Source organism: Streptomyces sp. NPDC004126, from assembly GCF_050275515.1.
Lineage (GTDB): Bacteria > Actinomycetota > Actinomycetes > Streptomycetales > Streptomycetaceae > Streptomyces.
Genome location: NZ_JBNNPF010000010.1, coordinates 109,593 through 164,971, shown reverse-complemented (window position 1 = coordinate 164,971; position 55,379 = coordinate 109,593). Strand labels below are relative to the sequence as shown.

General features: G+C 73.4%; 54 protein-coding genes (1 of these 54 only partly in view). 29 read left to right on the top strand and 25 right to left on the bottom strand.

Annotated elements, in window-relative coordinates; all coding sequences use genetic code 11:
- Positions 1-86 precede the first annotated feature (86 nt).
- A complete protein-coding gene (locus ACQKM2_RS12680; RefSeq protein WP_427708943.1) occupies positions 87-1,103 on the bottom strand; it encodes an alpha/beta hydrolase family protein in 1,017 nt (338 codons plus the stop codon).
- Between the two features lie 35 nt (positions 1,104-1,138).
- On the opposite strand from ACQKM2_RS12680, the gene ACQKM2_RS12675 reads away from it, so the two are divergent.
- On the top strand, positions 1,139-1,930 hold the full coding sequence (locus tag ACQKM2_RS12675; protein ID WP_427708942.1) for a PaaX family transcriptional regulator C-terminal domain-containing protein: 792 nt from the start codon (positions 1,139-1,141) through the stop codon (positions 1,928-1,930).
- Here ACQKM2_RS12675 and ACQKM2_RS12670 read toward each other — a convergent pair.
- Both ACQKM2_RS12670 and ACQKM2_RS12665 read right to left on the bottom strand, forming a co-directional pair.
- Positions 1,848-3,095 (bottom strand): M23 family metallopeptidase, encoded by a 1,248-nt coding sequence (locus ACQKM2_RS12670; RefSeq protein ID WP_427708940.1) that lies wholly within the window; start codon positions 3,093-3,095, stop codon positions 1,848-1,850. The two genes, ACQKM2_RS12675 and ACQKM2_RS12670, sit on opposite strands and share 83 nt — an antisense overlap.
- A gap of 155 nt (positions 3,096-3,250) precedes the next feature.
- On the bottom strand, positions 3,251-4,171 hold the full coding sequence (locus ACQKM2_RS12665; protein ID WP_427708938.1) for an oxidoreductase: 921 nt from the start codon (positions 4,169-4,171) through the stop codon (positions 3,251-3,253).
- Positions 4,172-4,253: 82 nt separating this feature from the next.
- Here ACQKM2_RS12665 and ACQKM2_RS12660 point away from each other — a divergent pair, with 82 nt between their 5' ends.
- Positions 4,254-4,949 (top strand): TetR/AcrR family transcriptional regulator, encoded by a 696-nt coding sequence (locus ACQKM2_RS12660; RefSeq protein WP_427708936.1) that lies wholly within the window; start codon positions 4,254-4,256, stop codon positions 4,947-4,949.
- A 12-nt stretch (positions 4,950-4,961) separates the two neighbouring features.
- Here ACQKM2_RS12660 and ACQKM2_RS12655 read toward each other — a convergent pair whose 3' ends face one another.
- On the bottom strand, positions 4,962-6,317 hold the full coding sequence (locus ACQKM2_RS12655) for an FAD-dependent oxidoreductase (protein WP_427708934.1): 1,356 nt from the start codon (positions 6,315-6,317) through the stop codon (positions 4,962-4,964).
- A gap of 213 nt (positions 6,318-6,530) precedes the next feature.
- Between ACQKM2_RS12655 and ACQKM2_RS12650 the strand changes: the two genes are divergently transcribed.
- Entirely contained in the window at positions 6,531-6,899 is a 369-nt protein-coding gene (locus ACQKM2_RS12650; RefSeq protein WP_427708932.1) for an ArsR/SmtB family transcription factor, read from the top strand.
- 255 nt (positions 6,900-7,154) lie between these two features.
- Here the strand turns inward: ACQKM2_RS12650 and ACQKM2_RS12645 are convergent, their stop codons facing one another.
- Together ACQKM2_RS12645 and ACQKM2_RS12640 are read right to left on the bottom strand one after the other, a co-directional pair.
- Positions 7,155-7,955, bottom strand: coding sequence for an aquaporin (locus ACQKM2_RS12645; RefSeq protein ID WP_427708930.1), 801 nt, complete (start codon positions 7,953-7,955; stop codon positions 7,155-7,157).
- Positions 7,956-8,006: 51 nt separating this feature from the next.
- The gene (locus tag ACQKM2_RS12640; RefSeq protein WP_427708928.1) at positions 8,007-8,321 is read right to left on the bottom strand and encodes an ArsR/SmtB family transcription factor; all 315 of its coding nucleotides are present in this window, start codon (positions 8,319-8,321) and stop codon (positions 8,007-8,009) included.
- Positions 8,322-8,424: 103 nt separating this feature from the next.
- Between ACQKM2_RS12640 and ACQKM2_RS12635 the strand changes: the two genes are divergently transcribed.
- Positions 8,425-8,844: an arsenate reductase ArsC gene (locus tag ACQKM2_RS12635; protein ID WP_427708926.1), complete on the top strand. Its 420-nt coding sequence runs from the start codon at positions 8,425-8,427 to the stop codon at positions 8,842-8,844.
- A gap of 95 nt (positions 8,845-8,939) precedes the next feature.
- Here the strand turns inward: ACQKM2_RS12635 and ACQKM2_RS12630 are convergent, their stop codons facing one another.
- Together ACQKM2_RS12630 and ACQKM2_RS12625 are read right to left on the bottom strand one after the other, a co-directional pair.
- A complete protein-coding gene (locus ACQKM2_RS12630) occupies positions 8,940-10,769 on the bottom strand; it encodes a diacylglycerol/lipid kinase family protein (protein ID WP_427709001.1) in 1,830 nt (609 codons plus the stop codon).
- A 156-nt stretch (positions 10,770-10,925) separates the two neighbouring features.
- The gene (locus ACQKM2_RS12625) at positions 10,926-12,530 is read right to left on the bottom strand and encodes a serine/threonine-protein kinase (protein ID WP_427708925.1); all 1,605 of its coding nucleotides are present in this window, start codon (positions 12,528-12,530) and stop codon (positions 10,926-10,928) included.
- Between the two features lie 355 nt (positions 12,531-12,885).
- On the opposite strand from ACQKM2_RS12625, the gene ACQKM2_RS12620 reads away from it, so the two are divergent.
- Positions 12,886-14,319 carry a carotenoid oxygenase family protein gene (locus ACQKM2_RS12620; protein ID WP_427708924.1) on the top strand — a complete coding sequence of 478 codons (1,434 nt, stop codon included), beginning with the start codon at positions 12,886-12,888 and terminating at the stop codon, positions 14,317-14,319.
- A gap of 31 nt (positions 14,320-14,350) precedes the next feature.
- Here the strand turns inward: ACQKM2_RS12620 and ACQKM2_RS12615 are convergent, their stop codons facing one another.
- The gene (locus tag ACQKM2_RS12615; RefSeq protein ID WP_427708922.1) at positions 14,351-15,034 is read right to left on the bottom strand and encodes an alpha/beta fold hydrolase; all 684 of its coding nucleotides are present in this window, start codon (positions 15,032-15,034) and stop codon (positions 14,351-14,353) included.
- 18 nt (positions 15,035-15,052) lie between these two features.
- Positions 15,053-15,244: a hypothetical protein gene (locus ACQKM2_RS12610; protein WP_427708920.1), complete on the bottom strand. Its 192-nt coding sequence runs from the start codon at positions 15,242-15,244 to the stop codon at positions 15,053-15,055.
- A 169-nt stretch (positions 15,245-15,413) separates the two neighbouring features.
- Between ACQKM2_RS12610 and ACQKM2_RS12605 the strand changes: the two genes are divergently transcribed.
- Positions 15,414-15,986: a GNAT family N-acetyltransferase gene (locus tag ACQKM2_RS12605; protein ID WP_427708918.1), complete on the top strand. Its 573-nt coding sequence runs from the start codon at positions 15,414-15,416 to the stop codon at positions 15,984-15,986.
- A 426-nt stretch (positions 15,987-16,412) separates the two neighbouring features.
- Here the strand turns inward: ACQKM2_RS12605 and ACQKM2_RS12600 are convergent, their stop codons facing one another.
- On the bottom strand, positions 16,413-17,024 hold the full coding sequence (locus ACQKM2_RS12600; RefSeq protein WP_427708916.1) for a C39 family peptidase: 612 nt from the start codon (positions 17,022-17,024) through the stop codon (positions 16,413-16,415).
- Positions 17,025-17,474: 450 nt separating this feature from the next.
- Here ACQKM2_RS12600 and ACQKM2_RS12595 point away from each other — a divergent pair, with 450 nt between their 5' ends.
- The 5 genes from ACQKM2_RS12595 (at position 17,475) to ACQKM2_RS12575 (ending at position 21,608) form a co-directional block, all read left to right on the top strand.
- Complete coding sequence (locus ACQKM2_RS12595; protein ID WP_427708915.1) at positions 17,475-18,869, top strand: UDP-N-acetylmuramoyl-tripeptide--D-alanyl-D-alanine ligase; 1,395 nt, start codon at positions 17,475-17,477, stop codon at positions 18,867-18,869.
- A gap of 254 nt (positions 18,870-19,123) precedes the next feature.
- Positions 19,124-19,699 (top strand): TetR/AcrR family transcriptional regulator, encoded by a 576-nt coding sequence (locus tag ACQKM2_RS12590; RefSeq protein ID WP_427708913.1) that lies wholly within the window; start codon positions 19,124-19,126, stop codon positions 19,697-19,699.
- Positions 19,700-19,711: 12 nt separating this feature from the next.
- The gene (locus ACQKM2_RS12585; RefSeq protein WP_427708912.1) at positions 19,712-20,101 is read left to right on the top strand and encodes a (R)-mandelonitrile lyase; all 390 of its coding nucleotides are present in this window, start codon (positions 19,712-19,714) and stop codon (positions 20,099-20,101) included.
- A gap of 14 nt (positions 20,102-20,115) precedes the next feature.
- Positions 20,116-20,700 carry a DUF4865 family protein gene (locus ACQKM2_RS12580; RefSeq protein WP_427708910.1) on the top strand — a complete coding sequence of 195 codons (585 nt, stop codon included), beginning with the start codon at positions 20,116-20,118 and terminating at the stop codon, positions 20,698-20,700.
- On the top strand, positions 20,694-21,608 hold the full coding sequence (locus tag ACQKM2_RS12575) for a phosphotriesterase family protein (RefSeq protein WP_427708909.1): 915 nt from the start codon (positions 20,694-20,696) through the stop codon (positions 21,606-21,608). The genes ACQKM2_RS12580 and ACQKM2_RS12575 overlap by 7 nt, the downstream gene beginning before the upstream one ends.
- Positions 21,609-21,825: 217 nt before the next feature.
- Here the strand turns inward: ACQKM2_RS12575 and ACQKM2_RS12570 are convergent, their stop codons facing one another.
- A complete protein-coding gene (locus ACQKM2_RS12570) occupies positions 21,826-22,662 on the bottom strand; it encodes an alpha/beta hydrolase (RefSeq protein WP_427708907.1) in 837 nt (278 codons plus the stop codon).
- A gap of 255 nt (positions 22,663-22,917) precedes the next feature.
- On the opposite strand from ACQKM2_RS12570, the gene ACQKM2_RS12565 reads away from it, so the two are divergent.
- From ACQKM2_RS12565 to ACQKM2_RS12540, 6 genes are all read left to right on the top strand, one after another.
- Entirely contained in the window at positions 22,918-23,751 is an 834-nt protein-coding gene (locus tag ACQKM2_RS12565) for an alpha/beta fold hydrolase (RefSeq protein ID WP_427708906.1), read from the top strand.
- Between the two features lie 179 nt (positions 23,752-23,930).
- Positions 23,931-24,332 carry a hypothetical protein gene (locus tag ACQKM2_RS12560; protein WP_427708904.1) on the top strand — a complete coding sequence of 134 codons (402 nt, stop codon included), beginning with the start codon at positions 23,931-23,933 and terminating at the stop codon, positions 24,330-24,332.
- The gene (locus ACQKM2_RS12555) at positions 24,329-26,215 is read left to right on the top strand and encodes a GMC oxidoreductase (RefSeq protein WP_427708902.1); all 1,887 of its coding nucleotides are present in this window, start codon (positions 24,329-24,331) and stop codon (positions 26,213-26,215) included. The genes ACQKM2_RS12560 and ACQKM2_RS12555 overlap by 4 nt, the downstream gene beginning before the upstream one ends.
- Positions 26,212-27,084: a hypothetical protein gene (locus ACQKM2_RS12550; RefSeq protein WP_427708900.1), complete on the top strand. Its 873-nt coding sequence runs from the start codon at positions 26,212-26,214 to the stop codon at positions 27,082-27,084. Before ACQKM2_RS12555 ends, ACQKM2_RS12550 begins: the two co-directional genes overlap by 4 nt.
- A gap of 277 nt (positions 27,085-27,361) precedes the next feature.
- Entirely contained in the window at positions 27,362-29,896 is a 2,535-nt protein-coding gene (locus tag ACQKM2_RS12545; RefSeq protein WP_427708899.1) for a cytochrome P450, read from the top strand.
- Positions 29,893-30,804: a UbiA family prenyltransferase gene (locus tag ACQKM2_RS12540; protein WP_427708898.1), complete on the top strand. Its 912-nt coding sequence runs from the start codon at positions 29,893-29,895 to the stop codon at positions 30,802-30,804. Before ACQKM2_RS12545 ends, ACQKM2_RS12540 begins: the two co-directional genes overlap by 4 nt.
- 42 nt (positions 30,805-30,846) lie before the next feature.
- On the opposite strand, the gene ACQKM2_RS12535 is transcribed toward ACQKM2_RS12540, so the two are convergent.
- The 8 genes from ACQKM2_RS12535 to ACQKM2_RS12500 form a co-directional block, all read right to left on the bottom strand.
- Positions 30,847-32,211, bottom strand: coding sequence for an alpha/beta hydrolase family protein (locus ACQKM2_RS12535; RefSeq protein WP_427708896.1), 1,365 nt, complete (start codon positions 32,209-32,211; stop codon positions 30,847-30,849).
- Positions 32,212-32,404: 193 nt separating this feature from the next.
- Positions 32,405-33,595, bottom strand: a complete 1,191-nt coding sequence (gene metX / locus ACQKM2_RS12530; protein WP_427708999.1) for a homoserine O-acetyltransferase MetX — start codon at positions 33,593-33,595, stop codon at positions 32,405-32,407.
- Between the two features lie 2 nt (positions 33,596-33,597).
- Entirely contained in the window at positions 33,598-34,959 is a 1,362-nt protein-coding gene (locus tag ACQKM2_RS12525; protein ID WP_427708894.1) for a bifunctional o-acetylhomoserine/o-acetylserine sulfhydrylase, read from the bottom strand.
- 469 nt (positions 34,960-35,428) lie between these two features.
- A complete protein-coding gene (locus ACQKM2_RS12520) occupies positions 35,429-36,892 on the bottom strand; it encodes a hypothetical protein (RefSeq protein WP_427708892.1) in 1,464 nt (487 codons plus the stop codon).
- Between the two features lie 416 nt (positions 36,893-37,308).
- Positions 37,309-38,097: an ABC transporter ATP-binding protein gene (locus ACQKM2_RS12515; protein WP_427708890.1), complete on the bottom strand. Its 789-nt coding sequence runs from the start codon at positions 38,095-38,097 to the stop codon at positions 37,309-37,311.
- Positions 38,084-39,127, bottom strand: coding sequence for an ABC transporter substrate-binding protein (locus ACQKM2_RS12510; protein ID WP_427708888.1), 1,044 nt, complete (start codon positions 39,125-39,127; stop codon positions 38,084-38,086). Before ACQKM2_RS12510 ends, ACQKM2_RS12515 begins: the two co-directional genes overlap by 14 nt.
- A gap of 148 nt (positions 39,128-39,275) precedes the next feature.
- On the bottom strand, positions 39,276-40,157 hold the full coding sequence (locus tag ACQKM2_RS12505; RefSeq protein ID WP_427708886.1) for an ABC transporter permease: 882 nt from the start codon (positions 40,155-40,157) through the stop codon (positions 39,276-39,278).
- Positions 40,154-41,269: an LLM class flavin-dependent oxidoreductase gene (locus tag ACQKM2_RS12500; protein ID WP_427708884.1), complete on the bottom strand. Its 1,116-nt coding sequence runs from the start codon at positions 41,267-41,269 to the stop codon at positions 40,154-40,156. Before ACQKM2_RS12500 ends, ACQKM2_RS12505 begins: the two co-directional genes overlap by 4 nt.
- Before the next feature lie 595 nt (positions 41,270-41,864).
- Between ACQKM2_RS12500 and ACQKM2_RS12495 the strand changes: the two genes are divergently transcribed.
- Positions 41,865-42,413 (top strand): rhodanese-like domain-containing protein, encoded by a 549-nt coding sequence (locus ACQKM2_RS12495; RefSeq protein WP_427708882.1) that lies wholly within the window; start codon positions 41,865-41,867, stop codon positions 42,411-42,413.
- A gap of 41 nt (positions 42,414-42,454) precedes the next feature.
- Here ACQKM2_RS12495 and ACQKM2_RS12490 read toward each other — a convergent pair whose 3' ends face one another.
- Together ACQKM2_RS12490 and ACQKM2_RS12485 are read right to left on the bottom strand one after the other, a co-directional pair.
- A complete protein-coding gene (locus tag ACQKM2_RS12490) occupies positions 42,455-42,694 on the bottom strand; it encodes a hypothetical protein (protein WP_427708881.1) in 240 nt (79 codons plus the stop codon).
- A 154-nt stretch (positions 42,695-42,848) separates the two neighbouring features.
- On the bottom strand, positions 42,849-43,436 hold the full coding sequence (locus ACQKM2_RS12485) for a TetR/AcrR family transcriptional regulator (protein ID WP_427708879.1): 588 nt from the start codon (positions 43,434-43,436) through the stop codon (positions 42,849-42,851).
- A gap of 416 nt (positions 43,437-43,852) precedes the next feature.
- On the opposite strand from ACQKM2_RS12485, the gene ACQKM2_RS12480 reads away from it, so the two are divergent.
- The 3 genes from ACQKM2_RS12480 to ACQKM2_RS12470 are packed head-to-tail and all read left to right on the top strand — an operon-like array spanning position 43,853 to position 45,060.
- Entirely contained in the window at positions 43,853-44,242 is a 390-nt protein-coding gene (locus ACQKM2_RS12480) for a VOC family protein (protein WP_427708877.1), read from the top strand.
- A 59-nt stretch (positions 44,243-44,301) separates the two neighbouring features.
- Complete coding sequence (locus tag ACQKM2_RS12475) at positions 44,302-44,700, top strand: nuclear transport factor 2 family protein (RefSeq protein ID WP_427708876.1); 399 nt, start codon at positions 44,302-44,304, stop codon at positions 44,698-44,700.
- 36 nt (positions 44,701-44,736) lie between these two features.
- A complete protein-coding gene (locus tag ACQKM2_RS12470; RefSeq protein WP_427708875.1) occupies positions 44,737-45,060 on the top strand; it encodes a TfoX/Sxy family protein in 324 nt (107 codons plus the stop codon).
- Positions 45,061-45,089: 29 nt separating this feature from the next.
- Here the strand turns inward: ACQKM2_RS12470 and ACQKM2_RS12465 are convergent, their stop codons facing one another.
- Entirely contained in the window at positions 45,090-46,271 is a 1,182-nt protein-coding gene (locus ACQKM2_RS12465; RefSeq protein ID WP_427708874.1) for a S8 family peptidase, read from the bottom strand.
- A gap of 506 nt (positions 46,272-46,777) precedes the next feature.
- On the opposite strand from ACQKM2_RS12465, the gene ACQKM2_RS12460 reads away from it, so the two are divergent.
- The 5 genes from ACQKM2_RS12460 to ACQKM2_RS12440 all read left to right on the top strand — a co-directional run bounded on the left by ACQKM2_RS12460 (position 46,778) and on the right by ACQKM2_RS12440 (position 51,586).
- Positions 46,778-47,407, top strand: coding sequence for a hypothetical protein (locus ACQKM2_RS12460; RefSeq protein WP_427708873.1), 630 nt, complete (start codon positions 46,778-46,780; stop codon positions 47,405-47,407).
- 237 nt (positions 47,408-47,644) lie between these two features.
- Entirely contained in the window at positions 47,645-47,842 is a 198-nt protein-coding gene (locus ACQKM2_RS12455; RefSeq protein ID WP_427708871.1) for a hypothetical protein, read from the top strand.
- Between the two features lie 397 nt (positions 47,843-48,239).
- Positions 48,240-48,923, top strand: a complete 684-nt coding sequence (locus tag ACQKM2_RS12450) for a phosphotransferase (protein WP_427708869.1) — start codon at positions 48,240-48,242, stop codon at positions 48,921-48,923.
- 357 nt (positions 48,924-49,280) lie between these two features.
- On the top strand, positions 49,281-50,228 hold the full coding sequence (locus ACQKM2_RS12445; RefSeq protein WP_427708867.1) for a UbiA family prenyltransferase: 948 nt from the start codon (positions 49,281-49,283) through the stop codon (positions 50,226-50,228).
- A gap of 236 nt (positions 50,229-50,464) precedes the next feature.
- A complete protein-coding gene (locus ACQKM2_RS12440) occupies positions 50,465-51,586 on the top strand; it encodes a hypothetical protein (protein WP_427708865.1) in 1,122 nt (373 codons plus the stop codon).
- 24 nt (positions 51,587-51,610) lie between these two features.
- Here ACQKM2_RS12440 and ACQKM2_RS12435 read toward each other — a convergent pair whose 3' ends face one another.
- Positions 51,611-52,348 carry an SDR family oxidoreductase gene (locus ACQKM2_RS12435; protein WP_427708863.1) on the bottom strand — a complete coding sequence of 246 codons (738 nt, stop codon included), beginning with the start codon at positions 52,346-52,348 and terminating at the stop codon, positions 51,611-51,613.
- A 125-nt stretch (positions 52,349-52,473) separates the two neighbouring features.
- Here ACQKM2_RS12435 and ACQKM2_RS12430 point away from each other — a divergent pair, with 125 nt between their 5' ends.
- The 3 genes from ACQKM2_RS12430 (at position 52,474) to ACQKM2_RS12420 (ending at position 54,835) form a co-directional block, all read left to right on the top strand.
- Entirely contained in the window at positions 52,474-53,265 is a 792-nt protein-coding gene (locus ACQKM2_RS12430; RefSeq protein ID WP_427708861.1) for a helix-turn-helix domain-containing protein, read from the top strand.
- An 83-nt stretch (positions 53,266-53,348) separates the two neighbouring features.
- The gene (locus ACQKM2_RS12425; RefSeq protein ID WP_427708859.1) at positions 53,349-54,383 is read left to right on the top strand and encodes a zinc-binding dehydrogenase; all 1,035 of its coding nucleotides are present in this window, start codon (positions 53,349-53,351) and stop codon (positions 54,381-54,383) included.
- A gap of 65 nt (positions 54,384-54,448) precedes the next feature.
- Positions 54,449-54,835 carry a MerR family transcriptional regulator gene (locus ACQKM2_RS12420; RefSeq protein WP_427708857.1) on the top strand — a complete coding sequence of 129 codons (387 nt, stop codon included), beginning with the start codon at positions 54,449-54,451 and terminating at the stop codon, positions 54,833-54,835.
- Positions 54,836-54,986: 151 nt separating this feature from the next.
- Here the strand turns inward: ACQKM2_RS12420 and ACQKM2_RS12415 are convergent, their stop codons facing one another.
- On the bottom strand, positions 54,987-55,379 hold the 3' portion of the coding sequence (locus ACQKM2_RS12415) for a spore-associated protein (RefSeq protein ID WP_427708856.1). Its footprint extends 57 nt past the window's final position; the window shows 393 of its 450 coding nt (coding positions 58-450); its start codon lies off the right edge, out of view; the stop codon is at positions 54,987-54,989.

Sequence of the window (55,379 nt, the reverse complement as noted above, 5' to 3'; positions counted from 1 at the left end):
CTCAGGGCGTCGGCGTCGGGGAGGCGCGGCGGTGCGGCTGCCTCGGACGAGAGCACGCGGCTCCGGTCCCGTCGTGGGCCGGGTGGTCATCGTGTCGCTCCTTGCGTGTCGAGGGCGGCCAGGAACTTCCGCTGGTCTTCGAGGAAGCCGTCGGCGAACAGGGCCCTCGGCGCGCACAGCGCGGTCAGGGTGAGGCGGAGCGAGGAGTTCTCGACCTCGTGTCTGACCAGGCCGTGGGTGGCGTCCGGGTAGTGGGCGACGCGCAGCGCGGGCCCCGGCAGGAGCCGGCGGTAGGCGGCCTCGGTGTCGGCGGTGTCCACGTTCGCGTCGTGTCCGGCGAGCACCAGCAGGACGGGCGTGCGGCGCAGCGCGGGCAGGTCGGCGCTCGCGTCGGCGGTGTGGTTCCTGGAGACGAACCGCCAGCGGGCGGCCGTCATGCCCTGCGGATCGCCCACGGCTCGGACGTACTCCTCGTAGGAGGCTCCACGCCCGAGCAGTTCCAGGCCGGTCTCGCGGCGTCGCAGGGCGGTGGTGACTTCGGTCTCGGAGGCGCCGTCGCGGCGCAGTTCGGCGAGGAGGCTGTAACGGCCCTGCCGATGCCAGTTGACGGCGGGTGAGACGGCGATGACGAAGCGGATGCCTGGGTCCTTGGCGGCGATCTTGGGCAGGACCCAGCCCGCCCGGCCGGCACCCCACAGCCCTATTCCGCTGCCGTCGATGTCCGGCCGCTGCCGGGCCCAGGCGATGGCGTCGGCGGCCTCCGCGGCCCGGTCGTCCATCGACTGGTCGAGCCAGTCTCCGGGCGCGCCTCCCACGCCCGGCTTGTTCCAGGACAGCGAGGCGTAGCCGGCGCGGGCGAAGGACTCCCAGATCGGCCGGTAGAAGGTGTCGTGCGTGGCGTCGACCGGGCCGTCGCCGTGCACGAAGACCACCAGCGGGAAGGGCCCCTTCCCCTGCTCCGGCAGGGCCAGAACGCCCTCCAGGGTTCGGCCGTCCCGGCGTACCGTCACCGCCTCCTCGCGCAGGTCATAGGTGTTCTGCCAGACCACCATCCCGCCCAGGCCAGCTGCCACGACCGCGAGTGCGGCCAGCGTCGCAAGCACGGCCCGCACCATCCGGCGGCGTGTGCCGTTTCTCGGTGCCATCTCGGTTCACCCAGGAGGGCCGTGGCCGCAAGGCCCGGCTGCACGCGAGCGCCGACCCCACCGGCTCCATCGCGCCGGACGCGGAGTACGTCCGCCACGCCTACCGGCAGGACCAGTGCCTCGCCCCGTGGGACGGGACCTGGCACCTGTTCGCCTTCGCCGTCCCCGAGACCGCCCGGCAGGCCCGGGACGCACTGCGCGACACACTGCTGCGCCTCGGCGCGGCCCCCCTCCAGGGCGGCCTCTACGTCAGCGCCAACCCCATCGGCGACGTCGTCGAAGCCCACGCCCGCCACCTGGAGGTGCTGCCCTCCCTCTCCCGCTTCAGCACCCGTGACCTGCGGGTCGGGGACGAGGACGTCCCGGCCCGCCTGGCCGCCCTGCTCTGGCCGCTCCGGCAGATCGCGGACCGCCACGAGGCGCTCGCCGCCCTCGCCTCGGCCCGGCTGGCCCGGATCTCCGGCCCGGACCGCCCCACGGACACCGAACGCCTGACCTACACGATCGAGCTGGCCGCGGCCTTCACGACTGCCATGGAACCCGACCCCCTGCTGCCCCCCGAGCTGCTCCCCCGGCCCTGGCCCGGCACCCGTGCCCGGATCCTGGCCGCACGGTGCTGGGAAGCCCTCGCCGCCGGGTCCGGCGAGGACCACGGCCGACTACGCCTGTTCCGCCTCTACGAAGACGCCGTGCGCACGCTTCCTACGCGGTCCGGGGGAACCGCAGGACGTCCAGGTAGAGCGGCATCTCCCGCGTCCGGTCCCGGTCTTCGCGGGCCGGTGTGACGGTGATGCTTCCCGAGCCGGAGGCGAGGGCGTCGTCGAAGGCGTTCGGGGTGACCGTTCCCTCCAGTTCGAACGACGAGAAGACGAAGGGCAGTCCTTCGGAGGTGAACGGACTCGTCGCGCTCATGACTTCGAAGTGGAGGTGCGGGGCGTCGCTGTTCCCCGAGCTGCCGAGGGCGCCGAGGACCTCGCCGGCCTTGACCGTGCTGCCCGCGAGGACCCGGGTGGAGCCCGGCTTGAGGTGGGCGTAGAGGACGTACTCGCCGGACGCGAGCTGCTGCACCACGTTGTTACCGGCGTACTGGGCGAGGGGCATGTCGGGGGTGGCGGAGCCCGGCTTCTTGTCCGGGTACTCGTCCGTCACCGAGACGATCCGTCCGTCGGCGGCGGCGCGTACCGGGGTTCCGTAGTAGGGGTAGCTGCCGACCTGGTCGGGCGGGCCGTCGAACAGGACCGTGCCGTGGTCGAGCCGGACGAAGTCGATGGCGAAGCGTTCGCCGAAGCGGGAGCGCCCGTCGACGGGTGAGGCCGCCGACCGGTGGGCCGTGATCGTCGCGCAGCAGCCGTTCGCGTCCAGCCAGCCGCCGCCCGCGAGGGGCGGCCTCAGCACGACCGGTCGGCGGTCGGGGACGCCGAGCGGGGCGACGTTCTCGGTCATGGTCTTGGGGATGATGCCGAGCGCCTCGGGATAGGTGACCGACACGGCATGGGCGAGGGTGATCGGGAAGGCCGTACCGGCGGGTACCAGGACGTCCAGCCACACCCTGCCCTGCCGGCCGGGCTGCAGGACCGTGTCCCGGGCGGGCTGCTCGGCCGGAGCCCCCGAAGGGCGGAAGACCCGCAGGAGCCGGGCACCGCTCAGCTCCTCCAGCGTTCCCTCCCCTGCCGTGACCCGGACTGCGGTGAGGGTGGCGGGAAGGGTGGACATGTTGGTCAGTTCGAGCTCGTAGACCAGGTGGGTCCGGCCGTCCGTCGCCTTGACGGGCAGCGGGACGGTGGTCGGCTCGGCGGTCACCGGGGTGATCTGCTCCGTCCGGGCGATGGCCGGCCGGACGACCGGGGATCCGGCGGGGGTCATGGGTGCCCATCCCGTCGCCGGTGGCGTCGCGAGGAGGGCTGCCAGCAGCCCGGAGGCGGCGACGGCGAAGAACGCTCGTGTCCGCATGGCGCACCTCCCTGAACCCCGGTCGGCGCCCGCCGCGGCGAGCCGCCGACGCTTGCCCGCGAGGGTGTTCCAGCGTGTCACCGAAGTCGCGGGCGGGCATCCCGGCCGGACGCTCTGCGGGGTCCGGTGTCCCGGCGGGCGGGTGCGTCTTCGGGTCAGCGCTGTCCGCTGCCCGCCTGCGGCGGGGCGAACCGGACCCCGGTGAGTTCCTCGGAGAGGTTCCAGAGCCTGCGCGCCCGCGCGTCGTCGAGGGCGTACTCGCTGCGGCGTGCGGGTGCCGGGTGGCCGCGCAGCTCGCCGCGGCCGTCCGGGCCGGTGTAGCTGTCGCCGGGCAGCGACTGGGTGGCGGCGTAGAGGGAGGGCAGTGCGCCCATGGTGTCGGGCTGGGCGACCAGGCGGTTGGCGACGGCCATCATCAGGCGCTGGCCCGCTCCGGCCGTCCGCCCCTGGAGGCTGGTGGCGGCGTAGCCGGGGTGGGCGGCGTGCGCGGTCACGCGGGAACCGGCCGCCGTCAGCCGCTTCTGGAGCTCACGGGTGAAGAGCAGGTTGGCCAGCTTTGACTGCTGGTAGGCCCGCCAGGGGCTGTAGGAGCGTTCGGAGCCGATGTCGTCGAAGTCGATGTCCACGCCGGGTCTGCGGTGGGCGTTGGAGGCCACGGTGACGATCCGGTCGGTGATGTGCGGGAGCAGGAGGTTGGTGAGGGCGAAGGGGCCGAGGTGGTTGGTGGCGAGCTGCATCTCGAACCCGTCGGCGCTGCGCGCCTCGGGGACGGCCATGATGCCGGCGTTGTTGACGAGGACGTCCAGGGGGCGGTCCCAGGCGTCGGCGAAGGCGCGGACGGAGGCGAGGCTCGACAGGTCCAGTCGGCGCACCTCGGTGCTGCCGGGCAGGGTCGAGGCCACGTCCCGGCCCCGAGCGGTGTCGCGGACGGCGAGGACCACATGGGCTCCCGCACGGGCCAGCTCCCTGGCCGTGACGGTGCCGAGGCCGCTGGTGGCGCCGGTGACGATGACGGTCCTGCCGGTCAGCGGGGGAAGGTCCGCGGCGGTCCATGGGGTGCGGTTCGGTGTGCTCATGCTTCCACGCTGGCACCCCGCCCCTCATGTTGTCAATGGAAACATTGTTTCCATTGGAAACTTCCTGGCGTACGCTGGCCCCATGCAGGAGCAGAGCTACCACCACGGCAACCTCAGGACCGCCCTGCTCGAGGAGGCGGAGCGCTCGGTCATCGCGCACGGTGCCGCCGCGCTGTCCCTGCGGGAGATCGCCCGGGCCATCGGCGTCAGCCACACCGCACCGCGGCGGCACTTCGCCGACCGGACCGCCCTGCTGGACGCCGTGGCACAACGGGGCTTCGACACCCTCGGGCTGCGGCTCGCCGAGGCCATCTCGGCGGCCGAGCCCGCCTTCGAGGCGCGGCTGCGGGCCCTCGCCCACACGTACGTCGACTTCACGGCAGGGCGGATGCCGCTCGTCGAGCTGATGTACGCGAGCAAGCACGGGGCCGAGACCATGGCGGCGCCCGCCGCCGCGCGCGCCGCGTACGCGGTGCCGTACGCCGTCATCGAGGAGGCCGCCCGCGCCGGCCAGCTCGCGGACGGCCTCGGCACGCAGGCCGCGGCCCGCCTGGTCTTCGCGGCGGTCCACGGACTCGCCGTCCTGCTCAGTACCGGCATGATCGCCTCCGACGACACGCCGGACGTCGTGAACGCCTCGGTCGACGGCCTCCTGGGAGGCCTGAGCTCCACGGAACCGCGCATCGCCCGGCCCGCCCGAGCGCGTCCGGAGCAGCGCGCCCACTGTCTGCCACACCACGGGCCCGGACCCGAGAGATCGCAGGCAGCGCGTCGGTGACCTCCAGGTGCCCTACGGCTGAGCCGAAGGCCCCACCCGCTCGGACGCGGGCCCTCCGACCGGCGCCGCGCAGCAGCCGCCGCCGTTGCCCTGCTCCGTGGTGGCGGGGTGGTCGAAGAGGCCCGCGCCGCCGCAGACTCCGGTCTCCGGGAGGGTGAGTTCGACGCGCTCGGCGGCCTCGTGGTCGCCGGCGAGGTGGGCGGCGACCGAGCGGACCTGCTCGTAGCCGGTCATGGCCAGGAACGTCGGGGCGCGGCCGTAGGACTTCATGCCGACGAGGTAGAGGTCCTTCTCCGGGTGGGAGAGCTCGGCCTGGCCGTGGGGGTGGACGGTGCCGCAGGAGTGCTGGTTGGGGTCGATCAGCGGGGCCAGGGCGAGCGGTGCCTGCAGGCGTTCGTCCAGGTTCAGGCGGAGCTCGTCCAGGAAGGACAGGTCGGGGCGGAAGCCGGTCAGCACGATGACCTCGTCCACCGCGTCCAGGCGGCGGCCGTCCTCACCCACCAGGACCGGGCGGCCGTCCTCGGCTCGCTCGACGGCCTCGGTGCGGAAGCCGGTGGCGGCGTCGGCGTACCCGTTGTCGACGGCGGCCTTGGCGGCGAGGCCGAGGGCGCCGCGGGCGGGGAGCCGGTCGGCTTCGCCGCCGCCGAAGGTGGAACCGGAGATGCCGCGGCGCAGGATCCAGGTGGCATGGGTGCCGGCCCCGTCGTCGGTCTTGGCGAGGTCCGCGAGGTGGGCGAGGGCGGTGAAGGCGGAGGCGCCGGAGCCGATGACGGCGGTGCGCTTGCCCGCGTACCGGGCCCGGACCGCGGGGACGGTGAGGTCGGGGACGCGGTAGGCGATCCGGTCGGCCGCCGCCTTCTCGCCGAGGGCGGCGAGGCCGCCGGCGCCGGCGGGGCCCGGGGTGGACCAGGTGCCGGAGGCGTCGATCACCGCGCGGGCGAACAGACGCTCCTCCCGGCCGTCGCGGGTCTCGATGTGGACGGCGAAGGGCTGTGCGTCGCGGTCGGCGTCGACGATCCGGTCCCGGCCGGCACGGGAGACGCCGGTGACGCGCGCCCGGTATCGCACGCGGTCGCCCAGGGCGTCGGCGAGGGGCTGGAGGTAGAGGGCGGCCCAGTCCCCACCGGTCGGGTAGGACGCCTGGGCGGGCTTGACCCAGCCGGTGGGGGCCAGGAGCCTCTCGGCGGCCGGGTCCACGACCTCGCCCCAGGTGGAGAACAGGCTCACGTGCGACCACTCGCGGGTGGCCGTTCCCGCGTGCGGGCCGGCCTCGAGGACGAGCAATTCCAGGCCCCGCTCGTGGAGGTGTGCGGCGGCGGCCAGGCCGACGGGACCGGCCCCGATCACGACGACGGGCAGCTCGTTCATGACGACTTCCTCCGTGTTTCGATATTTGTCGATGTCTTGCGCGATCAGCGTGGCACTTGTTTCGACAAGCGTCAACATAGACATTTATCTAATTCCCGGGCGGAGCGCCGGGTCGCGGACTCGCGCGCACCGGGCGGCGCAGGTTCGCTGCGCAATGGCCCTTCGGCACCGTCCGCCCTACCGGGTTGATTCGACATGTGTCAACATAGATACATGTCGAATGCGAAGGTTCTGCCGCTCCTGGAGCCCGACATCGTCGCGTGCTGCCCGCCGCTCAACGAGCGCCCCATGTCCGCCGACGAAGCCGAGGCCGCGGCGAAGATGTTCAAGGCTCTCGGCGACCCGGTCCGGCTGCGCCTGTTCTCGGCCGTCGCATCCCACGAGGGCGGTGAAGCGTGCGTGTGCGACATCTCCGATGTCGGCGTCTCCCAGCCGACGGTCTCCCACCACCTGAAGAAGCTCAAGGAGGCCGGGCTGCTCTCCTCCGAGCGGCGCGGGACATGGGTGTACTACAAGGTCGAGCCCTCCGCACTCGCCGCCATGGGCGCACTGCTGGCCGGCGCCGCCAAGTCCTCCGCGTAAGGCCGGTACGGCTCGCGGCGCATCGCGGGACGTCGTCCTGCCGGAGTGCCGTTGCCGTTGCCGTTGCCGGCTGGTGATGTGAACCGATCCGCGGCTTCGGGCACATGGGCCGGGTTCGGGGTGCGGGATTCGGCTACTGCCGTTCCCGGACGGCAGACGGCCGCGCCAACGCCCCTCCGTGGACCGGGCGGCGCAGGTGACGGTCGGCGGCAAGCCCGGCCCGCCCGCCGCCGATCACCACCGCGGCCGTGCGCATCATGCCGTCGAGGACTCCTCGGCGGCCTCTCCCCGGCCGTTCATGAAGATCAGGGCGACCAGGGCGAGGCCGACGACCGTGCCGAGCAGCTGCATGCCGATGAACCCGGCCACCGAGGACGGCGCGATGCCGGCGAAGGTGTCGGTGAACGCCCGGCCGATCGTGACGGCGGGGTTGGCGAAGGAGGTGGAGGAGGTGAACCAGTACGCCGCACCGATGTAGGAGGCCACCGCGACAGGCGCGAAGCGCAGCCGGTCGGTCTTGGCCAGGCCGAAGATCAGCAGGATCAGGCCCGCGGTCGCCACGACCTCGCCGAGGAGGAGGGTGGCGGCGGAGCGGTCGTGGGTGGACCACCTCACCAGCGGCTCGCCGAACATCGCGTCCGCCAGGATCGCGCCCGCGATCGCACCGGCGATCTGCGAGGGCACGTAGACGGCGAGTTCGCGGGCGTTGACGCCGGCGCCGCTGCGGCGGGCCGTCCACCACTCCGCCAGCGTGACGGCCGGGTTGAAGTGCGCCCCGGAGACCGGACCGAGGAGCGCTATCAGGACGCCGAGGCCGAAGACGGTGGCGGTGGAGTTGGCCAGCAGCTGCAACGCGACGTCGTCGGTCAGCTTCGCGGCCTGGATGCCGGAGCCGACCACGATCGCGACCAGGGCGGCGGTGCCGACCACCTCGGCGGCGGCGCGGGCGACCAGCGGCGTACGGGGCGGGGCCGCGCCGGGCGCGGGCCGGGGCACGTCGGCGGCTGTCGCGGACTGGGCTGCGGGGGCGGCGGCGACGGGCTCGGGGGCGGTCAAGACAGGTTCTCCTCGGGCAGGTGAGGCAGGTCGGGCAAGGCCGCGGGGGGCCTACGGGCAGGACCGCTTGAGGTTCGCCGCGGCGGTGGCGCGCGCGGTGGCCGCGAGGTCGGCGAACTGGCCGGCGAGCGCTTCGATGACCTCCGGGCGCAGCCGGTAGTAGATGAACCTCCCGCACGGCTCGGTGTCCACGACCCCGGCCTCGCGCAGCACCTTCATGTGGTTCGAGAGGTTCGTCTGCTTGGCACCCGTCTCCTCCACTAGGTGGGTGGTGCACAGCGTCTCCCGCGCGAGGAGGGTCACGATCTTGAGCCTGAGCGGGTCGGCCAGGACCCGGATCAGATCAGCGTCGACTGATGTCATCATCCGCTGATACTGTCACATCACTAATGGCTGATACCAGCCCCGGCTGAACCGTACGGCCGCCCGCCGGCGTTCCGCAGCCGCCCGCCATCCGGAGGAAATGCCGATGCCCGCGAACCCGCTCGCGTCCGTCCTGTTCGTCTGCATCCACAACGCCGGCCGCTCCCAGATGGCCGCGGGCTTCCTGCGCCACCTCGCCGGCGACCGCGTCGAGGTCCGCTCCGCCGGCTCGGTGCCCGGCGACCGGATCAACCCCTCCGCGGTCGCCGCCATGGCCGAGCTCGGGATCGACATCTGCGGCCAGACCCCGAAGGTGCTGACCCCCGAGGCCGCCCAGGCCTCCGACTACATCATCACCATGGGCTGCGGCGACGCCTGCCCGTACTTCCCCGGCAAGACCTACCTCGACTGGCAGCTCGAAGACCCCGCCGGCCAGGGCGTCGAAGCCGTCCGCCCCATCCGCGACGAGATCAGAACCCTCGTGGAGGGCCTGATCGCCGAAATCGACGCCGAGCGGCAGGCGTAGGCGAAGCAGCGAGCGGTACGCGGCGGAATGGGCTCTTGGCCGGTGCCGCCGGTAGGCGGGCGCCCGCGGCCCGGCGGCAGGGGGCCCGTGTTCCGTCAGTGGGTCAGGGCCGTCTTGAGGACGACGATCATCAGGCCGAGCAGGAGGCTGACGGCCGCCACCATCCAGACGAGGCGCCGGGGCGCGCCGGCCCGGACCGCACCGGCCACCGCCCAGCCCACCTGGCCGGCCAGCGCCACGGAGAGCGCGAACCACATGGTCCCCGCGACGTCGAAGCCGAGCAGCCCGCTCACCGCGACCGAGGCGGCGGGGGGCACGGCCGCCTCGACGATCGCCCTTTCCTCGGCGCACACCTTGCGGAACTCGGCCCAGGTCAGCGGCTCGTTGGCCAGGGATACGCCGAAGAGGTGGGCGAAGACGTGCGCGGCCCAGAACACGGCGGCCGTGCCGAGCAGCAGCACGGCCAGCTCGATCTTCGGGAAATGCCCGAGGCTGCCCGCTCCGACGATCACGGACGCGGCGAGCAGGGAGCCGTACACGGCCCCGGAGTAGTCGGCCCGGGCCGCGCCGGCGGCGTGTCGGCCCCAGTGCCTGCGCCCTTCCGGGTGGTCGCGCGTTCCCCCCTGGACGGGGCCCCCGCCGACGGCCGTCCTGCCCATGGTCAGGGCGAGCCTGCGCACCCCGGCCCAGTCGACGGGCACCCCCGACCGGAGGCCGGGCCTGTGGCGCGGGACGAGGACCCGCAGGGCGCCGGGATCCACGCGGCAGTGGACGGGTGCGGGCATGGTCAGCGACTCGCCGTCCACGCCGACCCGTACGAGCGGGGCCTCCGAGTCGACCACGACCTCGCGGGTGCTCAGCGAGGTCAGTCCGCCGGAGCGGCCGTGCCGGAGGATGCCGACGGCCTGCGCGGCGTTGTGCACCTCCACGCTGAGGACGCCGAGCGTCCCGGTGTCCATGCGGGTGCGGCGTCCCAGTCCCACCACGTCCCCCCTGCCGTAGGGGTTGTTGCTGACGAGCACCGCCTGCGGTTCCCGGACGGTCGTGCCGTCGGCGCGCACGCTCAGCCGGGGCCCGCTGTGGCGCGCGAGCAGGTCGGGCAGCAGCGCCAGGATGGTGTGGACCTTGTCGTCGCGGTAGGCGGGGCTCTGGACGACCTCCGCGTAGGTCCCGAAGGAGGCGCTGTTGACGAAGACCCGGTCCTCGATCCGGCCGAGGTCCACCCGCAGTTCCACCCCGTCGCTGAGGGCGTCCAGGCAGGCCGCCGGGTTCTTCCGGTCGAGCCCGAGGTCCATCGCGAAGTGGTTGCGCGTGCCGGCGCTGACGACCAGGAACGGGACGTCCCGGTCGGCGGCCACGCCGGCGACCAGGGCCTGAGTGCCGTCCCCGCCGGCGACCCCGAGGAGGTCGGCGCCCCGGTCCACCGCCCGGTGGGCGAGGCCGGCGACGTCTTGGGGGTGGTCGGGGTCGAGGAGCACCACTTCGGCGCCCAGGGCCTCGGCCTTCTCCCGCAGGCGGTAGGTGCCGACCTTCCCGCCCCCGGAGCGCGGGTTCATGATGAGGAACGGCCGTTCCGGCCGCCGGGCCGGCCGCTCGGGCATCCGGGACCGTCCCTCGTCGGCGAGCGCGGCCCGTCCGGCGGCCACCGCCAGGGCCCACAGGAGGACCGCGCAGAGGACCACCCAGAGCAGCCCGGCGCGGAGATACCAGACGGCCACGACGGTGGGCGCCGCCAGGAGCAGGACCGCCGCCAGCCACCTCACGGGCCCTCGGTGGGCCAGCACCAGCCAGACGGCCGCGGCCGTCATGCACACGCCGGCCAGGCCCACGGCCACGAGGGCGAGGCTCCGGAAGCCCGCGAAGACCAGCATGACGATCAGGGCCGCCGCACCGGAAAGCAGGGCCAGACGCGCCTTGGCGTGCATGCTCACGTCGCGATCCTCCGCTCGACCGGAATCTTGCTTCCGGTCTCCATTGAGCGCCGGGACGGGTGGGCACGCATCCCACGGCCCGGGCGACCCCGGCCCGGCCCGGACGACGTGGGCGGCCGGCGCAGAAGGCCGGGCGACGGCTCACCCCCCTCAGGAGCCGGCGGTGAGTTCGTCGTGGACGTACTTCGCCATCTCCATGCCGCGCGGCTTCGCCACGGCCGGTGCGGGTGCGGATGCGGATGCGGACGCGAAGGGTACCTCGACCATCATCTCGTAGGAGACCTGCACGAGCATGTTGTCGACGCGGAACATCACGTGGGCGTAGCCGTAGTCCTTGCCCGTCGGATTGGACACGCAGAGCTCGTCGGCGAAGTCGTGGAGCCGCGGGACGCTCTTGTAGAAGGAGCCCGTGCGCTCCCCTTCGAAGGCCGTCGCGCCGTAGGCGCCGGACGAGAAGCGGAGCAGCGTGACGCTGACGTCGGCACCCCAGGGGTGGTCGGCCCAGTAGCCGTCCGTGCTCCACCGGCAGGCGTACGCCTCGATCAGCCCGCCGAACCGGCCGGGGTTGGGTACCGAGTTCTCTTCCTTGCCGGCGTCCATGTCGGGAATGATCGAGCTCGACCGGCGGCCCACCTTGTCGCAGATCCTGGGGATGCTCTGGTACCGCGCGGTGGGGGTCGGGCTCGGGGTGGGCGTCGGACTGGGGCTGGGCGCAGGGCTCGGGCCGGCGCTGGTGACGAGGGCCGGGGAGGACGTGGCCGGGGAGGGCGTGGCCGGGGAGCTCGCGGTGGTCGGCTGCCGACCTGCGTCCCCGCGGGCCTGCGAGACCACGTACGGAAGGACGGCGCCCACCGCGAGCAGGAGAGGAGCGACCAGCGCCACGACGGCCTTGCGCTTCAGGACCGGCCTACTCGGCAGGTCCTGGCGATCGAGCGTCATGGTCCCGGCGGCAGCCCGCAGTTCCGTGGCGGCCCTGGCGGCGTCGGTGCGCAGTTCGGGATCGCGGTCCAGCAGGCCGGTGATCGTCGGTGCCAGTACCCCCGCGCCCGTCATGGGCTCGGGGTCGCGGGTCATGACCGCAGCGACCGCGGCCCCCACGTTGTCGGCGGGGTAGGCCGGCCGGCCCTCGACGGCGAAGTAGAGCGTGGCGCCCAGGGACCACATGTCCGCTGCGGGGCCCGGTTCGGCACCTGCCAGTCGCTCGGGGGCGATGTAGCCCAAGGTGCCGACCAGCGCCTTGGTCCGGGGCGCCGTGCCATCGGCGACCGACGCGATCCCGAAGTCGGTGAGCACGGCCCGGCCCTTGTCGTCGAGCAGCACGTTCTGCGGCTTCACGTCGAGGTGCAGGACCCCGCCGTCGTGTGCCGCCGACAGCGCGTTCACCAACTGGCCGCCGATTTCGGCGGCCCTCTGCGGACCCAGCGGGCCGTTGGCCTTGACTTCCCGGTCGAGGGAACGCCCGTCGACGAAGCGCATCACGATCCACGGCTGCCCGTCCTCTTCGAGGACGTCGTGCACCGCCACGATGCCCGGGTGTTCGAGCCGGGCGATCGCCCTGGCTTCGCGCATGGCACGCACGCGCAGCCTGGACTGCTCCTCGGCGTCGAAGCCGGCCGGCAGGTGGAGCGCCTTCACCGCGACCGTGCGGTGCAGTCTCCGGTCGTACCCTCGCCAGACCGTGCCCATCCCGCCCGCGCCGATCGGCTCGGGCTCCAGCACGTACCGGCCGTCGGCGAGGCTCCGTTGTCCGCTCACGGCCACACCTTACAACTGCCCTTATGGAGCGTTGAGTTGAGTTTGGTCCGGGAGTCGTGCCGGGAGGGCGGGACCCGGGCGCCGCCTTCGCGGAGGGCCTGTTCGGCCAGGGTCAGGAGGCGCCGGCCGTTCTGGCGTTCGTCGAGGTCAGCCGCCTCGCGCAGCCGGTCGCGGGCGCGTCCGCGCTCTCCCGCGGCGTGGAGTTGGCGCCCCTGGGCGAGGAGGCCTCGACCGGTTCCGCTCGACCGGGGCGGCGGGAGCGCCGGGGCCCGAGGTCCCGGCGGGCACCGGCGCCGGGGCCGCGGTTCACTGGAAGGTGCCAGAAGCTGCCGCACACGCGCTCCGGGAGGCTTCCGTGGACACCCGCACGCCGCCCCGTTTCGACCCCACCCGCGTCCCCCACCTCCTGGGTTCGTTCGCACCGGTGACCGAGGAGGTCGACGTCGCCGAACTGGAGGTGACGGGCGAGATCCCGGCGGCCCTCGACGGCCTCTACCTGCGCAACGGGCCCAATCCCCGCTTCACGCCGATCGGCTCCTACCTGTACCCCATCGACGGCGACGGCATGCTGCACGGGGTGTGGCTCTCGGAGGGCCGCGCCCGCTACCGCAACCGGTTCGTGCGTACCCCGGCGCTGGAGGCCGAGGAGCGGGCCGGGCGGGCGTTGTGGGGAGGTCTGGAGTCGATGATCGTGCCGGACGCGCAGCAGGTGGGGCCCGAGCTGGCGGGCACGTTCCGGGACCTGCCCGACATCAACGTCGTACGGCACGGGAACCGGGTGCTGGCCCTCGCCGAGTCGGCCTGCCCGTACCGGGTCGGCGGCGGCCTGGAGACGCTCGGCCGGGAGGACTTCGGCGGGGCCCTGCCCGCGGGGATCACCGCCCACCCCAAGATCGACCCCGTCACGGGCGAGATGGTCGTCTTCTGTTACGCGCTGGAGCCGCCGTACCTGACCTGGTCCGTCATCGGGCGCGACGGCGGCGTCACCCGCGGGCCCACGCCCGTCGACGGCGTGGACGAGCCGATGATGGTCCACGACATGGCCCTGACCGGCCGCTACGCGGTGCTCGTCCTCGCGCCCGCCTTCTTCGACCTCCCTGCGGCCATGGCGGGCGGGTCGTTCCTGGCCTGGCGGCCCGAGCGCGGTACCCGGCTGGTCCTCATCCCGCGCGACGGCGGACCGCCGCGCTGGGCGCACGACGAGGCGTTCTGGCTGTGGCACACGGTGAACGCCTACGACGACGGCCCGGGCGAGGACGCCCCGGTGGTCCTGGACTTCGTGCAGTGGAGCCGGCTGACCGTCGGCGCCGGACCGGGGACGGGAGAGCCGGTCACCGGGGGCCTGGCCCGCGCGCGCATCGATCCGGTGGCGGGCAGCATGACCCGCGCCCTGCTGGACGAGGCCCGGGTGGAGTTCCCCCGGATCGACGACCGGCTCATCGGCCGTCGCCACCGGCACGTCGCGCTGGCCACCTCGACGGGGCGCACGGAGCTGCTGCCGGGAGAGTACGACGCGGTGCGGTTCCACGACGTCCGGACCGGGGCGGCCCAGGTCTGGGACGCCGGGGACCTGTCGGTCGGCGAGCCGGTCTTCGCACCCGAGCCGGGCACGGATTCCGACGGGCGGGGCTACTGGCTGACCTTCGCCACCGACCGCACCGACGGGGCGAGTTGGTTCCTGGTCGTGCCCGCCGAGGACCCGGGATCCGGGCCGGTGGCGCGGGCCCGGATCCCCGTACGGGTCCCGCTCGGCCTGCACGGCAGCTGGCTGCCCGCCGACGGCACCTGAAGCCCCCGGCCCGGGGCGTCGGCCGGGGCGTTCAGGACGTGCCGGTGCCCGTCAGGAGGTCGGCGAGTCCGGCAGGACGGCTGAGGGCGACGCAGTGGCCGGCCGCGATCTCCTCCGGGACCAGTGCGAGACGTTCCCGCACGAGCCGGCGCAGGAAGTCGGGCGGCAGGACCCGGTCCTCGGTGCACAGCACGAACCTGGTCGGTGCGGCCGGCCAGGCGGTGAGCGGCCACGGCTGGGCCCATGCCGTCGGCGACGGATGGGCGCGATCCCTGCTCATCGCCTCCTCGGCCAGCTCGCGGGGGACGTCGTGGTAGAAGGCGGTGTACGGGTCGTCGTTGCCGGTCAGGCCGCCGTCCCGGCCGGCCTGGTACCGGACGGCCTCCGCGTGGCCGGTGGCGCTCCACCACTCCTCCGGTGACTCACCCGGTGCGGGGACCATTCCGGCGACCAGGACCAGCGACGCGACGGGGCGGCGGGCGGCGACCAGGGACGCGGTGTAGGCGCCGAACGAATGCCCCACGACCACCGGGTCGCGGTGGCCGGCGACGGCCTCGGCGGCGGCGTCGGCGTAGTCGTCGAGCGTCAGGGAGTCGTCGCCGTCCGGGAGGTCCGGCGCCACCGCCTCGTGCCCCCGGGCCCGGAGCTCCTCCACGAGGAGGTGCCAGTACCAGCCGACGTCGCCGCCACCGTGGATCAACAGGAACGTGCTCACAGAAGGCCTCCCACCCGGTCACGGCCCGCGCACGGGGCGGGCGGCCAGTCCGTCCGGGACGGGCTCCAGGCCGTGGTCGAACTCGGCACCGTACCCGAACCCGGGCCCGAGGACGTGGTGTTCGGCGAACCCGGCCGGGTCCGGGTACCCGCCCGCCGGGAAGGCCGCGGGGAAGTCGCCGGCGGCGCCTTCCACGTGGCGGACCGACATCGGCTCCACGCCGAGCCGCTGCGCCGGAACCCCTGATCGTCGGCGAGGGCGGTCCCCTCCGCGAGGACCCGGGGCCGGCTGAGGTGGGCAGCCGGGCGGCACCTCCCGCGTCGTCCCGTAGGCGCGGGGCCGAGCAGCGTCGTCATGCACGGCGTGACATCGTGGTGGCGTGACCTTCGAAGTGCGCCCCGCATCGGTGTTCGAGGACGTCCAGACCCTGGTCGGCCCGAAGTCCGCTGGTGCCAACGTCTGCTGGTGCCTCAGCTACCGGATCCCGTCCAAGCTCAACAACGAACTCCGCGGGCCGGCCCGTGGTGAGTACGTCGGCGAGCTGTGCCGCGTGCAGCCCGCGCCGGGGGTGCTCGCCTATGACGGCGACGAGCCGGTCGGCTGGGCTGCCGTGGCACCGCGTTCGGACACGTCCTTCGCCCGTAGCCGCACCATCCCGCGCTTCGACGACCTGCCGGTGTGGTCGCTGTGGTGCATCCGCGTACGCCCCGGCCATCGCAAGCAGGGGGTCTCGCACGCCCTGATCGCCGGGGCGGTCGAGTTCGCCCGCTCCCACGGCGCACCGGCGATCGAGGCATACCCCCTGGACAACGGGGACACCCGCGTCGACACGACGATGGCGTACGCCGGGATCCGGAAGAACTTCGAACGCGCTGGATTCACCCACGCCGCCGACACCACCTCGGTGCTGGCCGGTCACCCCCGGGTCCTCATGCGGCTCGACTTGCGCTGACCGATCCGTCTCGGGCCTTGGCGGCCGGTTCCACGGGCCGGCCCGCTCGTACTCGTGCAGAAGGGCCGGCCGTGAACGACGGCCGACCCTTCGAGCGAGCCGCGCGTCAACACGGTTTCACTGTGAAGGCCCTGGTCATTCGCGTTCGCCGACCCGCTCGCCATGAAGACGTGCTGACGGCGACGGGGATCCAGACGTTCGGAGGGGTTGCTGGAGGTGAGGGGTTCAGGGGGGCGACCGGCTCCTCCCCGGAGGGAGCCCGCAGAGTGGCGCAGGCGTCGGTCAGCCAGAACTGCTGGTCGCACGCGCTGACCTCCAACGAGCGGAAACGGCGGAGCAGGTTGGTGTCCGCCACCTCGCGGTTGCGCTCCACGGGGGAAACGAGCGCTGTTGGGGTTGAGGTTGTTGACCCGACGGCCGCAGCGGTCAGGCCAGGGACACCCCGCGTCCGGCGAAGAACTCGGCGAACGTGGTGATCGGCAGGCGGGCGCTGCGGGCCTGTTCCGTGTGACCGGACGGGTTGCGGAAGTACACGGTGTCGCCCTGGCGGCCGGTGACGAGTACGAGGTGTCCGCCCTTGCCGGGGGCGGGGTTCTCGGGGCGGCGGATCTCCTTGTGCACCGAGGCCATGACCATCCGCCCGCGGTCGAGCAGGGCGAGGAGGCCGGACGCCGTCAGGGTGGGGTGGACTTCGGCGTGCAGGGGGTGGACGTCGTGCACGTACCGGGCGAACGGGGCGTAGATCAGGCCGTGGATCGCTCCGCTGTCCGGGTCTTCGGTGTAGGCGCCGTACTTCCGGGCGCCGTCGAGGAGCTCGAACGGGGTGGGCGCTTCCCCGGTGCGGGCGAGGAGGGCCATGCGCAGGCAGGCGATGCCGCACATGTGGCCGCACCAGGTGCGGTAGGTGTCGGGGTCGGGGGCGCCGCTCTCGGCCCAGCGGGGATCGTCGCCCTGGTCGCGGCCTTCGTAGACGATCGCGGGGATCAGGTCCGGGCTGGCGTACTGGGTGATGGTGGGGAAGGGGCGCAGGTCAGGCATGTGCGGGGTCCTCGCAGTGGGTTGGCCGGCTGGCTGATGAGCCGGTGGAGGGTGGACGGGGCCGGGCCTCCTCCGGAGATCACCACCCCGATGGTGCCCGACTCGTGGAGCCGCCCTCCGGAGAGGTGGCGAGGGCTTTGTGCGCCAATCGCGGAGGCAGCCGCACCCGAGCCGAACTGGTCGGCGTCGAGGGGTCTGTTCGTGCGGCCCTGGCGTTCGGGGACTCCCATGCGGCGCGGCCGGCGGCCGGCGAGCGGCGAACGCGCCCGGCCACTGGTCCTCCCGCCGGACACGACGGCGATCCGGGCAGACTCGCAGGATACTCACGGTCTGCAATGGATTGGGATGGTTTCGCACCTACGGCTTCCGGAGGCGATACGGTCGAAGGGCTGGACCGGGCGGCGGCGCGCTGCCGTACCGGACGGGTCCTGCTGATTCGGAGTGCGTCACGTGATCCCCCTTTCGCTGGAATCCGTCGCCGCCGCCGTCGGCGGCCGGCTGTGCGACGTGCCGGATGCGGCCCTGCTCGTGACCGCGCCGGCGACCGTCGACTCCCGCACGGTCGAGCCGGGTGGCCTCTTCGCCGCGCTGGGCGGTGAGCACGCCGACGGGCACGCCTTCGCTGCCGAAGCGGTGCGGGCCGGGGCCGTCGCGGTCCTCGCCGCCCACCCGGTCGGTGTTCCGGCCGTCGTCGTCGACGACGTGCTCGACGCGCTCGCCGCGCTGGCCAGAAGGGTGCTGGCCGCAGCGCCGCAGGCGATGGTGATCGGGCTGACCGGATCGGCGGGCAAGACCAGCACGAAGGACCTGATCGCGCAGGTGCTCCCCGATCACGGGCCGACGATCGCCACGGTGAAGTCCTTCAACGGCGAGATCGGGATGCCCTTGGCCATCACCCACCTGGACCGGGACGTGCGGTACCTCGTGCTGGAGATGGGCGCCCGCGGCATCGGCCACATCGCCCGCCTGACACGCATCGCCCCGCCGGCGGTCGGCCTGGTCCTGAACGTGGGGACCGCGCACATCGGCGAGTTCGGCGGCCGGGAGCAGATCGCCCAGGCCAAGGGCGAACTCGTCGAAGCCCTCCCCGCCAAGGGCATCGCCATCCTCAACGCCGACGACCCGCTGGTTGCCGCCATGGCCTCCCGTACCCGCGCCCAGGTCATGACCTTCGGCACCGCACGGGGCACCGACGTCCAGGCGGTCGACGTGAGGCTCGACTCGGAGGGCCGGGCCTCCTTCACCCTCGTCGCCGCCGGCTGTGACGCGCGGGTCGGCCTGAACCTTCACGGCCCGCACCACGTGTCCAACGCGCTGGCCGCTGCGGCCGTCGCGATCGGGCTGGGCGCCGACGTGGAGAAGACGGCCGACGCACTCTCCCGCGCGGTGCCGGTGGCGTCCGGTCGCATGGAGGTCACCGACCGGAGCGACCGGGTACGGGTCATCAACGACGCGTTCAACGCGAACCCCGATTCGATGAAGGCAGCGCTGACCGCCCTCCAGGCCATGAGCGGCGGCCGGCGGACCATCGCGGTCCTGGGCGAGATGAAGGAGCTCGGCGCCGCCGCCGTCGACGGGCACCGGCAGGTCGGCCGCCTCGTCGCCGCCGCGGGCGTGGACGTGCTGGTCTCCGTCGGCGGCGCCGACGCCCAGGCGATGGCCGACGCCGCCCAGGACGACGACCCGGGCCTGACGGTGTTCGGCGCCCGCGACCGGGACGACGCCCTGACCCTGGCCCGCGACCTGATCGAGCCCGGCGACATCGTGCTGGTGAAGGGCTCCCACAGCGTCGGTCTGGAGCACACCGCCGAGCGGCTGGCCCAGCCGGACACCGTGGGCGGCTAGGACGGCGCTCAGCGGCCGGGCCGAGGGCTCTGTGCGGCCGTCGCCGACCGCCTCGGCGGTGGCCGCCGAACCGGCCTCCCGGAACCAGGTCCCGGACACGGTTGGGGTCTTGTGCCGTCCGGCCTCGGGCGAAGACGGCTGCGCCGGCTTCGTCACGGATCAGGGAGTCCTGGCCGAGGGACCCTGCAACGGCCTCGGATTCCTGCGGGAATCCGCAGAAGCCGTGATCACGGATCGCTTCTGTACCTACTGGTATGTACAGTGATCGTATGAGTACTCAGGAGCGGCTGATCGAGTCCACCCGCGAGCTGCTGTGGGAGCGCGGCTACGTGGGCACCAGCCCCAAGGCGATCCTGGAGCGCGCGGGCGCGGGCCAGGGCAGCATGTACCACCACTTCCAGGGCAAGCCGGACCTCGCGCTGGCCGCGATCCGCCGCACCGCCGAGGAGCTGCGTGCCTCCGTGCGGAGCGTGCTGGAAGGGCCCGGGACTCCGTACGAGCGGATCCGGGCCTATCTGGAGCGCGAGCGCGACGTGTTGCGCGGCTGCCCCGTGGGCCGCCTGACGATGGACCCGGACGTGGTCGCGAACGCGGCTCTGCGGGCCCCGGTGGACGAGACGATCGCCTGGCTGCGCGAGCAGCTCGCCCGCATCGTCGAAGAGGGGCAGGAGCAGGGCCAGTTCGCCCGGTCCCTCGATGCGCGGGAGATCGCCGCGACGGTCCTCGCCACGGTGCAGGGGGGCTACGTCCTGGCCCGCGCGTCGGGCTCTCGCGCGGCCTTCGACTCGGGGGTACGCGGCCTGCTCTCCCTTCTTCGACCCGAGTTCTGAGGAGTTCCCCCCATGCACATCACGACCAAGCGACCCGACACCCTGCAGGGCCCGGCGGAGCACTTCACGGGCGCGGTGTGGCTGGACGAGTTGGCCGCCCCGGAGCCACCGTCCCGGCTGCGGATGTTCAGCGTGCACTTCGCCCCCGGCGCGCACACCGCCTGGCACCGCCATCCGCGCGGCCAGGTGCTGCACGTCCTGGAGGGCGAGGGGTTGGTCCAGCGCGAGGGCGGTGACGTCGTGGCGATCCGGGCGGGCGACACCGTGTGGATCGAGCCCGGCGAACGGCACTGGCACGGTGCCGCGCCCGGCACCTTCATGACGCATCCGGCCGTCGTGGAGGCGGCTGCGGACGGCTCGACCGTCGAGTGGCACGAGCACGTGGGCCACTACCCCGCTTGAGAGAGGAGCTCACCATGCACGCCATGCAGTACGAGATGACCCTGCCCGCCGGCTACGACATGGGCATCATCCGCGACCGCGTCTCCCGCCTCGGGCACGCCCTCGACGACTGGGACGGCCTCGGCTTCAAGACGTACCTGATGCGCGAGCGCGGGGTGAACGGTTCGCCGGTCAACCAGTACGCGCCGTTCTACCTGTGGAACACCATGGAGGGGATGAACACCTTCCTGTGGGGAGGCGCCTTCCAGGGGCCCGTCGACGACTTCGGGCGGCCCGGCGTCCGGCAGTGGACGGGCCTGGCCTACGAGGAGGGCGCCGCGGCCGGCTCCCCCGCCGCCGTCGCCGTGCGCCGGCGACAGGGGGTCCCGGAGGACGTGCCGCTGTCCGCGTTCATGGAGGACGCGGTGCGCGAAGCGGGGCGGCTCGCCTCGCGGGAAGGCGCCGTACTCGCCGCGGCCGCCGTCGACTCGCACCGCTGGGAGCTGGTCCACTTCTCGCTCTGGGACCACCACACGCCCGCCGCGTCGGGCGAGGTCTTCGAGGTGCTGCACGTGTCGGCGCCCGGGAGGCACGCACTGCCGCGCGGACGGCAGTGGTAGCCCGCGTCCGCACGGTCCTCGGCGACGTGCGCCCCGATGACCTCGGCGTGTGCGACGCGCACGACCACCTCTTCCTCCGCAGCCCGAGGCTCCCGGGCCGGGAACTGGACGACGTCCGGGCCGCGCGCTCCGAACTGGCCGCGTTCCGCGCCGCGGGCGGTGCGAGCGTGATCCAGTGGACGCCGTACGGCATGGGACGGCGTACCGCGGACCTGCCGCCCCTGTCCCGGGCGGCCGGGGTGCACGTGGTGTGCGCGACCGGGCTGCACCAAGCCGCCCACTACGAGCCGGAGTTCCTCGACGCGCTGCGCGGCGGCAGGCTCGCCGAGGTCTTCGTATCCGAACTGACCACGGGCATCGGCACATCGGGCGTCCGCGCCGGGCTCATCAAGGTCGCGGGCGGCTTCCACGCCCTCGACGCACACGCACGCTGGACGATGGCCGCCGCGGCCGAGGCCCACCACGGGACCGGCGCGCCCGTAGCCGTCCACCTGGAGCACGGCACGGGCGCACTCGACGTACTCGACCTGCTGTGTGACGAGCTGGAGGTCCCGCCCCACCGGGTGGTCCTCGGGCACCTCAACCGCTCACCCGACGGCACGGTGCAGCGCCAGGCCGCGGAGGCGGGCTGCTACCTGGCCTTCGACGGGCCCTCACTCGCCCATCACGCCACCGACTGGCGGATGCCCGACGCGGTGAAGGCGCTGGCCGACGCGGGCTTCGGGCACCGGCTGCTGCTCGGCGGGGACACCGTCGCCTCCGGGACCCGGTCGGTCGACGGCGGCCCCGGGATGCCGTACCTGCTGCGCAGGGTGCGACCCCGGCTGGCGGCCGCCGTGGGTGCGGAGCTGGTGGATCACGTCCTCACGCGGAACCCGGCGCGGGCCTTCGCCGTCGACTGGCCCTGAGCCGGTCGGTCCTTCGGCCGAGTCCTGCGCGGCGCGGGCCGGGTCGGCGGGCTGCACCGAACGCCGTACGGCCGCCGGTTCGCAACGACCTCAAGGTCAGTGGGCTCCAGCGGCAGGCCGAGCGTGCGTTCCCTTCCAGGCCGGTCCATCTTGTTCTGCCCCCTGCCGGCGGTGGCCTGTGTCGGTGTCGGGAAGCCGGTCGGCGTGGGGGCCGGGGTCAGGTCCGGTCGAGTTCGCCGGCGGTGGGGGTGAGGGCCCAGTCGAGGGCGAGGTCGGCTACGGCTTCCCAGCCCGGCTCGCCGCAGGTGTAGTGGCTGCGGCCGTCGAACAGCTTGTAGGCGGTGATCGCCTTCGAACGCTTGGCGTTCTTCTCGTAGTTCTCGCGCTGCACGGCGGGCGGAAGGATGTTGTCGTTGCCGCCGGAGATGAACAGGAGCGGTGCGCGGTCGTCGTTGGCGAAGTCGTACGCCGTCGCCGCGTGCGGGGTGAAGTTCGCGAATCCGCCCTGGAAGAGCATGCGGCCCGAGACCGGCACGGAGTAGCGGTCGTAGACGGCCTTGGACTCCTCCACCGTGAGGTTGTTCGTGAAGGCGTAGTGGAATTCCTTCTCGGTGATCGGCACCGCACGGCTCTTGTTGGCGGGGTTGTGCAGCACCGGGAAGGTCGCCTTGATCTCGCTGAAGGGCAGCGCCTTCACGCCCTTCACGGCCGCGCCGTCGATGGACACGCCCGCCGAGCCGTAACCGGCGTCGAGGAGGAGCTGGACGAAGGCCCCGCCGAACGAGTGCCCCATGATGACGGGCTTCGTGTCGAGCCCGCCGACGACCTGCTTGAGGTGGTCGAGGACCTCCGTCACGCCGAGGCCCTCCAGCGGGGACGGGTCGTCGCGCAGGGCCCGGACCCCGGTCGTGCCGGGCTGGAAGCCGGGGTAGCCGGGGGTGATCACCTCGAGTCCGCGCTGTTGGTAGCGGGTGACCCAGTTCTCCCAGCACAGTGGTGTCATCCAGAGGCCGTGGATGAGTACGACGGTGTCCGTGGCCGCTTCTCGTTGCACCAGTCTCACCCTGCTTCTCCCGGCCCAGGGGCCGTGCCCGCTGCCTGCCGGCTCGTCGTTCCGCCGATGCGGAAACGCTATGGGGGCGGCGGATGAGACGGGATGACCGACTCGCGGCGCTTTCGGCGGCGCCGGAGCCCCCGTCCGCGTCCGCGTCCGGGCGGGTGAGAGCGCGCGCCGTACCGGGCGGGCTCCGGCGGGCGGCGGACGATGGGCGGGTTCCCCGCCCTCCCCCTCCGACTCCGAGGAGTCCCGGTGCCCAGGATCACCACCAACGACGGCGTCCGCCTGCACTACTACGACGAGGGCGAGGGCCGCCCCGTGCTCCTCGTCTCGGGCTACGGCGCACCCGCCGACGACTGGGCCCTGCAGTGGGCCCCGCTCCGGGCGGCCGGGTACCGGGTGATCTCGCTGGACCGCCGCTGGCACGGCAGTTCCGACCGGCCCGCCTGGGGACAGCGGATGTCCCGGCACGGCAAGGACATCGACGACCTGCTCACCGCGCTCGGCCTGCGCGACGTCCTCGCCGTCGGGCAGTCCATGGGCGCCAACAGCATCTGGGCCTACGCCAGTCTCGCGGGCACGGCACGGCTGGCCGGGATCGTCACCGTCGACCAGACGCCGAGCATGGTCAACACCGCCGACTGGCCGTTCGGCTTCTACGGCCTCACCGAGGAGAACCTCGGTACGTTCTTCTCCTCGCCCGGGGCCTTCGCCACCGGCCGCGGACGCGCCTGGCCCGATCCGGCCGCTGTCGACACCGCGATCAGGGAGGCGGGCGGACGCGGCGCCGAGAGCCTGATCACCCCCGACACCCGTCCCCTGCTCCTGGACCACTCCCGCCAGGACTGGCGGGACGTCGTCGCCCGCGCCGAGGTGCCCGTACTCATCACCGCCGGCGCGGACAGTCAGTTCTGGCCCGCCGAGCACGCCGCCGCGACCGCGGCCCTCAACCCGCGCGCCACCTCGGCCGTCTTCGCGGACGCCGGCCACAGCTGCCACCTCGACCGGCCCGAAGCCGTCGCCGACCGCATCGTCGAGTTCGCCGGCACCCTCGGGGCCCCCTCCCGGCGGACCGGTCCCCGGTAGTCCCCGAGGCGGATCCCGCCTCTCGCGCCGGTGCGACACACACCCCGTCGGACGGATGACCGAACAGGGCACGTCCGTTCGTGCGTGCCGAGCCGTGAGGGTGAGCGCGCGCTGCCGTGATCAAGCCATTCGGCAGGCGCGCGGCATGGGCCGCCGGGAACCGGGGCACCGATGCCCGCGTGCCCATCACAGACGAGACACAGCACTTCACGGCCCTCTCCGCCCTGCTGACCGGATTCGACGAGGCCGCCCTGGAAGCGACCGGACTGGCCGAGGTCTACCGGGCCGTGGCAGCGCGGCGGCTCGGCGCCGAGCGGTACGGGCTCCTGCTCGGCGCCTCGCGGGCGGGGTGGGACGCCGATGCCGTGGACGGGGAACTCCGCGACGCCGCCCGGGAAGTGGCGTTCCTCTGGTACACGGGCAGCTGGCCCGGAACCCCGCCGGTCCTGGTGTCCGCACGCGCCCATGCCGAGGCCCTGGTCTGGAAGGCGGCCGGCCTCACCGCTCCCGCCGCCGACCCCGGCGGGCACGGGAGTTGGGCCGGACCGTCCACCGCCGCGGCCGGGCGGAGCGGCCGGTGACGGCGTACGACGTCATCGTCGTCGGCGCCGGCGTCGCGGGCTCGCTCGTCGCGGACCGGCTCGGCCGGCTCGGCCGGCGGGTCCTGGTCCTTGAGGCGGGTACGTCCGCCGCCGGCACCGGCGACGCGGACCCCGACCCCCTCACCGCCTATCTGACGGCCGCGGGCCAGCTGCCCGGCTCACCCTTCCAGCCCCATCCGGCGGCCCCCTGGCCCCAGGTGGCGGACCTCTCCGGCACCGACGGCACCGACGGCAGCCCTGGCTTCCGGGCCGCCGGGCACCTGCGTCAGGACGGCCCGCTCCCCTACGCCAGCGCCTACGTGCGCGCCAACGGCGGGACCGGGAACGTGTGGACCGGTCTCACGCCGCGCATGCTCCCGGAGGACTTCGACACCGAGGCCTTCGGGTACGGCCGGCGCTGGCCGATCACCTACGACGAGCTGGAGCCCCACTACCGGGCGGCCGAGGAGGAGCTGGGGGTGTCCGCCGACGTCGCGGAGCAGCGCGAGCACGTCGGCCTCCCCTTCCCCGAGGGCTACGTCTTCCCCATGCGCGCCCTGCCCGCCGCGCGCCTGGACCGCCTCATGGCGGCCCGCCTCGACGGGCGCCGCGTCAAGGACCCCGTGGCCCTGCGGGAGGTCGGGCTGAAGGTGGTCGGCACCCCGCACGCGCGCAACGGCGTCCCGGAGCCCGCGTACGACGGCGGCCGCGGCTACGTGCCGCGCGGCCGGGACGGCCGGCCGGATCCGGGCAGCCGCTGCGTGGGCAACGCGACCTGCATCCCGCGCTGCCCCTCGTACGCCAAGTACACCCCGCTCAAGACCCAGGGGCGCTGGAGCTCGACCGTCACGCTCCGGGACCGGTCCGTGGTGAGCCGGGTGCTCGTCGACGGGCGGGGGCGGGCCACCGGCGTGGAGTACCGCTCGTACACGGGGGAGGCGCACGTCGTGCACGCCGACGTCGTCGTGCTCGCCGCCCACGCCGTGGAGAACGCCCGCCTGCTGCTCCTGTCCGGACTCGGCGGCCGCAGCGGCCAGGTCGGCCGCAACCTCATGGACCATCCGGTCCTGCTGACCTGGGGCCTGCTCCCCGAGGACACCGGCCCGTACCGGGGGCCCGGCTCGGTCTCCGGCCTCGAAGGCTTCCGCGGCGGCCCGGCCCGCCGGCTGCGCGCGCCGTTCCGCGTCGAGTTCGGGACCTGGGGCTGGATCTGGGCGAACGGGCCCGTCGACACCGACGTGCACCACTTCCTCACCGGACGCGGCCTGTTCGGGGCCGGCCTGCGGCGGGCCGTCGGGGACCGGGTCCGGCGCCAGTTCACCCTCCAGTTCGAGATGGAGCAGGGCGCCGACCCGGCGAACCGGGTCACCCTGCACCCGTCCGAGCGCGACGCGCTGGGGCTGCCCCGCCCGCTGGTCACGTACGACCTCGACGACCACGTGAAGGACGGGATGGCCGCGGCGCGGGCCGTCTCGGAGCAGGTGTTCGCGCTGCTCGGCGCCGAGGACCACACGGACTACACCCCGGCGGAGGCCTGGCCGGGCCGCTTCGAGCACGGTGGGCGCACCTACGGCTACCGCGGTGCCGGCCACGCCGCCGGGACCCACGTGATGGGCGACTCCCCCACGACGTCGGTGGTCGACGCGTGGCAGCGCTGCTGGGAGCACCCCGGGCTGTACGCGGTGGGCTGCGGGAGCATGCCCTCGGTGGCCACCTCCAACCCGACGCTGACGATGGCCGCACTGGCCCTGCGCAGCGTGGAGCGCGTCGAAGCGGACCTGGCGGCCCGTGACCGCCCCGCCTCCCTCCGCACCCCGCAGCCCCACCCTCAGGCCCAACCGCCGGCCGGCGCAACGGCCCCGTCCAGAGGAACGACGCCATGAGCGACCCCCTGCCCCTGCCCCCCGTACCGGAGCCCTTCCGGCTGCCCTTCCACTACGGGGCCCTGCACCAGATCGGCATCGACTGGCTGGTCGAACCCGAGCCGGTCCGCGAGCTGCTCGCCAAGCACCACCCGGACCTGACCGCGGCCGCGTTCGAGGACGGGCGGGCGCTGGTGTCGGTCAACTACCAGCTGTACTTCGCCCAGTACGCGTTCGGCGGCGGCGTCACGCAGGAGATCGAGCTGAACGTGATCGCCTTCCCGACCGCCGAGCGCGGCAGGCTGCCGCGGCTGGACTACGCCCAGTACGCGCAGGGCTGGGACCAGACGAAGCTGCTCGGCATCGCCCGGATGCACGTCGTGTGCGACAACCCCTTCGCCATCCGGGCCGGGCGCGAGCTCTACGCGGAACCCAAGTACCCGGGCTGGTTCGAGGTCGGCCTGCCCTCCCTCAACGGGCCCGCCGGCGACACCTGGAACGTGCGGTGCAAGGCCGCGTCCCTGGGCCCGGGCGACACCCTGGAGCAGGACGCGGCCCCGCTGCTCGACGTCACGGCGAGACTGGACGGGCTCACCGCCGTCGCCGCCAACTCGGCGCCGGTCACCGGCTACGGCACCGACCAGGAAGGGCGCCTGCTCGCCGGACCCATGAACCTCTACCAGCCGTACCGCTGGTACGACCTGTCCGCCGCCGCCCACTCCGGGCGCACCCGGCTGCACGTCCACGCCCCGGACAGCGACCTCGGCCGGGACGTCCGTGCCCTCCTCGGCGACGAGGCCCCGTCCGCCGCCGGCGCGTGGACCTGCCAGTCTCCGCCCGTGGCCGCCCACAACCGCCCGTACTACCTGCCGACGGGGCCCCGCTCCTGACGGCGATCCCCCTCTCCGGAATCCCCGGCCTGCCGTGCGGAGGTGGGCCGCGCCGTCCGGGCCAAGGGAGCCCGGGACTTCGACCGCGCGACGGGGCGGAGCCGGCCCGCGTCGTCCTGCGCCGGCACTGGGGGCGCGCCGCGCGCGCCGTCGGCGGGCAGCGCGCCTCCGCGCGCCCCTGGGGTGTCGGCACACCGGGCCCCGGCCGGGGGTAAGGAGACGGGTTGAGCGGGCCCGCGTGTGCGTCCGCTCGGTCGCTGGCCGATGGAGGACCCCGGTGTCCGAGAACACGACCCCACCCCCCGCCCCCACGTTCGACCCCGCCCGGGTCCGCAGGGCCGTCGACGAGCGCCTCGCCGCCTTCCTGGACGCCACGGCACACCGGGCGGCCTCTCAGGGCTTCCCGACCGAGGTCACCGACGTCCTGGGGGAGCTGGTCCTGGGCGGCGGCAAGCGGATCCGCCCGGTGCTGTGCGCGGCCGGCTGGCACGCGGGCGGGGGGTCCGGGGACCAGGGGCCGATGCTGCAGGTGGCCGCGTCGCTGGAGATGTTCCACGCCTTCGCGCTCGTCCACGACGACGTGATGGACCGAAGTTCCACCCGCCGGGGCCGGCCCAGCGTCCACCAGGCCGTCGCCGCCCGCCATGCCGGGCACCCGGACGCCGCGTGGCTGGGCACCAGCGCGGCCGTGCTGCTCGGGGACCTCGCACTGGCATGGTCGGACGAACTGCTGCACACCGCCGGCCTGAGCCCGGACCGACTGGCCGCGGCTGCGGCGGTGATGGACGAGATGCGTACCGAGCTGATGTTCGGGCAGTACCTCGACCTGCTCGCCACCGGCCGGCCGAGCGCCGACCTGGAGGTGGCGCTGCGCATCGCCCGGCTCAAGAGCGGCCGGTACACGGTGGAGCGGCCGTTGCAGCTGGGCGCCGTGCTGGCCGGCGCCGGCACCGAGGTGGGCGCGGTGCTCTCGGCGTTCGGGCTTCCGCTGGGTGAGGCGTTCCAGCTGCGCGACGACCTGCTCGGCGCCTTCGGTACCTCTGACCAGACCGGCAAGCCCGAGGGCGAGGACCTGCGGGCGGGCAAGCACACCCCCCTGCTGGCCCTGGCGCTGCGGCGCGCCGGCCCGGCCGAGCGCGGCCTGCTCACCGCCTGCGGCCGGCCGGGGGCCCTCGGGACGGAGCAGGTGGCGCGGATCCGTGCGGTGCTGGAGGGCACCGGCGCCCGCGCCGAGGTCGAGGCGATGGTCGAGGAGCGCCACGGCCAAGCCCTGCGGGTGCTGGAGGAATCCGCCCTGCCGGCGGCCTCGGTGGAGGTACTGGGCGCGGTCGCGGCAGCCCTGACCGGCGCGGACCGATCGCCACCTGACGGTCCGTCCCCGCCCGCTGCCGGACGCCGGACCCGGTCGCACCGCCACCGCGAAGGCGCGGTCGTGGCCAAGGCCGACACGCCTTCCCCCGTCCCCCGGGCACCCGGGGCGCTGCCGCTGCTCGGCCACGCCCCCGCGCTGCTGCGCGACCCGCTGGGCTTCCTGCGCTCGCTCCCGCAGCACGGCAACCTGGTGGCCGTCGGCCTCGGGCCCCACCCCGCGCTCGTCGTGTGCGAGCCCCGGCTGCTGCACCACGTGCTGGTCGACGACCACCTCTTCGACAAGGGCGGCCCCCTCTACGACCGCTTCCGGGAGTTCATCGGCAACGGCCTGCTCACCTGCCCGCACAACGAGCACCGCCGCCAGCGCCGGCTCGTGCAGCCCGCCTTCCACCCGCGCCTGATGCCCGGTTATGCCCGGACGATGGCAGCCCGGTTCACCGAAGCCGCCGGCACCTGGCGCGAAGGCCAGGTCATCGACGTCCTGCACGCCACCCAGGAGATCGCCTCCAAGGCGCTGATCGCGACCCTGTTCGGCACCGGGCCGGACCCCGCCGCCACCCACCGGCTTGCCGACGACGCGGCCACCCTGGTGGCCGGCGCGTGGCGGCAGACGATCCAGCCGTCCTGGGCCGGCGCCCTGCCCACGCCCGCCAACCTCCGGTGCCGCCGGGCCGTCCGGCGCTTACGGGCCACCGTCACCGCCTACGTCGCCCAGCAGCACGGCCGGAGCGACGCGGGCCTGATGCTCGACGCGCTCCTGGCCGCCCGCGACACCGAGGACGGCGGGCAGGGCCTGTCGGACAGCGAGTGCGTCGACCAGGTCCTTCTGTTCCTCCTCGCCGGGACCGAGACCACCGCGGTGGTGCTGGCCTGGGCGATGCACCTGCTCGCCACCCGCCCCGGCCTCGAACACGAGCTGCGCGCCGAGGCCGTCGGCGCCACGGACCCCGCCGATGTCGGGCAGTTGGTCCTGACCGGCGCCGTCATCACCGAGACCCTGCGCCTGTACCCGCCGGCCTGGCTCACGATGCGCACCACCACCGCCGACACCGTCCTGGACGGCCACCGCGTGCCGGCCGGCACCACCGTCGTGTTCAGCCCGTACCTGATCCACCACCGCCCCGATCTGTATCCCGACCCCGAACGGTTCGATCCGGGGCGGTGGACCGGCCGAGCAGCCTCGGCTCCGTCGGCTCCTTCGGCTCCGTCACGAGAGGCCTTCGTGCCCTTCGGAGCCGGCGCCCGCAAGTGCATCGGGGACCGGTTCGCGCTCACCGAAAGCGTCCTCGCGCTGGCCGCCATCGTCAGACGCTGGCACCTCGAACCCCCGGACGGGGCCGCCTTCCGCATGCCCCGTCCCCTGACCACCCTCCAGCCCACAGGCCTGCGCCTGCGCGTCACCACCCCCGATCGTCAACCGCCCCGGCGAGAGCGGCCATGACGGCAGGTCAGAGCGCCGTACCCCCGCGCCCGCCCGTCCCGTGGTCGGCGCCGTGGCGGTGGGTGACCGGCGAGATCGCGCTGAGCTGGCGGTTCATACGCAACGACCCATGGGCCGGCCTCTACCCGGGGGTGGCCTTCACCACCGCCGTCGCCTGGCACCACCACCTGCCGCCGCAGCGGTTCGCCCTCGCCGTCGCCGGGTCGTTCCTCTACTTCTACCTGTACCTCTACAGTTTCTGCCTCACCAACCAGCTCACCGGCCGGCTCGAAGACCGCATCAACAAACCCACCCGGCCCCTCGCACAGGGCCGGGTCCGCACCCGTGGCACCCTCGTACGCGCCGCCGTCGTCTTCACCGTCTTCCCGCTGGTCGGAGCCCTGCTCGGGGTCTGGGCGTGGGCGCTGGCCTGGGAGGCGGTGACCGTCCTGCACAACCTGGCCGGCGGTGCCCGCCGATGGCTGGTCAAGGACTTCGTCATCGGCGCCGGCGCCCTCCTGATGCTCGGCCCGGCCTGGCAGATCGCCGCCCCGCTCAGCGCGGACACCTGGCGGTGGATGCTCACGCTCGCCGCCGTCATCTTCCTGCTCATCCCCCTGCAGGACCTGCGCGACCTGGCCGGCGACACCGCCGCCGGCCGCACCACCCTCCCCATCGCCCACGGGGAGCCCTTCACCCGCACCTTCCTGGCCGCCGGCTTCGCCCTGCTCCCGCTGGCCGACCACTTCCTGCTGCTGCGCGCCTCCACTGCCTGGACCTGGACCGCCGAGGCCATGACCGCCGCCCTGTCCTGGACCATCGCCTGGCGCGTGACGCGTCGCCGGTCACCGGCGTACGACCACCTCACCTACCGCCTCTTCGAGTTCTGGTACGCCGCGCTCCTCGCCGCCGCGATCATCACCCTGTAGCGGACCACCGTGCTGCCCGACGAGCCGCCCCCGGCTGGTCGACTACGGCGCCATCAGGCCCCAGAAGAGGGCCCAGGGCACGAACACCGCCCCGGCGAGCCCCAGCAGTCCGAGGCGGATCCGCGCCACGCCCCGTACCGAGGTCCTGGCCCGCCACCAGCCCACTGCCGTCGCCAGCGTGGCCACTGCCGTCCCGACCGCGAGGAGTTGCAGGACGAGCCAGCACACCGGACGGTCGCCGAGCACCGGTCCGGGGGTCAGTGCCATCGTCACGAAGCCGAAGTAGCCCAGGAAGCCGAGCACGGTGACCAGTCCCGTTGCGGCCAGCCATCGCGGTGCCCGGCTTGCCGAGGGACGTCCACGCAGGCGCCGTATCACCTCCCCCAGCAGGTATGCGGCGAACGTACCGGTCATGAACAGGAGCGCTGCGACCTGTGCCCCGGTTGCCTGGTATCCGGCGAGAGGGGCGAGAGCGCGGCTCTGCCGGGCCTGCTGGGGCAAGGGGTCGTTGGTCCGGTGGGCCTGCCCCGCCACCCAGGACGCCATGGTGTCGACGTAGCCGGGTGCCGGTTGCCCGCCCCGCTGGAAACCGTCGGGGGACGCGCGCAGTTTGTGATCGGCGTGGGGGAAGAAGCGGAGCGTCACGTCGGTGTTGCCGCCGTCGTGCAGTGCCTTCTCGATGGCACGGGCGCTTTCCGCGGGAGGTGACTGCTGGTCGTTGCCCCACATGGCGAGCACGGGCTGGCGCACCCGCCGCAGTGCCGGTATCGGGTCGTAGTCCGCCTCGGGGAACAGGCCTGCGTCCGCGAGGACCCGCGTGCCGTCGACCGCCATGGTCTGCGGCAGTGAGCCCGCGACGCCGTGGTGGCGGAGCATGTTCTTCAGGTACCACGCTTGCTGCCGGGCCGGGGGCACTCCGGACGCGCCGACCAGCACCACGTACGAGACCTGCGTCGAGCCCGAGGCGGCGAGCGGGGCGACCCAGCCGCCTTCGCTGAATCCCCAGAGTCCGATCCTGCCGGGATCCACGTCGGCACGCCTGCTCAGCAACCGGACGCCTGCCAGGGCGTCGTCGGCGAGTCGGGCGTAGGACCGCTGTGTCAGTGAGTACCCCGTGCTCCGCTTGTCGTAGCTGAGGACCACGAACCCGGCTCGTGCCATGGCCCGGGCCTCGGCCTGGTACTTCTCCCGCTTCTCCGGACCGGCGCCGTGCACCAGCACGATCCCGGGCCGCTGTCCTGTCGCCCCGGCGGCCGTTGTGACCGTGCCGTGCAGCGTCACCTCCCCGCTGCGGAACTCCACGCTCTGCTCGGTTCCCTGTCCGGCGGGTCGCGCCACGGCCGCCCCGCTCGCCGTCGCCAGGGAGGCCAGCGCCGCCATCAGACACGTCATCCATCGGACCCGCATACCGCTCCCTGGTCTTCGAGAACCTCCCACCCGAAAACCTCGGCCGGGCACTCTGCCGACGATCCTCCTGGGGACGACGACGGCAGCCCATCCAGCAGACCCGCCGGCTGCCGGGGGGGCCGGCACCACCCGCAGCCTGAGGAAAACCCGACAGGGGAGAAGGAGGTGCTGAGGCAGCGCAGCCGTCTCCCCGTCAGCCCGGGCGGGCGGCGGACCGCTCCGGCACGCCGTCGAGGAGTTCCCGTACGAACGCGCCGACCTGCTCCGTCTCCAGGAGGAACCCGTCGTGCCCGTACGCGGAGCGGATCACCCGGACCCCGGGCGCGGACGGAACGCCGTCCGCGAGCCGCTCCTGCTGCGCGAGGGGGTAGAGGCGGTCCGAGTCCACGCCGGCCACCAGCGTGCGGGCGCGCACCCGGGCGAGGGCCGTGCGCACCCCGCCGCGGCCCCGCCCCACGTCGTGGGTGTTCATGGCCTCGACCAGGGCGACGTAGCTGGCCGCGTCGAAGCGCCGGACGAGTTTGGCGGCCTGGTGGTCCAAGTAGGACTCGACGCGGTAGCGGCCGCCGCGCCAGGGCTGCTCCCCCTCCTGTGCCTCGTGGCCGAAGCGGGTGTCCAGTTCCCCGGCCGACCGGTAGGTGACGTGCGCGATGCGCCGGGCGATGCCCAGCCCGGCGTGCGGTCCCCTTCCGGGGCCGGCGTCGTGGTAATCGCCGCCCCGCCAGTGGGGGTCGGCGCGGATCGCGTGGACCTGCGCCGCGGCCCAGGCGATCTGGTCCGCGCTCGCGGCCGCCGGGCAGGCGAGCAGCAACAGCGCGGCCACCCGCCCGGGTTCCGTGACCGCCCATTCCAGCGCCCGCATCCCGCCCATGGACCCGCCGATCACCAGTGCCCAGCGCCCGATGCCGAGCGCGTCGGCCAGTCCCGCCTCGGCGCGGACCTGGTCGCGCTGGGTCAGCCTCGGGAAGGCGCCGCCCCAGGGGGTCCCGCCGGGGCCCGCGGAGGCCGGCCCGGTGCTCCCCTGGCAGCCGCCCAGTACGTTCGGGGCCACCACGAACCACCGGTCGGTGTCGAGCGGCCGGCCCGGGCCGACCAGCGCGTCCCACCAGCCGGCGGTGGGGTGCCCCGGCCCGGCGGGGCCCGCGACGTGGCTGTCGCCGGTCAGCGCGTGCAGGACGAGTACCGCGTTCGAACGGTCGGGGGCGAGCCGCCCCCAGGTCTCGAACGCCAGCCGCACCCCAGGGAGGACGCCGCCCGCTTCCAGCGCCAGCGGACCCGCGCGGCGGTGCCACTGCCGGTGCCCGGCCGGGTCCCCTTCCCGCCACGCACCGGTGGCGGGAAGGGGGAGCGCGGTGGCCGGGGAGGCCGCTGTGGCGGGGTTCAGGTTCAGGACGCTTCCTTCGCGGCGCGGAAACCGGCCTCCAGGTCGGCCTTCAGGTCCGCCGCGTTCTCGATTCCGACCGACAGGCGCACGAGCCCCGGGCTGGTGCCGGTGGCGGCGAGCTGGGCCTCGTCGAGCTGGCTGTGGGTGGTGGAGGCCGGGTGGATCACCAGGCTGCGGACGTCGCCGATGTTCGCGAGGTGGCTGAACAGATCGAGTCCGTCGACGAACCGGCGGCCCGCTTCGAGGCCTCCCGCCAGTTCGAAGGAGAGCACGGCGCCGGCGCCGCGCGGCAGGTAGCGCCGGCCCGCCCCGTACCACCGGTTGGACGGCAGCCCGGGGTAGTGCACCGCCGTGACCTCGTCGCGCCGTTCGAGCCACTGCGCCAGTTCGAGGGCGTTCGCCGAGTGCCGTTCCAGGCGCAGGCTCAGCGTCTCCACGCCCTGCAGCAGGAGGAACGCGGAGTGCGGCGCGATGGCCGGCCCGAGGTCGCGCAGCAGCTGTACGCGCAGCTTGACGGCGTACGCGCCCGCGCCGAGGTCCGGCCAGTACCGCAGGCCGTGGTAGCTGGGGTCGGGTGCGGTGAATCCGGGGAAGCGCTCGGGGTGCGCGCCGAAGTCGAAGGTGCCCGCGTCGACGACGACGCCGCCGATGGTGGTGCCGTGTCCGCCGAGGAACTTGGTGGCCGAGTGGACGACGACGTCGGCGCCGTGCTCGATGGGGCGCAGCAGGTACGGGGTGGGCACGGTGTTGTCGACGACGAGCGGCAGGTCGGCAGCGTGCGCGATGTCGGCCACTCCGCGGACGTCGAGGACGTTGCCGCGCGGGTTGCCGAGGGTCTCCGCGAACAGGGCCTTGGTGTCCGGGCGTACGGCGGCCCGCCAGGCTTCGAGGTCGTCGGGGTCTTCGACGAAGGACACCTCGATGCCGAACCTCGGCAGGGTGTGGTGGAAGAGGTTGTACGTGCCGCCGTAGAGGGAGGCGCTGGAGACGATGTGGTCGCCCGCCGAGGCAAGGTTCAGGATCGCGAGGGTCTCGGCGGCCTGTCCGGAGGCGAGGGCGACGGCGGCGACACCGCCTTCGAGGGAGGCGATGCGCTGTTCGAACGCGTCCTGGGTGGGGTTGTGGATGCGGGTGTAGATGTTCCCCGGCTCGGCGAGGGAGAAGAGGTTGGCGGCGTGCCGGGTGTCGCGGAAGACGAAGGAGGTGGTCTGGTAGATCGGGACCGCGCGGGCGCCGGTCGCCGGATCGGGGGCGGTGCCGGCGTGCAGCTGCCGGGTCTCGAAGGACCAGGCCGGGGTCCCGGCCGCGGCCGGCTCGTCCTCGGGGGTGTGGCCTGCGGCGACGGCGTCTACGGGCTGGCTCATGGGTCTGGGTCTCCTCGGAGGTGAGGGCGGACGGAGGGAGGCGGGCGGGCGCGCCGACCCGGACGGGAGGGCACGGATGTGCGGCGGGGCACGCGCGGGACTGGTCGCGGGCGGCGCGTCCGGGAGCGGGGGCGTGGAGCGGCGGCCGTGACGACCTGCCGGACCGGCACGGCGGCCGGGCGGGAGGGGAGCCGGCACGACGGGTACGCGGACGGCGTGGAAGGCGTGGAGGGAGCGCGGGACGGTGCCGCGCGGGGCCGCGTCAGATGGTGACGGGACAACCCGTGGTCGTGACACGCACGTAGTCCACGTGGCGACGGGTCACGAGTACGGTCATGGGCCCAGGTAACCACAGGAGGGGCGGGGTGCACCAGGTCCTCCACCCGAACCGGTGAGGCACGCCACCGCCCCCTCACCGCGGGCGACTTCGCGGTGAGGGGGCGGGGAGCGGCGCCGGGCGGGATCCCGGTCAGCGGCGCTTGGAGATGCGGACCACTCCCGTTTCGGTGCCCTGGTAGAGGGTCCCGTCCGGGCCGGCCGTCCCCCGCATCTGGAGCGGGTTGTAGACCAGTCCGATGCCCAGGTAGGAGGAGGCGGCCTGGACGCCGGTGGCCGGGTCGATGACGGAGTGGTGGTACTGGGCGAAGGTGTTGAGGCCCGCGCTCCCGGTCGGCCCGGTCACGGACACCGTGTAGATCTTCCCGTCGGCCAGGGAGAGGCGGGGCAGCGCGGCGGACTTCACCGGGCTGTTCCACACCACCTCGCAGCCCGTTCCCTCCGGGGTGACGTCGACGCGGCTGAGGCCGCCGTCGAAGTTCGCCGAGGAGGGCTGACTGGCCGGAGCGCCCTCGGGCAGGGCCGGGTAGGGGTAGCCGTAGGTGTTGGTGACGAAGACGCTGCGGCCCGAGGCGATGACGGCGTCCTCGGTGCCGCTGCGGGCGTACTGGGTCAGCACGGGGATCCGGCAGACCGGCTCCGGTCCGCCGGACGCCCGGTACACGAGCAGGTTCCCGTGCGGGGCGGCGTTGTCGACGATGGTGACGTACTCGGTGCCGCTCCCCGGTCCGAAGAAGCTCGGGGTGGTGCCCGTGCCCCAGCTGAGCTGGCCGGGCTTTCGGGCCGGACCGCGGTCGTAGGGGGCCCGCCAGTCCACGACGGGGGTGCCGTCGGGGGCGGCGGACAGCAGGTACAGGGCGTGGTCGGTGGCGACGGCGGTGCGGCCGGGGACGGTGGAGATGCTGTTCTGGACGCCCTCGCCGGTGCTGATGGCGCGCACCGAGCCGGTCCCGGTGTCGACGGTCCCGATCACCCCGCCGCTGGTGGCGAACCAGACCCTGCCGTCCCAGTCGGGGGTCAGACCGACGATGTTGTCCCCGGCGGGCACGGCGCTGCCGAGCGGGGTGGACTGGTCGATCCGGAGGGTCCAGGCGCTCCCGTCGCGGTGGTGTCCGATGCGCAGGAGGTTGTTGTTCCCGTCGACGACGACGAGGCGGTCGGCGTTGTCGAGGTAGGCGTAGACGCCGCCGAAGAGGCTGCCCTTGGGCAGGGCGAGGGAGGCGAGGTCGGCTCCGGTGGCGGGGTCGAGCAGGTGCACGGTCGGCGTCCGGCCGAAGATGGTGGTGCAGAGCGCGATCACGTAGCCGTCGCCGCCCACGGCGACCGTGGGGCAGGCCGAGGCCAGCGCCGTGCGGGAGTAGTCGACGGCGGCCGTGCCGGGCCCGGGAGAGGCGGTGGTGCCGCTGGAGGCGCTGTCTCCGTGCATGGTCGCGGCGCCGTTGGCCGCGGTGAACGGGTTCTGCGGGGGCTGCGGTCCGTACGGGGCCACCGCGGCGGCGGAGGCGGGTGCCCCCGTGAGGCCGGTGGTGCCGAGGGCCACGGTGAAGGAGAGGGCGAGCGCGGCGAGGCGCCCGCCCGTGGGCAGGGAGAACGGCATCAAGGGGTCCTGGTGCTCGGGACGGACGGTGAGGGGCGGCGGCCGCGCGGTACCGCCGCGGGCGCGGTGTGGCGTGGGCGGTCGGCCTGTGGGGAGCGGGGCGGGCGCCGCGCGGGCCGGCGGACGGGGCGGCGGTGCCCGGCGCCACGAGTTGTGCCGGGCGGGGCGGGCCGGCCGGCGTGCCTGCGGCCGATGGTGCGGCCGGGCCCTGGTTCCGCGGGGCGGTCGCTCCCCGGAACGGCTCTGACACGGGGACGTTAGCCGCTGCCCGTGCGGACCGGTTCCCTCCGCGGCCGCCCGCCACGGCCTGTTCATGCTGTTCACGTTCTCGCAGCACGGGAGCAATACGGGCCGGCGGGCAGCGTCCGTCAGGGGGTGCGTCGCCCGGCTGCCGGGACGCGGGCGGCGTGGACGCCTCAGCCGCGCATGAGCTCGGTCAGCCGCCCGCGCAGCCGGGCGAACTCGGGTGCGGCCCGCAGCGCGGAGACGTCCGTGTCCGGCTGCCGGGGCAGCCCCACGGGAAGCTCCGCCACCACCCGGCCGGGCCCCGCGGCCATCACGAGGACCCGGGAGCCCAGCAGCACGGCTTCCTCCGCGGAGTGGGTGACGAACAGCACCGTGGTGCCGAGCCGCCCGGCCAGGGTCCGTACCTCCTCCTGGAGCCGCTCCCGGGTCAGCGCGTCGAGCGCGGCGAACGGTTCGTCCATCAGCAGGAGTTCGGGCTCCGCGGCCAGGGCCCTGGCCAGGGCCACCCGCTGCTGCTGGCCTCCCGACAGCTCCCACGTCCGCCTGCCGGCCGTCCCGGGCAGCCCCACCCGCTCCAGCAGCTCGGCCGTCCGGCCGGGCCGGTCGGCACGCGGCACTCCCAACCGGGCGAGTGCGAAGCCGATGTTCCCGCCCACCGTGCGCCAGGGGAACAGCCGGGGCTGCTGGAACACCACCCCGGCACCCGCGCCCGGCCGGGGGAGCTCGCCCCGGACCCGGGCGCGGCCCGAGGCCGGTCGCTCGAAGCCCGCGACCACGCGCAGCAGGCTGGTCTTGCCGCAGCCGGACGGCCCGACCAGGACGACGAACTCGCCCGCGTCGACGCGCAGGTCCACGCCTTCGAGCGCGGTGACCGGCTGCTTGGCGGTCCCGTACCGGACCGATACGCCCGCCAGGTCGACGACGGCCTCCCGGACCGCCGGTGCGTCAGTTCGCGGCACGGCCGAGCTCCTCCACCGCGAGGGCCCGTCCGAAGACCGCCTCGTCCGGCACCGCGTCGACCGCCTTCTGCCCCTTCAGGAACACGGCGGCGTCGTGGAGGTTCGCCGCCAGCTTGCCGGGGGCGCCCGGCGTGCCCAGGTAGTCGGCTCCGGTCTGTTCCTTCGCGCTGAGGAGTACCAGTTCCGACAGCTGCCGCTTCGCCTCCGCCGCCGGAAGGCCGAGTTCCGCCCCGATGGACTTCGCGGCCTCGTCGGGTGCGGTGCGCGCCTGCGCGACGGCGGTGTCCTGGGCCTTGATCCAGGCGGTGACCACCTCCGGGTGCTTGGCTGCGAACGCGTTCGTCACCACGCCCAGGTCGGCGGTCGGCTTGCCCTGCTTGGCCAGTTCACGGCTGGTGAGGAGCACCTTGCCGTCCTTGGCCAGTTCGCTCAGCGTCGGCGTCCACACGTAGGCGGCGTCGATGTCCCCGCGCTTCCATGCCGCGAGCGCGTCCTGCGGCTGGAGGTCGACGGTCTGCACGGCCGAGGGCTCGACGCCGGCCGCGGTCAGCGCGGCGAGCAGCGAGTAGTGGGCGGTCGAGCCGTACGGGGTGGCCACCTTCCTGCCCACCAGGTCCTTGACCGAACCGATCCCGGGTTTGGCCACGAGCGCTTCGTTGTCCCCGATCAGGTCGTGGATCCACACCACCTTGTAGGGGATGTTCAGCGGCGCGGACAGGCCCTTGGTGACGGGGCTCGACCCGGCCAGGCCCAGGTCGACCGCCCCGGCGATGACGGCCGTGTTGACGTCCCCGCCGGACTCGAACTTCACCCACTTCACGTCGACTTCGGGGAGCGCCTTCTCCAGCAGCTTCTGGTTCTTCACCACCAGGTCGGCGTTGGGTATCGCCTGGTAGGCGATCCGTACGGTGGTCCGCCCGGCCGAACCGCCGGCCGCGTCGCCGCCGCCCCCGCAGGCGGTGGCGGCGGTGGCGGTCAGGGCGAGGGCCGCCGTGAGCAGGAGGGTGCGGCGGGACGGGCTGGTGGGCATGGACGGTCTCCGGTCTGAAGGGTCTGAAGGGTCTGAAGGGTCTGAACGACTGAACGACTGAACGGCTTAGGGGCTGATCACGGCTGAACGGCTGAAGGGCCTAGAAGGCGGACGAAAGGGCGGACGGAAGGGCGGGGGCCGGACGGGTTCAGGCGCGGCCGCGCCACGGCACGCCGAACCGCTCGACGAGCCTCAGGAGCGCGTCCAGGACGATGCCGGACAGGCCGATGGCGAGGATGCCCGCGATCACCAGCGCGGTCTGGTTGTAGCGCTGCGCGTCCCGGATCATGCCGCCGATACCGGGCACGCCGTTGACGGTCTCCGCCGCGACGACCGAGGTGCAGGCGACGCCGACGGCGATGCGGACGCCCGTGAGGATCTCGGGCAGGGCGGCGGGCAGCCGCACGGACAGCAGCAGGGCGACCGGACCCGATCCCAGGGCCCTGGCGGCCTCGACGAGTTGCCCGGGCACCGTGCGCACGGCGGCCGCGGTGGCCGCCGCGATCGGCGGCAGGGCCGCGATCACCAGCAGCCAGATCTTGGGCGCCTCGTCGATGCCGAACCAGATGACGAGCAGGGAGAGGTACGCGAGCGGGGGCAGCGTCCGCAGGAACGTCACGGCGGGCTCCAGCACGACGGCCAGCGGCCGGACCGTCCCGATCAGCAGACCCAGCGGCACCCCGGCCAGCACGGCGTACGCGGAGCCGGTGCCGATCCTCCCGAGGCTCACCCCGAGGTGCTCGATCAGCAGGTGGCCCCCGTAGCCGCGCACCCCGTCGTGGACGGTGGAGGCGAGGACGAACTGCCGCCACACCTCGCCGGGCGAAGGAACCAGGACCGGCGGCCACACCTCGGCGGACGCCACCGCCTGCCAGGTGCCGAGGAGTACCGCGAGGGCGCAGAACCGCAGCGCACCCCAGCGCAGCGCCTCGCGCAGGCGGCGGTGCCGCGGGGACGCGGGCGCGGCCGGATCCGGGCCGGGCGGCGGGATGTGGTCCGGGCCGGCCGCCGTCGTCGTGAGGGCCGTCATGCGGCGTCCGCCCCCGTCAGGGCGCGCAGCCGCGGGGCCACTTCCTCGCCCACCCGGTAGGCCTCCTCCAGGTGCGGGTAGCCCGAGAGGACGAACTCGTCGATGCCGAGGCCGTGGTACTCGGCGAGCCGTGCGGCCACCTCGTCGTGCGAACCGACCAGCGCGGTACCCGCGCCCTCACGGACCAGCCCGATGCCCGCCCACAGGTTCGGCGCCACGGTGAGGCGCGCGGCGTCCGCGACCCCGCCGTGCAGCGCCGTCATCCGGGCCTGCCCGGTCGAGTCCATGGCGGCGAACCGCTCCTGGGTGGCCCGTACCGCCTCCGGGTCGAGCCCGGCGAGGATCCGGTCCGCCTCCGACCATGCCTCGGCGGCGGTGTCGCGGCTGATGACGTGCAGACGCAGGCCGAACCGCAGCGTGCGGCCTGCGGTACGGGCCCGTCCCCGCAGCCGGCCGATGCGCTCGGCGACGGCGGCGGGCGGCTCGCCCCAGAGCAGTTGCACGTCGGCCTGGCGGGCGGCGACCTCCTCGGCGGCGGGCGAGGCCCCGCCGAAGTACAGGGGCACGGTGTGGCGGAGTCCGGGATCGGTGAGCCGGGCGCCCTGGATGCGCAGGTGTGCGCCGTCGTGATCGGCGGTCCCGCCGTCCAGCAGGGTGCGCAGGACCGTCATCACCTCCTCCGTCCGGGCGTAGCGGGCGTCGTGGTCCAACAGGTCGCCGTAGGCGCGCTGTTCGGCGGGATCGCCGCCCGTCACCACGTTCAGGGCGAGCCGGCCTCCGGCGAACCGCCGGAAGGCGTCGGCCTGCTGGGCGAGCAGCGTCGGACTGGCGAAGCCGGCGCGGAACGCCACGAGGAACCCGATGCGGGTGGTGTGCTGCGCGAGGGCGGCGGTGAGGATCCAGGGGTCCACGCAGCCGAGCCCCACCGGTGTGAGCAGCGAGTGGAACCCGGCCTGCTCGGCGGCGCGGGCCACCTGGGTCAGGTACGGGATGTCCGCGGACCGCCGGGTGGCGGCCCGCGTGCGGCCCTGGACGGCGGTGACGCCGCCGGGATCTCGGCCGTCCCCGCCGGTGGGCAGGAACCAGTGGAGCAGGAGGGGGTGGTGCGGCATGGGAGTACCTCGTCGACGCAGCGGCACGACACGCGTCACCGTCGGCGGGAGGCAGAGGTGACACGTGTACACGCGCAGGAGTACGGGCGGTGGAAGACGCGCAGGGGTACGGGCGGCGGCCCGTGCGACGTCAGGCGCGGCGGATCAGCGGGAGCGGCGGATCAGTGGGAGCAGCGGGGACCGGCGGATCGGCGGATCAGCGGATCAGCGGGACCGGCTGGTCAACAGCCGTGCGCACGGAGAGCGGTGGCGGCCCGACACAGCATGGTCGACACGCGCAGCAGATCCACGTGACGACGCGATACGAGTACGGGGGCCATGGCCGCATCCTGTCGACGCGCCCGGTCGCACGCAAGCGGCGTCCGCATACTGAACCGTTGCGTTCCGAATCGCGGACGGACCGCTCGTACGGCGGGGAGTTGTTGCCGGAACGTGGCGAGTTCGTGGCGGGCGGCGCGTGGTCCGGGGCAGTGGCGCCGCCGGTCCCTACCATCGCCCTCAGGATCCGGCGCCCGTACCCGGCATCCCCACACCCTGCCCCCCCTGCCCCGCTGCTCCCCTTCCGCTCCCCGTCTCTTCAAGGACGCGTTCCGCCATGACCGTTCCCCGTGCCATCGCAGTCGGCGAGGCGCAGCAGCGCCTCGGCGAGCTGACCGTCGTAGACGTCCGCACTCCCGGCGAATTCGCGTCCGGCCATCTGCCGGACGCCTTCAACGTGCCCCTCGACCGGCTGGCGCGGAGCGAGCCGGAACTGAGGGAGGCCGCCGCTCGCAAGCCCCTCCTCGTCGTGTGCGCCTCCGGGACGCGCTCGGACAAGGCCGTCACGGAGCTGGCCGTCCACGGGATCCCCGCCTCCGGGCTCGCCGGCGGCACAGCCGCGTGGGTGGCCGCGGGTCACCGGCTGGAGCGCTCCGCCGGGCGCACGCGGGCCGTCTGGGCGATGGAACGCCAGGTCCGCTTCACCGCCGGGGGCCTCGTGCTGACCGGCCTGCTCCTCGGGTGGCTCGTGCACCCGGCCCTGTTCCTGCTGCCCGCGGCCATCGCGGCCGGCCTCGTGTTCTCCGCGGTCACCGACACCTGTGGCCTGGCGGTACTGCTCGGCCGGCTGCCGCTCAACCGCCGCGGGGCGGGGACCGCGGCGTGACCCGGCGCTTCGCCGTCCATTGAGGGACGCCCGGAACCGGGCTACCTGCCCGAGTGGTCGATGACGTTGCCGTTGGAGCAGTTGTTGACGTGGTCGGAAACGTAGTCGCCCAGCACGGGGACGACCGCGGCTTCCTGCAGGCACACGGCGGCGGCGGTGAAGTTCCAGTTGTTCGCGGCGCTCACGCCGCCACCGAAGTCGGAGTCGTTTTCCGCGTGTGCGGGCGCGGCGAGGGCGACGGTGGCCAGGACCAGCCCGGCAGCGGTGGTGATCTTCTTCATGCCCTGGAAACGATCCGCAGGCGCCGGGGATGCGGCCCGAGCCGCTCGACGACGCCCCGGCAGCCGGGCGGGGCGGACCTCCGCGTCGCCGGTCCGGAGCAGCGGCACGGCCCGCCTTCCGCGCGGCTCGGGCTCCCAGCGCCGGTACGCGCCTTCACACGGAGAGCGCGGGGTTCGGGGTGAGGATGCGGCGCAGGATGCCCTCGAGTTCGGTGCGGGTGGGCGGACGGGTCCCGGCGAGGCCGCGCAGGGTGAGCCCGTTCAACGCCGCCACGGCGGCCTGCGCCGTCAGCGGGTCGACGTAGGAGAGGAGGGCTTCGGTGGTGACCTCGGTGTAGCGGTCGGCGATCGGGCGCAGGGCGGGGCGGCGCAGGGCGGCGAGGTAGAGCTCGAGTTCGACGGTCTCGTAGGCGCGGTCGGGGCCGTAGGCGTGCAGCATGGCGTCGGCGAGCAGGACGGCCAGCTGGTCGGGCGTGAGGCCGGGGCGCTGGGCGACCCATTCGGTGAGCATGGCGGCGTAGCGGTCGTAGGCGAGGGTGAGGGCGGCCTGGATGAGGTCGTCCTTGGTGGCGAAGTGGTAGGTGGTGGCCCCCAGGGGCACACCGGCCGTGTCGGCGACGGCACGGTGGGTCAGGCCCTCGATGCCGCGTTCGGCGATGACGCGCAGGGTCGCTTCGGTGATCTCGGCGATGCGCCGTTCCGGGTCTCGGCGGCGTCGGGGGGCGGGCGGCTGGGCGGGCATGGGGGCGACTCCGGAGACAGCGAGATGTCATGCGATACGCATGTACCATAGCCCGCCCCTAGGCCCCCGCGCGACGAGGGGCGCTGTAATTAAGGGCGTAGCGGGCGGCACCCCTCCACCTCACAGACGAACAGGCCATATGTCCGTATTGCGCGCCGCCTCGCATTCGAGTTACAGTACAGACGTACTGAATCGCCGGCCCGGGCGCCTCTGCCCGTTCCACATCCGGCTCGGAACCGGCCTTCCCTTCGTGGAAGCGGCCGACGGGTGCCGCGCCTCCCCGGCCCGGCGGCGAGCACTGGACCGTCCCGCTTGACCCCTCCGGGCAGCCGTTCTGCATCAGCGCCGGATGGCCCGAGGATCCCTGAGCCCCGTCCCCCCGCCCCCCACCCGCACACCACTCCAGGAGGACCGCCATGGCGTACGCGCCCTGTTTCAGCGTCAAGGACACCGCGACCAGCATCGCGTTCTACAAGAAGCTCGGCTTCGACATCGACTCCAGCACCGCCAAGCCCGGCGACGACATCCACATGCTCTTCTACCAGGGCGAGTTCTGCGCGATGCTCTACAGCAACGACGACCTGAAGAACTGGCTGCCCGTCCTCGCCGACACCCCCATCGGCTTCGCCGGCATGCACTACCTCGGCGTCGACGGCCTCCAGGACGCCTACGACCACATCTCCCGCCACGCGGAGATCGTCAAGCCCCTCACCGAGGACCACAACGGGGTGCGCCTCTTCTACTTCCGCGACCCCGACGGCTACGTCATCGGCGTCAACGAGAAGTCCACCGTCAACGCCGGCTGAACCCCAGCCCGCCATCACCCCATCCCACCCCACACGTACTCGGACAAGGACCACACCCCGTGAGCACCACCATGACCAGTTCCGCCGCCCGAGCCGTCGTCGACGCCTGGGCCGCCGCCTACAACGACCAGGACTTCGACCGCTTCGGCGCCCTCTACGCCCCGGACGTCCCGTACACCTGCGCCGCGTACGGGCTCGCGTTCACGGGCCGCGAGGCCTTCGTCGCCCATGTGAAGGAGTACGCCGGCGCCGTCCCCGACCGCAGGATGACCCTGCGCCGGGTGACCTCCGACGGGGAGACGGTCGCCGTCGAGTTCGACTTCGACGGCACCGGCTCCGGGCTGCACCCGGCCCTGCCCCCGAAGGGCGAACCGGTCCGCACCGGCTTCTGCACCGTCCTCGAACTGCACGACGGCCGCATCACCTCCCAGACCGACTACACCGGCGGCACCCGGTAGCACACCGGTACGGGCCCTTCCCGAAGGAGCAGAACCATGGCGTATGACGAGGTACTCGCGGATCGGGTCCGCGAACGGCTGGAGCCGGAAGGCGTGACCGCGAAGAAGATGTTCGGCGGCATCACCTTCCTGCTCCAGGGCAACGCACTGGCCAACGTGTACGACGAGGGCCTGATGGTGCGCGTCGGGCCCGACGGGATGGACGAGGCCCTCGCCCGCCCGGGCACCAGGCAGCTCGTCTTCCGCGGAAGGGAACAGAAGGGCTGGGTGCTGCCGGCCGAGGAAACCCTCGACGACGACGTGCTGGACGACTGGCTGAGGTGGGCCATGGAGGTCACCGCAGAACTCCCGCCCAAATAGCCCCCGGGGCGGCGGTGTCGCTCCGGCGGTCAGAGGCCGCCGGTGTACAGGATGTTGTTGGGGGAGTTCGGGCTCAGGTTGTTCACCACGTCCTTGGTGCTGGTCCGGTACAGCCAGGTGGCGACCTGCGCCGGGGTCTCCGTCGGGTGCGCGGCCTTGTAGAGGGCCGCGACGCCGGCGACGTGCGGGGACGCCATGGAGGTGCCGTTCAGGGCGGTGCTGCCGCCGCCGAGCCTGGCGGAGACGATGTCCTGGCCGGGGGCGTAGCCCGACAGGCAGCGGCCGTAGTTCGAGAAGTCGGTCTCCTGGTCGTAGCGGTCGGTCGCGCCGACGGTGTAGACGCGGGAGGCGGAGGCCGGGGAGACGGTGCAGGCGTCCTTCGAGCTGTTGCCGGCCGCGACGACCGGCAGGACCCCGCTGTCGGACAGGGCGTTGGCGGCGTCGTTCACGGACTGGGTGAAGTCCCCGCCGAGGGAGGCGTTGGCAACGGCGGGCTGGCGTGCGTGGGAGGCCACCCAGTCGAAGCCGGCGATGATTCCCGACCAGGGGCCCTGGCTGTTGCAGTTCAGGACGCGGACGGCGACCAGGTTCACCTTCCGCGCCACGCCGTACGTGCTGCCGCCGACCGTGCCCGCGACGTGCGTGCCGTGGCCGTTGCAGTCCTGGCCGGCCCGTCCGTCGCCGATGGCGTCGAAGCCGACGGTGGCGCGGCCGCCGAACTCGGCGTGGGCGGTCTCGATCCCGGTGTCGATGATGTAGGCGGTGACGCCCGCGCCGCTGCCCTGCGTGGTGAAGTCGTCGTCGAGGGGCAGTTGGCGCTGGTCGATGCGGTCCAGGCCCCAGGAGTACGACGGTGCCCGCGTCGTGTTCCGCCCGACGGGGGTGGGCGGGGCGGAGGCCGTCGCGTCCTCCTCCACCGACTTCACGCCCAGGCTCACGCGCACGAGGTCCAGCTGGAGCTTGGTCAGCGGGGCCGCGAACCCGTTCATGACGGTGTGGTAGACGAAGGTCGGCTTCAGGCCCAGCTCCTTCGCCCGCTTCGTCGCGTCGACCCCCTTCTCCAGGGTCACGATGTACTTGCCGGGGATGGCGTCGGCCGCCTTGTGCAGTGGCACCGGTGTGGGCTCGGGGGTGTCGGCGGAGGCCGAACCGGCCGCGACCGGCGGGACGGTGAGCAGGGCCGCGACGGCCAGACGTGTGAACAGGCGCATGGAAGAGACTCCCTGACGGGGTGGCGGGCAGGCGGGCATGCGGAAGCCGCGCCCGCACGCACCGTGGCCCGCGCGGAGGCGGCTTCCACCTGCATCGGTGGCACCCGGTTACGGCTTGAGCACCTGTTCCCCCACCAGGGCGATCCCCCGGACGGTGCCACCCGGGCCCCACAGAAACGATTCGCCGCCTGGGTACAGGGCCCCGCCGTCGGCGGACGACCCCGGCGGGACAACCCGTACGGCCCGCCCCCACACCAGGGAGCGCACCGCCGGTACGCCGCCCGCCCCGTCTCGCTCCGCAGCTCGTCGCCCCGGACCCTCGTGCCGGGGTCCATTGGCGATGTCCGCGCTGCCGCGTCCCCGTCCAAGCCGGGGCACCCCGGCACGGGCCGCCCTCCTCGATGCTCAGGTCGTGGTCCACGGCGTGGGACCTCCTCCGCACGGGTGAGACGGTCCGCCGCAGTGGACGATGCCGGGGTGGCATGTCCACGGCCAGCATGTAGGTCATGACGACAGCGCCTGATCCCTTCTCCCCCGCTCCCGCCTGGGCCCGCCGTGCCGCCCACGCCATCGCCTTGTGCGCCGTCCCGTCCGGTCTCTGGCGCATCGCCATGGCGTCCGGTGTCTACGTCGGCTACAGCGACCAGGTCCTGCGTGACGTCTTCGACATCCCGGGGTGGGGCATCGCGTACGTCGTCGGACTCTCCGTCATCGGCGAGCTGGCCGCCCTGTTCCCGCTGCTCCTCGTCAGCGACCGGTGGCGGCCACTGCGCCCCCGTACTCTCGCCGCGCTGGCCCGGACCGCCTCGGCCGTCCTGGTCCTGGTGGCCCTGTGGCAACTCGTGGTCGCCTTCACCGTCGAGAGCCAGACCTACATGTCAAGCGGCACGGCACAGACCGTCTGGGGCTTCGTCTTCGCCCCGCTGTTCGCCATCCCGGCACTGATGACGGCCGTGACCTGGTCGTACACGAAGCGGCACCGGGCTGACCGGGCGGGGGTGGCCGCCGAGCCCGGCAGCGGGCCGCGTACCGTCGGCTCATGCACGATCAGCGGGACCAGGATCAGAGCGTCCTCGGCGAGTCCGCAGAGGTCGAAGCAGTGGTGTTCGTGTCCGCGGCATGCGGCTTCGCCCTGACGGGGCCGCTCACACAGCCGGCCGCAGTTCCCGAGGCTCCGTACGGCGGAATGAACCAGCTGTGCGCCTGCGGAACCCTCGTCGCGACCCTCTGTTCCGACTGCTGCCTGCCGTACGAGCTCCATCTCTCAGCCCGCCACGTCCCACCGACTGCCGGGCATCGGCTGATGCCGACGACCGCCGACGTGCGCTGCCGGATCTCGGTCCTGGCACGGATCTTGGGGAATCATGGCAACCATGGACGACACATCCAACCCTGACAGCCCTCTCCGCAGCGCCTGTCCGCCCCTGGTGGAGGCAGCGTGGCTGTATCAGGCGGATCAGGTCTGTCCGGAACACCTGCCGATGACCGCTGCCCAGGCACTCGCAACCGGAATGGACACGCCGGCCCTTTGCGAGCTCGCCGTGCAGTCGGGTGACGCGGTGCATCCCTAGGAACTCACCAGCTACGCCGACGCCCTCTTCGAATGGAAACCCGCCCCAGCCGCCCGACCTGGCTGAGGCATCCGCCACGGCACCGCCGACCAGCGGGGGGGGTCGTCGTTGCCGGCGCCGGTCTGGATGGATCAGTGCGCAGGGCCTAAGGTGCGCGGATCCCGCATGCCCAGGAGGACCCCGTGCGGCAGCGCCAGGCACCCCGCGCCGACAGGACCGGCGCCGTCGTCGTCAGCAGCTTCGTGCTCTTGGAGCGTCCGCCAGTAGGTCGTCGGATGCGGGGGCCGGTGGGTGAACCAGGTTCGTCGGATCAGGCTGCGGATGGTGACGATGGCGGTGGCCCGGGCGATGAAGAACTCGACGCAGCTCCGGCGGCGCTCGGTGTAAGTTCTGCCGGGTGGAGATCGGGAAGTTGATCGGGGCGGGGCGGACGGCGGATGTGTTCGCCCTCGACGAGGACCGGGTGGTGCGGCGCTACCGCGACGGTGAGGACGCCACCGGCGAGGCGGTCGTGATGGCGTACCTGGCCGAGCACGGGTATCCGGTGCCGGCGGTGTGGCCGGGCGCGGCGGCCGGGGAGTTGGTGATGCGGCGGCTGTCGGGGCCGACGATGCGTGAGGCGCTGGTCGCGGGCACCCTCAGCGGCGAGCAGGCGGGCGAGTTGCTGGCCGATCTGCTGCTGCGACTGCACGCCATCCCGCCCCGGGCCGGGGCCGACCCCACCCACCGCATCGTCCACCTCGACCTGCACCCGGAGAACGTCTTCCTCACCCCCGACGGCCCCGTGGTGATCGACTGGGCCACCGCCCAGGAGGGCCCTCCCGGCCTGGACACCGCGATGGCCGCGCTGATCCTCGCGCAGGCGGCGCTCACCATGCCGGCCGCCGCCGAAATCGCCCGGGCCGTCCTGCCCGCCCTGGTGCGTCGACTCGGCGGCACCGACGGCATGCTGTTGCCTGAGGCCCGGGCCCGGCGGGCCGCCAATCCGACCCTCACCCAGGAGGAGATCGCCGTCCTCGATGAGGCGGTCGCCCTGATCCTGGCGGCAGGAGCCGACGCCCATGGGAGCGTTCTCCAGTAGGAGGTGGGCCGGGTCTACCGGATGCGGGGGCCGGTGGGTCGAGTGTCCCAGCGGCGGGTGTACCAGGCCCGGCGGATCAGGCTGCGGAGTCCGCCACCGCCTGGGGGTGCACCCCTTGTGTCGTGCCTGCCTGCTGCCCCGCGCGGGTGCAGGCCGAGACGGTCGGGCGTCCGCCGGGGCGCACGGCTCGGGTCGCGTCGCATCCGTGTGGTTCCGATCCGTCCGGCCGTAGCACGCCCTGGTGAGCACCCGCGCACGACCGTCGTGGCGACAGCCGGCGTGCGCTCTTGATTGGCCCGGCCCAGCGCCGCCCACGATGGGTGAACGGGCACGGGATCCCGCGAGCGAGGAGGGGCCATGGACGTACCCCCGCCGCCTCCTGCCCGCCCGGCCGCGCCCAACGCCGCACGGTCGGGCCGGTTCCTGCGGTCCGCGCTCGGTGTGCTGCGCAGGGAGGCGGAGATCACCTGGCGGATGATGGTCGACAACCTCACCGCATCCGTCGTGCCGCCACTGATGATCACTGCGGCTGCCAGCAGCCACTACCGCGCCGACGCGGCGGCCACGCTGTGCAGCCTGGCCTGGTGTCTGCTCCTGCACACGCTGTACCAGTACGTCTTCGACGCCTCCAACCAGGCCCGCAGCCTCGAAGAAGACCGGGTGAACAAGCCCTGGCGCCCTCTGCCTCACGCCCTGACCACCGGACCCGGACTGCTGCGCCGACTGTGGATCGCCAGCGTCCTCTACATCTTGCTCGGCGTCTTCACCCACACCCTGATCTGGGTGCTGTTGTGGCAGACCACCGTCATCGTCGCGATGTTCGCCAGCCCCCGTCACTACATCTGGCAGAAGCCGCTCTGGATGGTCTCCGGCATGATCAGCCACCTGGCCGCAGGATGGCGCCTGGCCGGACCCATCGACCGTACGGGTTGGACGTGGATCTGCACCCTCACCATCCTGCTCGCAGCGCCCCTGCGCTTCGAGGACGTCCGCGACATGGACGGGGACCGCGCCGTCGAACGCCGCACGCTGCCCCTGGTCATCGGGCACTGGCCGGTACGCATCATGTTCGCCGTCTTCATGGCGGCCGCCCCGATCCCGGTTCACCTCCTGCTCTACGCCCCCGGCAACGCCGGCCGCCTCACCGGGTGGAGTTGCGACGCCGCTCTCGCCGCCGTGTGCTGGACCGCCGCCGCACGCAGTCTGCTCCTGCGCACCACCACGGCCGACCGCACCACCTATCTCATGCTCACCGCCGTCTACGGGACCGCTCTCGCCGGCGGCATCGTCATCCTGCGGGCCTGAACGCCCGGACGCCGTCCTCGCCCGCATGGCCGGTCTGCTGGCCACCCTGATCGAAGACGAAGGGACGGCCTCGCGGGGATCACCGCGCCCCGCGTGGCCTCCCGGCAGCCCCGCGTCTGCCCCTGTGCGCCCTCGCGCAGCGATGGCCCGCATGTTGCGGGGGCTCGACGATGCAAACGCAGGCACATCACTCAGCGCCCTGCTCCCTGGTCGCGTGGCGCAGCGAGGACGGAACGATGCGGGAATCCTGGTTCTATCCGGATGAGCTGGCCAACGACCTCCAGGGTTGCGGCCTGTCCGTCGGCCAGCGGGCGGAGACGCTCGCCCAGGCCTGGGAGTACAACCGCTCCATCGTGCCCCAGTTCAGCAACTGGAACCGCTACATCGCACTGGCCCGCCTGTGTGGCGTAGCGGTGGTGGCCGAGGTATTCGGCGAACTCGTCGACGTCATGTCGGACGGCCCCGTGCTGGGCTACGACATCGACGAACTCCTCGGCATCCTCTTCGGCGGCAGTGCGCTGCACGACGACATGGCCCGCGAGTACCGGGCCTCCCTGCTCATGTCGACGGAGAAGTCGTCGGGGCGGCGCGACACCGAGCTCATGCGCCGATACGTCGACGCCCTCGCCCATTCCCCTCGGGACTGGTTCCGGCTCCGGGACTGCGACGGCATGTTCCGCTTCTACATCGCCGCCGCCATCGCCTGCGACAACAGCGACGACTGGCTCTCGGACGAGGAGAACAGCCTCATCGCCGAGATCAGCGACGTCCTCTACGACGCGGTCGCCTTCCACAAGCACCGCGCGGAGGGCGAGATCCACAGCACGTTCGCCTATGCGGACCCCGAACTCCGTACGAATGCCTTCCGCGCGTACCGCGAGGTGCTGTGGGCGATCGACACCGCCTGGTCCCGCAGGGCCTCCGGGCGATGTGCCGTGAACTTCGCACGGTGCGTCGGGGGCCCGATCCACCAGATGATGCGCCGCTACCGGTTCGTGGAGGACGGCCTGACCATCGGCAGGCCGGAGACCGAAGACGTGATCAGCAACGCACGGCAGAACTCGAAGCTCTGGTACCGCATCGACGCGGCCGACACACCACCGGCGGACAAGGAACGGTACGAGGCGGTCCTGAGAAAGGGCGACCGACTGCTCTTCCCCGGGATGGCGCAACTCCTCCAGCGACCCGAATCGGAGAAGTGCCCGGACTGCCTGCGCCGCCCCTCCTACGGCGCCGAGTCCGCCGGCCGGTTCGGAGGCGTACTGCTCTGCCCCGCCTCCCAGGCCCAGTGGGCGGAACACCTCGCGAGCATCTCCGCACGCGCCGCGGCCGTACTCGGCACACCCCTCCCCCGGTAGTCCGGAGGGACAGCCGGCAGTCGGTCAGCTCTGCGCTGTCGGCCGGACCACGATCTCGTTGACGTCCACGTCCGCCGGCTGCTCGATCGCGTAGGCAATCGCCCGCGCGACCGAGGCGGGTGCGATGCCGACCTCGTCCCGCATGCGCGTGATGTCGCCGCGCACCCGGGCGTTGCTCGACGCCCCGGCGAAGTCGGTGGAGATCACGCCGGGCGAGATGGTGGTGACCCGCAGGGTCGGCCCGGCCTCCTGCCGCAGGCCTTCGCAGATCGCCCGTACGGCGACCTTCGTCCCGGCGTAGACGGCCATGGCGGGCACGACGCGGTACGCGGCTGTCGAAGCCGTCGTGACGAAGTGCCCCCGGCCCTGGGCGCGGAACACGGGGAGGGCCGCGCCGATGCCGTTCAGGACGCCCTTAATGTTGACGTCGACCATGTGGTCCCACTCGTCGACGCGCAGATCGTCCAACGGCGAGATGGTGCCGACGCCGGCATTGCCGACGAGGACGTCCAGCCGTCCGAAGCGCTCGCCGGCCAGGGCGACCAGTGCACGGAGATCGGCGATCCGGGTCACGTCCGTGCGAAGGTGTACCGCCTCGCCGCCCGCCTTCCCTATCCGCTCGGTCAACTCCTCCAGCCGTTCCGTGCGCCGGGCGCCCAGCACCAACCGGGCGCCCCGGCCGGCCAACAAGAGTGCGGTCGCCTCCCCGATGCCGCTGCTGGCCCCCGTGACGGCGACGACCTTGCCCTCGATACCTGACATGACGGTTCCTTCCGTTGGTCCCGCTCGTGTTCGTTGCCGCTCGTGACTGCGGCAGGGACCAGTGTGTGGCGGCCTTACCCTGGTATCCAGAGCCGGTTTATCCTGGAATCAAGGGTGGTAGTGCCATGCCGGAGCGCGCGGGGTCCGACTCCCGGCAGCGACGCGACGAGTTGGCGGCCTTCCTGCGCAGCCGTCGCGCGCGCATCACCCCGCAGCAGGCGGGCCTGCCCCTGACCGGCCGTCGTCGCACGCCGGGACTGCGGCGCGAGGAACTCGCCCTGCTCGCCGGAATGAGCGCGACCTGGTACACGTACCTCGAACAGGGGCGGGAGATCCGTGCTTCGGACCAGGTCCTCGCGGCCCTCGCGGGCGCCCTGCGCCTCGACGCCCACGAACGCGACCACCTGTTCCGGCTCGCCGGACGCGCACCGTCCACCGAGGGGCCCGAGCCCCTCGATCCGGACGTGGCCGCCGTGCCGCTGTTGTTGCAGCCCCATCCGGCCTACGTGATCGACGAGACGTACGAGGTACTGAGCCACAATCCGGCCACCGAGCGGGTGTTCCCGGGTCTCGTCACATCGAACGGACGGGCGCCGAACCTGGCGCGCTGGACGTTCCTGGACCCTCGGGCACGGGAGGTTCTCGTCGACTGGGAGGAGGAGGCCCGGGGACTGCTCGCGCGGGTGCGCACTCTGGCCGGAGCGCATCCCGGCGATCCGCGCCACGGGCGGCTCGTCGACGAACTGCACGAAGGCAGCTCCGAGGTGCGCGAATGGTGGCCGCGGTTCGAGGTACAGGCACGGGGAGGCGGTCGGAAGCGGCTCCGCGCCGCGGACGGTGGCGTGTCCACGTACGCCTACACCGCGTTCCACGTGGCAGGCCGACCCGGACAGACCCTGGTGATCTACGCGGCGTAGTCGTGCCGTGGGCTTGACCCTGACCCGCGGGGCAGGGGTTAGCGTCCCGGCACCCGTCGCGTCCACGTCCAGGAGGCCCGCCCGTGCCGACCACCGTTCTGCCCCGCACCGCCCGCGAAGTCCGCCTCGCCGCCCGCCCCGACGGGCTGCCGGCGCCACGCCACTTCACCGTCGCCCGGACCCCGCTGCCCGAGCCGGGGCCCGACCGGGTGCTCGTGCGGAACGAGTGCTTCCTGGTCTTCCCCGGCCTGCGCACCCTGATCGGCGGCGAAACGGCCGGCCTGCCCCTGCCCCTCCTGCAGCCCGGGGACGCCCTCTTCGGCCCCGCTGTGGGCGAGGTGCTCGCCGCCCCCGCCGACGGCCCGCTGCGCCCCGGCGACCGGGTGGTCCACATGGCGGGCTGGCGTGACCACGCCCTGCTGCCGGCCACCGAGGTGTCCGCCCTCGACCCGGCCCTGCCGACAGCGGTCGCGCACCTCGCCCAGGGCTCCGCCGCGTACGGCGCCCTGACCCGGCTGGCCCCGGTCCGGACCGGCGACGTCGTCCTGGTCACCGGCGCGGCCGGCGCGGTCGGCACCCTGGCCGGGCAGATCGCCCGGCTCCTGGGCGCCGCACGCGTCCTCGGCAGCACCGGTTCGCTCCACAAGGCCGACCGGCTCGTACGGGAACTCGGCTACGACGACGTGCTGTTGCGGGGGCAGGAGCACCCGCCCTTCGCCGACCGGCTGCGGGCCGCCGCCCCGGACGGCATCGACGTGGTCCTCGACACCGTGGGCGGCGAACAGCTCGCGGCCGCACTGGCGGTGGCGCGGCAGGGTGCGCGCGTGGCCGTCGTCGGCACGCTGGCCGGTCAGATGGCCGCGGAACGGGGTGGTGGCACCGCACCCGTGGAGATCGACACCTTCCGGCTGGTGGTCCGGGGCCTCTCGCTGCGCGGATACGCCGGCACCGATCACCCCGACGTGGAGGCCGAATGGCGCGAGCGGTTCGGCGGCTGGCTGCGGTCCGGCGCGATCCGCTTCCCCTACTCGACCGTCCGGGGAATCGACGGGGCCGTGCGGGCGTTGCCCGAACTGATCGCCGGACGCCATTTCGGCGCGGTGGTCGTGCAGTTGTAGCCGGCCGCACGCCACCCATACGGGCTCACGGGGTCACGGCAGCTGATCGGGACGGGGTGGGGCGGATGCGGATCGGCGACGCGGCGGCAGCGGCGGGGACCACGGCACGGGCCCTGCGCCTCTACGAACAGCGCGGCCTGCTGCCCCCGCCCGCCCGCACCCCGTCCGGACAGCGGGAGTACGGCCCCGAGGACGTCGCCCTGGTCCGGGTGATCAGGGAACTGCTCGCGCTGGGCCTGACCATCGGGGACCTGCGCAGCCGCGCGGACCGCCTCCCGCTGCTCACCCGTGACCCGGCGCCGGTCTGCGGGTCCGGGACCGGCGACGGCGGCTTCGCACCCGTGGTCGACCGCCGCATCGCCGCCCTCGACGCCGAGCTGGCCCGGCTAGGCCGGCAGCGCGAGGAGCTCGCCCGGCTGACCGGCCGCCGGACCCGCCCGCGGGCCGACTGACGTGGAAATGGCTTCGCCCACGGCACGGGCTTCGCCTGGGCTGTTGTGACGCGGCGCCGGCCGGACGCGGCCTCGCCCCGGCAGGGCTCGGCGAGCCTGCCGGGGCGAGCCGGACCGCGGCAGAGAACGCCGCGGTCAGGACGAGCCCGGGTCAGCGGACCTCGGTGACCCGGTGTTCCTTGCGCGCGCCGCAGTTGGAGTTGTAGACCTGCACGTGGACGTTGCTGATGCCGCCGCCCCAGTCGACGCAGTGGCCCTTGCCGTACACGTAGGCCGGGCCCGCGTACGACGTGTACCGGCCGTAGTCCTCGCCCCGCTCCCAGGTCTCGGGGACTTCGATCCAGAGGGCCATGTCCACGGCCGCACCCGGGTTGTTGCGGATGGTCGCGACGCAGTTCTTGCCGTTCGAGGCGTTGTACGTCAGGTAGACGGTGCCCAGCGAGCCGATGGCGGCCGAGTTCACGGTCTTGTAGGCGCTTCCGCAGACCTTCTGCGGCGTGGTGTTGGGCGCGGCGGTGGCGGGCGCCGCCAGCGCGGTCGTGGC

What these genes read in the sequence shown, in the direction of transcription:
- ACQKM2_RS12670 (WP_427708940.1), bottom strand. Translation starts at nt 3,095, where the DNA reads ATGCGGACACGAGCGTTCTTCGCCGTCGCCGCCTCCGGGCTGCTGGCA.
- ACQKM2_RS12665 (WP_427708938.1), bottom strand. Translation starts at nt 4,171, where the DNA reads ATGAGCACACCGAACCGCACCCCATGGACCGCCGCGGACCTTCCCCCG.
- ACQKM2_RS12660 (WP_427708936.1), top strand. Translation starts at nt 4,254, where the DNA reads ATGCAGGAGCAGAGCTACCACCACGGCAACCTCAGGACCGCCCTGCTC.
- ACQKM2_RS12655 (WP_427708934.1), bottom strand. Translation starts at nt 6,317, where the DNA reads ATGAACGAGCTGCCCGTCGTCGTGATCGGGGCCGGTCCCGTCGGCCTG.
- ACQKM2_RS12650 (WP_427708932.1), top strand. Translation starts at nt 6,531, where the DNA reads ATGTCGAATGCGAAGGTTCTGCCGCTCCTGGAGCCCGACATCGTCGCG.
- ACQKM2_RS12640 (WP_427708928.1), bottom strand. Translation starts at nt 8,321, where the DNA reads ATGATGACATCAGTCGACGCTGATCTGATCCGGGTCCTGGCCGACCCG.
- ACQKM2_RS12635 (WP_427708926.1), top strand. Translation starts at nt 8,425, where the DNA reads ATGCCCGCGAACCCGCTCGCGTCCGTCCTGTTCGTCTGCATCCACAAC.
- ACQKM2_RS12630 (WP_427709001.1), bottom strand. Translation starts at nt 10,769, where the DNA reads ATGCACGCCAAGGCGCGTCTGGCCCTGCTTTCCGGTGCGGCGGCCCTG.
- ACQKM2_RS12610 (WP_427708920.1), bottom strand. Translation starts at nt 15,244, where the DNA reads ATGTCGGTCCGCCACGTGGAAGGCGCCGCCGGCGACTTCCCCGCGGCC.
- ACQKM2_RS12600 (WP_427708916.1), bottom strand. Translation starts at nt 17,024, where the DNA reads ATGCCTGACCTGCGCCCCTTCCCCACCATCACCCAGTACGCCAGCCCG.
- ACQKM2_RS12590 (WP_427708913.1), top strand. Translation starts at nt 19,124, where the DNA reads ATGTACAGTGATCGTATGAGTACTCAGGAGCGGCTGATCGAGTCCACC.
- ACQKM2_RS12585 (WP_427708912.1), top strand. Translation starts at nt 19,712, where the DNA reads ATGCACATCACGACCAAGCGACCCGACACCCTGCAGGGCCCGGCGGAG.
- ACQKM2_RS12580 (WP_427708910.1), top strand. Translation starts at nt 20,116, where the DNA reads ATGCACGCCATGCAGTACGAGATGACCCTGCCCGCCGGCTACGACATG.
- ACQKM2_RS12550 (WP_427708900.1), top strand. Translation starts at nt 26,212, where the DNA reads ATGAGCGACCCCCTGCCCCTGCCCCCCGTACCGGAGCCCTTCCGGCTG.
- ACQKM2_RS12540 (WP_427708898.1), top strand. Translation starts at nt 29,893, where the DNA reads ATGACGGCAGGTCAGAGCGCCGTACCCCCGCGCCCGCCCGTCCCGTGG.
- ACQKM2_RS12535 (WP_427708896.1), bottom strand. Translation starts at nt 32,211, where the DNA reads ATGCGGGTCCGATGGATGACGTGTCTGATGGCGGCGCTGGCCTCCCTG.
- ACQKM2_RS12525 (WP_427708894.1), bottom strand. Translation starts at nt 34,959, where the DNA reads ATGAGCCAGCCCGTAGACGCCGTCGCCGCAGGCCACACCCCCGAGGAC.
- ACQKM2_RS12520 (WP_427708892.1), bottom strand. Translation starts at nt 36,892, where the DNA reads ATGCCGTTCTCCCTGCCCACGGGCGGGCGCCTCGCCGCGCTCGCCCTC.
- ACQKM2_RS12510 (WP_427708888.1), bottom strand. Translation starts at nt 39,127, where the DNA reads ATGCCCACCAGCCCGTCCCGCCGCACCCTCCTGCTCACGGCGGCCCTC.
- ACQKM2_RS12505 (WP_427708886.1), bottom strand. Translation starts at nt 40,157, where the DNA reads ATGACGGCCCTCACGACGACGGCGGCCGGCCCGGACCACATCCCGCCG.
- ACQKM2_RS12500 (WP_427708884.1), bottom strand. Translation starts at nt 41,269, where the DNA reads ATGCCGCACCACCCCCTCCTGCTCCACTGGTTCCTGCCCACCGGCGGG.
- ACQKM2_RS12495 (WP_427708882.1), top strand. Translation starts at nt 41,865, where the DNA reads ATGACCGTTCCCCGTGCCATCGCAGTCGGCGAGGCGCAGCAGCGCCTC.
- ACQKM2_RS12490 (WP_427708881.1), bottom strand. Translation starts at nt 42,694, where the DNA reads ATGAAGAAGATCACCACCGCTGCCGGGCTGGTCCTGGCCACCGTCGCC.
- ACQKM2_RS12485 (WP_427708879.1), bottom strand. Translation starts at nt 43,436, where the DNA reads ATGCCCGCCCAGCCGCCCGCCCCCCGACGCCGCCGAGACCCGGAACGG.
- ACQKM2_RS12480 (WP_427708877.1), top strand. Translation starts at nt 43,853, where the DNA reads ATGGCGTACGCGCCCTGTTTCAGCGTCAAGGACACCGCGACCAGCATC.
- ACQKM2_RS12470 (WP_427708875.1), top strand. Translation starts at nt 44,737, where the DNA reads ATGGCGTATGACGAGGTACTCGCGGATCGGGTCCGCGAACGGCTGGAG.
- ACQKM2_RS12465 (WP_427708874.1), bottom strand. Translation starts at nt 46,271, where the DNA reads ATGCGCCTGTTCACACGTCTGGCCGTCGCGGCCCTGCTCACCGTCCCG.
- ACQKM2_RS12460 (WP_427708873.1), top strand. Translation starts at nt 46,778, where the DNA reads ATGACGACAGCGCCTGATCCCTTCTCCCCCGCTCCCGCCTGGGCCCGC.
- ACQKM2_RS12455 (WP_427708871.1), top strand. Translation starts at nt 47,645, where the DNA reads ATGGACGACACATCCAACCCTGACAGCCCTCTCCGCAGCGCCTGTCCG.
- ACQKM2_RS12445 (WP_427708867.1), top strand. Translation starts at nt 49,281, where the DNA reads ATGGACGTACCCCCGCCGCCTCCTGCCCGCCCGGCCGCGCCCAACGCC.
- ACQKM2_RS12440 (WP_427708865.1), top strand. Translation starts at nt 50,465, where the DNA reads ATGCGGGAATCCTGGTTCTATCCGGATGAGCTGGCCAACGACCTCCAG.
- ACQKM2_RS12435 (WP_427708863.1), bottom strand. Translation starts at nt 52,348, where the DNA reads ATGTCAGGTATCGAGGGCAAGGTCGTCGCCGTCACGGGGGCCAGCAGC.
- ACQKM2_RS12430 (WP_427708861.1), top strand. Translation starts at nt 52,474, where the DNA reads ATGCCGGAGCGCGCGGGGTCCGACTCCCGGCAGCGACGCGACGAGTTG.
- ACQKM2_RS12420 (WP_427708857.1), top strand. Translation starts at nt 54,449, where the DNA reads ATGCGGATCGGCGACGCGGCGGCAGCGGCGGGGACCACGGCACGGGCC.